67 protein-coding genes (1 of these 67 running past the window's edge) are annotated in these 56327 nt (G+C 44.1%); 42 read left to right on the top strand and 25 right to left on the bottom strand.

Features of this window, described 5'->3' with window-relative positions; translation table 11 throughout:
* Window positions 1–189: transposase (locus BO48_RS12170; RefSeq protein ID WP_496367722.1), on the top strand; the 189-nt coding region annotated here is incomplete at its 5' end.
* Window positions 190–331: 142 nt separating this feature from the next.
* Here BO48_RS12170 and BO48_RS12175 read toward each other — a convergent pair.
* The 3 genes from BO48_RS12175 to BO48_RS12185 form a co-directional block, all read right to left on the bottom strand.
* On the bottom strand, window positions 332–1309 hold the full coding sequence (locus tag BO48_RS12175; protein WP_496367723.1) for a M23 family metallopeptidase: 978 nt from the start codon (window positions 1307–1309) through the stop codon (window positions 332–334).
* Between the two features lie 197 nt (window positions 1310–1506).
* A complete protein-coding gene (gene speB, locus BO48_RS12180; protein ID WP_496367724.1) occupies window positions 1507–2412 on the bottom strand; it encodes an agmatinase in 906 nt (301 codons plus the stop codon).
* Window positions 2413–2519: 107 nt separating this feature from the next.
* Window positions 2520–3146 carry an SDR family oxidoreductase gene (locus tag BO48_RS12185; protein WP_496367725.1) on the bottom strand — a complete coding sequence of 209 codons (627 nt, stop codon included), beginning with the start codon at window positions 3144–3146 and terminating at the stop codon, window positions 2520–2522.
* A 166-nt stretch (window positions 3147–3312) separates the two neighbouring features.
* On the opposite strand from BO48_RS12185, the gene BO48_RS12190 reads away from it, so the two are divergent.
* The 4 genes from BO48_RS12190 to BO48_RS12205 all read left to right on the top strand — a co-directional run bounded on the left by BO48_RS12190 (window position 3313) and on the right by BO48_RS12205 (window position 5529).
* On the top strand, window positions 3313–3873 hold the full coding sequence (locus BO48_RS12190; RefSeq protein ID WP_092987374.1) for a DUF7010 family protein: 561 nt from the start codon (window positions 3313–3315) through the stop codon (window positions 3871–3873).
* A 10-nt stretch (window positions 3874–3883) separates the two neighbouring features.
* Window positions 3884–4228 (top strand): ASCH domain-containing protein, encoded by a 345-nt coding sequence (locus BO48_RS12195; protein ID WP_496367726.1) that lies wholly within the window; start codon window positions 3884–3886, stop codon window positions 4226–4228.
* A gap of 172 nt (window positions 4229–4400) precedes the next feature.
* On the top strand, window positions 4401–5354 hold the full coding sequence (locus tag BO48_RS12200; protein WP_496367727.1) for a GAF domain-containing protein: 954 nt from the start codon (window positions 4401–4403) through the stop codon (window positions 5352–5354).
* 4 nt (window positions 5355–5358) lie between these two features.
* Window positions 5359–5529: a hypothetical protein gene (locus tag BO48_RS12205; protein ID WP_496367728.1), complete on the top strand. Its 171-nt coding sequence runs from the start codon at window positions 5359–5361 to the stop codon at window positions 5527–5529.
* A 111-nt stretch (window positions 5530–5640) separates the two neighbouring features.
* Here the strand turns inward: BO48_RS12205 and BO48_RS12210 are convergent, their stop codons facing one another.
* The 4 genes from BO48_RS12210 to BO48_RS12225 form a co-directional block, all read right to left on the bottom strand.
* Window positions 5641–6036, bottom strand: a complete 396-nt coding sequence (locus BO48_RS12210) for a hypothetical protein (RefSeq protein ID WP_496367729.1) — start codon at window positions 6034–6036, stop codon at window positions 5641–5643.
* 119 nt (window positions 6037–6155) lie between these two features.
* Window positions 6156–6485: a hypothetical protein gene (locus tag BO48_RS12215; protein ID WP_496367730.1), complete on the bottom strand. Its 330-nt coding sequence runs from the start codon at window positions 6483–6485 to the stop codon at window positions 6156–6158.
* A gap of 76 nt (window positions 6486–6561) precedes the next feature.
* On the bottom strand, window positions 6562–7971 hold the full coding sequence (locus BO48_RS12220; RefSeq protein WP_496367731.1) for a YfcC family protein: 1410 nt from the start codon (window positions 7969–7971) through the stop codon (window positions 6562–6564).
* Window positions 7964–9184: a M20 metallopeptidase family protein gene (locus BO48_RS12225; RefSeq protein WP_496367732.1), complete on the bottom strand. Its 1221-nt coding sequence runs from the start codon at window positions 9182–9184 to the stop codon at window positions 7964–7966. Before BO48_RS12225 ends, BO48_RS12220 begins: the two co-directional genes overlap by 8 nt.
* Before the next feature lie 196 nt (window positions 9185–9380).
* On the opposite strand from BO48_RS12225, the gene BO48_RS12230 reads away from it, so the two are divergent.
* The gene (locus BO48_RS12230; RefSeq protein ID WP_496367733.1) at window positions 9381–9926 is read left to right on the top strand and encodes a hypothetical protein; all 546 of its coding nucleotides are present in this window, start codon (window positions 9381–9383) and stop codon (window positions 9924–9926) included.
* Between the two features lie 162 nt (window positions 9927–10088).
* Here BO48_RS12230 and BO48_RS12235 read toward each other — a convergent pair whose 3' ends face one another.
* Entirely contained in the window at window positions 10089–11120 is a 1032-nt protein-coding gene (locus BO48_RS12235) for a S66 family peptidase (protein WP_496367734.1), read from the bottom strand.
* A gap of 43 nt (window positions 11121–11163) precedes the next feature.
* Window positions 11164–11820 carry a hypothetical protein gene (locus tag BO48_RS12240; protein WP_496367735.1) on the bottom strand — a complete coding sequence of 219 codons (657 nt, stop codon included), beginning with the start codon at window positions 11818–11820 and terminating at the stop codon, window positions 11164–11166.
* Window positions 11821–12036: 216 nt separating this feature from the next.
* On the opposite strand from BO48_RS12240, the gene BO48_RS12245 reads away from it, so the two are divergent.
* The 16 genes from BO48_RS12245 to BO48_RS12320 all read left to right on the top strand — a co-directional run bounded on the left by BO48_RS12245 (window position 12037) and on the right by BO48_RS12320 (window position 25373).
* Complete coding sequence (locus tag BO48_RS12245) at window positions 12037–12450, top strand: hypothetical protein (protein WP_496367736.1); 414 nt, start codon at window positions 12037–12039, stop codon at window positions 12448–12450.
* A 34-nt stretch (window positions 12451–12484) separates the two neighbouring features.
* Complete coding sequence (locus BO48_RS12250; RefSeq protein WP_496367737.1) at window positions 12485–12895, top strand: hypothetical protein; 411 nt, start codon at window positions 12485–12487, stop codon at window positions 12893–12895.
* Window positions 12896–12976: 81 nt separating this feature from the next.
* Window positions 12977–13405: a hypothetical protein gene (locus tag BO48_RS12255; protein WP_496367738.1), complete on the top strand. Its 429-nt coding sequence runs from the start codon at window positions 12977–12979 to the stop codon at window positions 13403–13405.
* A gap of 219 nt (window positions 13406–13624) precedes the next feature.
* Window positions 13625–14458, top strand: a complete 834-nt coding sequence (locus tag BO48_RS12260; protein ID WP_496367739.1) for a hypothetical protein — start codon at window positions 13625–13627, stop codon at window positions 14456–14458.
* 516 nt (window positions 14459–14974) lie between these two features.
* The gene (locus tag BO48_RS12265; RefSeq protein WP_496367740.1) at window positions 14975–16165 is read left to right on the top strand and encodes a MalY/PatB family protein; all 1191 of its coding nucleotides are present in this window, start codon (window positions 14975–14977) and stop codon (window positions 16163–16165) included.
* Window positions 16166–16189: 24 nt separating this feature from the next.
* Window positions 16190–17470 (top strand): amidohydrolase, encoded by a 1281-nt coding sequence (locus tag BO48_RS12270; RefSeq protein ID WP_496367741.1) that lies wholly within the window; start codon window positions 16190–16192, stop codon window positions 17468–17470.
* A gap of 110 nt (window positions 17471–17580) precedes the next feature.
* Complete coding sequence (desA, locus tag BO48_RS12275; RefSeq protein WP_496367742.1) at window positions 17581–18609, top strand: Delta(5) desaturase DesA; 1029 nt, start codon at window positions 17581–17583, stop codon at window positions 18607–18609.
* 382 nt (window positions 18610–18991) lie between these two features.
* A complete protein-coding gene (locus BO48_RS12280) occupies window positions 18992–20116 on the top strand; it encodes a sensor histidine kinase (protein WP_496367743.1) in 1125 nt (374 codons plus the stop codon).
* A 1-nt stretch (window position 20117) separates the two neighbouring features.
* Entirely contained in the window at window positions 20118–20717 is a 600-nt protein-coding gene (locus BO48_RS12285) for a response regulator (RefSeq protein ID WP_496367744.1), read from the top strand.
* A gap of 41 nt (window positions 20718–20758) precedes the next feature.
* Complete coding sequence (locus BO48_RS12290) at window positions 20759–21229, top strand: SRPBCC domain-containing protein (RefSeq protein WP_496367745.1); 471 nt, start codon at window positions 20759–20761, stop codon at window positions 21227–21229.
* Between the two features lie 337 nt (window positions 21230–21566).
* Window positions 21567–22586: a hypothetical protein gene (locus BO48_RS12295; protein WP_496367746.1), complete on the top strand. Its 1020-nt coding sequence runs from the start codon at window positions 21567–21569 to the stop codon at window positions 22584–22586.
* A gap of 277 nt (window positions 22587–22863) precedes the next feature.
* The gene (locus BO48_RS12300) at window positions 22864–23412 is read left to right on the top strand and encodes an ATP-binding cassette domain-containing protein (RefSeq protein WP_496367747.1); all 549 of its coding nucleotides are present in this window, start codon (window positions 22864–22866) and stop codon (window positions 23410–23412) included.
* A gap of 85 nt (window positions 23413–23497) precedes the next feature.
* On the top strand, window positions 23498–23722 hold the full coding sequence (locus BO48_RS12305; protein WP_496367748.1) for a hypothetical protein: 225 nt from the start codon (window positions 23498–23500) through the stop codon (window positions 23720–23722).
* Between the two features lie 12 nt (window positions 23723–23734).
* On the top strand, window positions 23735–24853 hold the full coding sequence (locus tag BO48_RS12310; RefSeq protein ID WP_496367749.1) for a serine hydrolase domain-containing protein: 1119 nt from the start codon (window positions 23735–23737) through the stop codon (window positions 24851–24853).
* Between the two features lie 17 nt (window positions 24854–24870).
* Entirely contained in the window at window positions 24871–25098 is a 228-nt protein-coding gene (locus BO48_RS12315) for a hypothetical protein (RefSeq protein WP_496367750.1), read from the top strand.
* Window positions 25098–25373 carry a hypothetical protein gene (locus BO48_RS12320; protein ID WP_496367751.1) on the top strand — a complete coding sequence of 92 codons (276 nt, stop codon included), beginning with the start codon at window positions 25098–25100 and terminating at the stop codon, window positions 25371–25373. The genes BO48_RS12315 and BO48_RS12320 overlap by 1 nt, the downstream gene beginning before the upstream one ends.
* 59 nt (window positions 25374–25432) lie before the next feature.
* Here BO48_RS12320 and BO48_RS12325 read toward each other — a convergent pair whose 3' ends face one another.
* Window positions 25433–25831, bottom strand: coding sequence for a hypothetical protein (locus BO48_RS12325; RefSeq protein ID WP_496367752.1), 399 nt, complete (start codon window positions 25829–25831; stop codon window positions 25433–25435).
* Window positions 25832–25909: 78 nt separating this feature from the next.
* Between BO48_RS12325 and BO48_RS12330 the strand changes: the two genes are divergently transcribed.
* Together BO48_RS12330 and BO48_RS12335 are read left to right on the top strand one after the other, a co-directional pair.
* Window positions 25910–27166: a hypothetical protein gene (locus tag BO48_RS12330; RefSeq protein WP_496367753.1), complete on the top strand. Its 1257-nt coding sequence runs from the start codon at window positions 25910–25912 to the stop codon at window positions 27164–27166.
* A gap of 164 nt (window positions 27167–27330) precedes the next feature.
* Entirely contained in the window at window positions 27331–29466 is a 2136-nt protein-coding gene (locus tag BO48_RS12335; protein ID WP_496367754.1) for an ATP-dependent Clp protease ATP-binding subunit, read from the top strand.
* A gap of 211 nt (window positions 29467–29677) precedes the next feature.
* On the opposite strand, the gene BO48_RS12340 is transcribed toward BO48_RS12335, so the two are convergent.
* The 7 genes from BO48_RS12340 to BO48_RS12370 form a co-directional block, all read right to left on the bottom strand.
* A complete protein-coding gene (locus tag BO48_RS12340) occupies window positions 29678–30175 on the bottom strand; it encodes an SdpI family protein (RefSeq protein WP_496367755.1) in 498 nt (165 codons plus the stop codon).
* A gap of 11 nt (window positions 30176–30186) precedes the next feature.
* On the bottom strand, window positions 30187–30825 hold the full coding sequence (locus BO48_RS12345; protein WP_496367756.1) for a uridine kinase family protein: 639 nt from the start codon (window positions 30823–30825) through the stop codon (window positions 30187–30189).
* Window positions 30826–30985: 160 nt separating this feature from the next.
* On the bottom strand, window positions 30986–31453 hold the full coding sequence (locus BO48_RS12350; RefSeq protein ID WP_496367757.1) for a DUF1648 domain-containing protein: 468 nt from the start codon (window positions 31451–31453) through the stop codon (window positions 30986–30988).
* 99 nt (window positions 31454–31552) lie between these two features.
* The gene (locus BO48_RS12355) at window positions 31553–32209 is read right to left on the bottom strand and encodes an ABC-2 transporter permease (RefSeq protein ID WP_496367758.1); all 657 of its coding nucleotides are present in this window, start codon (window positions 32207–32209) and stop codon (window positions 31553–31555) included.
* Entirely contained in the window at window positions 32202–33074 is an 873-nt protein-coding gene (locus tag BO48_RS12360; RefSeq protein WP_496367759.1) for an ABC transporter ATP-binding protein, read from the bottom strand. The genes BO48_RS12355 and BO48_RS12360 overlap by 8 nt, the downstream gene beginning before the upstream one ends.
* A complete protein-coding gene (locus BO48_RS12365; protein ID WP_496367760.1) occupies window positions 33071–33457 on the bottom strand; it encodes a GntR family transcriptional regulator in 387 nt (128 codons plus the stop codon). Before BO48_RS12365 ends, BO48_RS12360 begins: the two co-directional genes overlap by 4 nt.
* Window positions 33458–33916: 459 nt before the next feature.
* Window positions 33917–34873 carry a threonine ammonia-lyase gene (locus BO48_RS12370; protein ID WP_496367761.1) on the bottom strand — a complete coding sequence of 319 codons (957 nt, stop codon included), beginning with the start codon at window positions 34871–34873 and terminating at the stop codon, window positions 33917–33919.
* A 104-nt stretch (window positions 34874–34977) separates the two neighbouring features.
* Between BO48_RS12370 and BO48_RS12375 the strand changes: the two genes are divergently transcribed.
* The 5 genes from BO48_RS12375 to BO48_RS12395 all read left to right on the top strand — a co-directional run bounded on the left by BO48_RS12375 (window position 34978) and on the right by BO48_RS12395 (window position 38662).
* Entirely contained in the window at window positions 34978–35415 is a 438-nt protein-coding gene (locus BO48_RS12375; protein WP_496367762.1) for a MarR family winged helix-turn-helix transcriptional regulator, read from the top strand.
* 75 nt (window positions 35416–35490) lie between these two features.
* Window positions 35491–36450, top strand: coding sequence for a VOC family protein (locus BO48_RS12380; RefSeq protein WP_496367763.1), 960 nt, complete (start codon window positions 35491–35493; stop codon window positions 36448–36450).
* Window positions 36451–36490: 40 nt separating this feature from the next.
* Window positions 36491–37087: an alpha/beta hydrolase gene (locus BO48_RS12385; protein ID WP_496367764.1), complete on the top strand. Its 597-nt coding sequence runs from the start codon at window positions 36491–36493 to the stop codon at window positions 37085–37087.
* 250 nt (window positions 37088–37337) lie between these two features.
* On the top strand, window positions 37338–37652 hold the full coding sequence (locus tag BO48_RS12390; RefSeq protein WP_496367765.1) for a PadR family transcriptional regulator: 315 nt from the start codon (window positions 37338–37340) through the stop codon (window positions 37650–37652).
* 20 nt (window positions 37653–37672) lie between these two features.
* On the top strand, window positions 37673–38662 hold the full coding sequence (locus tag BO48_RS12395; RefSeq protein ID WP_496367766.1) for a DUF4097 family beta strand repeat-containing protein: 990 nt from the start codon (window positions 37673–37675) through the stop codon (window positions 38660–38662).
* Window positions 38663–38973: 311 nt separating this feature from the next.
* Here BO48_RS12395 and BO48_RS12400 read toward each other — a convergent pair whose 3' ends face one another.
* Complete coding sequence (locus BO48_RS12400; protein WP_496367767.1) at window positions 38974–39855, bottom strand: EamA family transporter; 882 nt, start codon at window positions 39853–39855, stop codon at window positions 38974–38976.
* Window positions 39856–39956: 101 nt separating this feature from the next.
* On the opposite strand from BO48_RS12400, the gene BO48_RS12405 reads away from it, so the two are divergent.
* The 8 genes from BO48_RS12405 (at window position 39957) to BO48_RS12440 (ending at window position 46739) form a co-directional block, all read left to right on the top strand.
* A complete protein-coding gene (locus BO48_RS12405; protein ID WP_496367768.1) occupies window positions 39957–40619 on the top strand; it encodes a copper homeostasis protein CutC in 663 nt (220 codons plus the stop codon).
* A gap of 18 nt (window positions 40620–40637) precedes the next feature.
* A complete protein-coding gene (locus BO48_RS12410) occupies window positions 40638–41579 on the top strand; it encodes a VOC family protein (RefSeq protein WP_496367769.1) in 942 nt (313 codons plus the stop codon).
* Between the two features lie 5 nt (window positions 41580–41584).
* Window positions 41585–42370, top strand: a complete 786-nt coding sequence (locus tag BO48_RS12415; protein WP_496367813.1) for an ABC transporter ATP-binding protein — start codon at window positions 41585–41587, stop codon at window positions 42368–42370.
* Between the two features lie 5 nt (window positions 42371–42375).
* Window positions 42376–43362 carry a FecCD family ABC transporter permease gene (locus BO48_RS12420; protein ID WP_496367770.1) on the top strand — a complete coding sequence of 329 codons (987 nt, stop codon included), beginning with the start codon at window positions 42376–42378 and terminating at the stop codon, window positions 43360–43362.
* Window positions 43352–44350: a FecCD family ABC transporter permease gene (locus BO48_RS12425; protein WP_496367771.1), complete on the top strand. Its 999-nt coding sequence runs from the start codon at window positions 43352–43354 to the stop codon at window positions 44348–44350. The genes BO48_RS12420 and BO48_RS12425 overlap by 11 nt, the downstream gene beginning before the upstream one ends.
* An 18-nt stretch (window positions 44351–44368) precedes the next feature.
* The gene (gene rlmD / locus BO48_RS12430) at window positions 44369–45772 is read left to right on the top strand and encodes a 23S rRNA (uracil(1939)-C(5))-methyltransferase RlmD (RefSeq protein WP_496367772.1); all 1404 of its coding nucleotides are present in this window, start codon (window positions 44369–44371) and stop codon (window positions 45770–45772) included.
* Window positions 45773–45901: 129 nt separating this feature from the next.
* Window positions 45902–46426 (top strand): hypothetical protein, encoded by a 525-nt coding sequence (locus BO48_RS12435; RefSeq protein WP_496367773.1) that lies wholly within the window; start codon window positions 45902–45904, stop codon window positions 46424–46426.
* 85 nt (window positions 46427–46511) lie between these two features.
* Entirely contained in the window at window positions 46512–46739 is a 228-nt protein-coding gene (locus tag BO48_RS12440; RefSeq protein ID WP_496367774.1) for a hypothetical protein, read from the top strand.
* 47 nt (window positions 46740–46786) lie between these two features.
* Here BO48_RS12440 and BO48_RS12445 read toward each other — a convergent pair whose 3' ends face one another.
* Window positions 46787–47836 carry an NAD(P)/FAD-dependent oxidoreductase gene (locus BO48_RS12445; protein WP_496367775.1) on the bottom strand — a complete coding sequence of 350 codons (1050 nt, stop codon included), beginning with the start codon at window positions 47834–47836 and terminating at the stop codon, window positions 46787–46789.
* Between the two features lie 74 nt (window positions 47837–47910).
* Between BO48_RS12445 and BO48_RS12450 the strand changes: the two genes are divergently transcribed.
* From BO48_RS12450 to map, 3 genes are read left to right on the top strand one after another with little or no spacing between them, the layout of a single operon-like run.
* Window positions 47911–48474, top strand: a complete 564-nt coding sequence (locus BO48_RS12450; RefSeq protein WP_496367776.1) for a DUF3267 domain-containing protein — start codon at window positions 47911–47913, stop codon at window positions 48472–48474.
* A gap of 55 nt (window positions 48475–48529) precedes the next feature.
* Complete coding sequence (gene dinB, locus BO48_RS12455) at window positions 48530–49597, top strand: DNA polymerase IV (RefSeq protein WP_496367777.1); 1068 nt, start codon at window positions 48530–48532, stop codon at window positions 49595–49597.
* Between the two features lie 45 nt (window positions 49598–49642).
* Window positions 49643–50398, top strand: coding sequence for a type I methionyl aminopeptidase (gene map / locus BO48_RS12460; RefSeq protein ID WP_496367778.1), 756 nt, complete (start codon window positions 49643–49645; stop codon window positions 50396–50398).
* Between the two features lie 367 nt (window positions 50399–50765).
* Here the strand turns inward: map and BO48_RS12465 are convergent, their stop codons facing one another.
* Window positions 50766–51245 carry a metal-dependent hydrolase gene (locus BO48_RS12465; protein ID WP_496367779.1) on the bottom strand — a complete coding sequence of 160 codons (480 nt, stop codon included), beginning with the start codon at window positions 51243–51245 and terminating at the stop codon, window positions 50766–50768.
* Window positions 51246–51407: 162 nt separating this feature from the next.
* On the opposite strand from BO48_RS12465, the gene BO48_RS12470 reads away from it, so the two are divergent.
* Both BO48_RS12470 and BO48_RS12475 read left to right on the top strand, forming a co-directional pair.
* Window positions 51408–51602, top strand: a complete 195-nt coding sequence (locus BO48_RS12470; RefSeq protein ID WP_496367780.1) for a YwbE family protein — start codon at window positions 51408–51410, stop codon at window positions 51600–51602.
* Between the two features lie 47 nt (window positions 51603–51649).
* A complete protein-coding gene (locus BO48_RS12475) occupies window positions 51650–51943 on the top strand; it encodes a hypothetical protein (protein WP_496367781.1) in 294 nt (97 codons plus the stop codon).
* 7 nt (window positions 51944–51950) lie between these two features.
* Here BO48_RS12475 and BO48_RS12480 read toward each other — a convergent pair whose 3' ends face one another.
* From BO48_RS12480 to BO48_RS12500, 5 genes are all read right to left on the bottom strand, one after another.
* Window positions 51951–52475 (bottom strand): D-glycero-alpha-D-manno-heptose-1,7-bisphosphate 7-phosphatase, encoded by a 525-nt coding sequence (locus BO48_RS12480; protein ID WP_496367782.1) that lies wholly within the window; start codon window positions 52473–52475, stop codon window positions 51951–51953.
* A 60-nt stretch (window positions 52476–52535) separates the two neighbouring features.
* Window positions 52536–54245 carry a gamma-glutamyltransferase gene (ggt, locus tag BO48_RS12485; RefSeq protein ID WP_496367783.1) on the bottom strand — a complete coding sequence of 570 codons (1710 nt, stop codon included), beginning with the start codon at window positions 54243–54245 and terminating at the stop codon, window positions 52536–52538.
* Between the two features lie 217 nt (window positions 54246–54462).
* The gene (locus tag BO48_RS12490) at window positions 54463–55029 is read right to left on the bottom strand and encodes a beta-class carbonic anhydrase (protein WP_496367784.1); all 567 of its coding nucleotides are present in this window, start codon (window positions 55027–55029) and stop codon (window positions 54463–54465) included.
* A gap of 1 nt (window position 55030) precedes the next feature.
* Complete coding sequence (locus BO48_RS12495; RefSeq protein ID WP_496367785.1) at window positions 55031–56068, bottom strand: YihY/virulence factor BrkB family protein; 1038 nt, start codon at window positions 56066–56068, stop codon at window positions 55031–55033.
* A 60-nt stretch (window positions 56069–56128) separates the two neighbouring features.
* Window positions 56129–56327, bottom strand: partial view of a YtxH domain-containing protein gene (locus BO48_RS12500; protein ID WP_496367786.1) — the 3' portion only. 122 nt of this gene lie beyond the right edge of the window; only the last 199 of its 321 coding nucleotides appear in the window; the start codon falls outside the window, past its right edge; it ends in the stop codon at window positions 56129–56131.

A 56327-nucleotide genomic window follows, 5' to 3' on the forward strand; every position in this document is an offset into this window, starting at 1 on the left:
AATTTGAAATACAGATATGGCAATCGCAAATTCTGGTGTCGCGGCTTTTATGTCGACACAGTCGGCAGAAATCGAAAGCAGATACAGGAATACATCCGGAATCAGCTCAAAGAAGATTATATGAGTGACCAATTAACATTATTCGAAGAATTTGATCCATTTACCGGCGAGAAAAACAGGAAACCATAAAGTGATTCTTTGAGAATCAGCGTGTGGATGTGGTGCAAAAGGGAGACCATTCAGTAGGCCTTTCAGGCCTAGGCCGGCAAAAGAGGCTTTCAGCCGCAGAGCAAACCACCAGTTCACACTGGTGGTTTTGATTGAATTCAATTCATCTTTTAAACAACTTACTGACTGAATCTGAAATCGCACTCATTATGGAAGTATCATCTTGTGTTTTGGCTGCTTCCAGATCACTCTCATAAAACTTTCTGTCACCGGATAGTTGGTTGACGATATCTCCCTGAACGGGCTCACTGCCGTCTTCGAACTTTATTCTGAATGATTTTGCCCTGATGAGTCTTGCTTTGTCCATCACCTGAAAGTGGATATGCGGTTCTGAAGAGTTTCCGGAATTCCCGCACTTGCCGATGACCTGTCCCTGCTGGACGATGTCCCCCTCACCCACATTGATGGATTCCTTTTTTAAATGTGCAACGACACTGTATTCTTTTGGAGCATGCTGAATGATGACATGATTTCCTGTTGGCTTTTTGGCGTTCATCTCGCCGGGTGTGTTGTCCCGGATTTTATTGACGACTTTAACCACTTTGCCGCCGGCCGGGGCAGTCACGTCCTTGTCGAAAGCATAATAATTCTCATTCTGCGTCGGATCGCCTTCATGCGTTTTACCGTTTTTCATCATAAGAAGGTCGTAGGCATATCTCTGTGAACCATACACATAATGATAGTTGATGAACTCGTTATCACCGCCCCAGAATACGAGCCACTCCTCGTTGATCGGCATGGAGTAGGACACGTCCGATACACTTTTACCGTAATCCTGAAAGACTGTATAAGGTTTGATCGTCAGCATATGTACCATATCATCGTGACCGAAGTAGACGCTTAACGCTTTCTTCCTTTTATCATCGAGCCATAAATAATGCTTGTGCTCGCCCAGGTGGGAAATATGTTTTAAATGGAATTGATTTATATCGCTGTTGAAATTCTCAACCATTTTTTCAAATTTTTCCAGCGTAATGACACCTTTCAGGTCATCGATGAACTGATTATATATTGTTTTTGGAGACTTCTTTAAAAAAGCCTTGCCAAAATTATCCGGCTGTATCGTTTGATTCCCTTTCATGAAAATAAATCCCCCTATATGTAATTTAAGTACCATTATACTTGTCCGTGCTGGAATAAAAAAGTTGGATTGGGATAATCCTTCACCACTCGGGTTTTATTTGTGTCCGGAATCTGTGTATGAGTGACAAGGATGAGGTAGTAGTCATTCCAATGCGTCATCCTGCGCCTTGGGATGACGCGTTAAAACATATTCATCTACTTATCAATATTATCCGCCATCAAATAGATTAGATCTTTCGCAATGGTGGCACCTGCAAGGGCAGTAATCTGTGCATTGTCATAGCTCGGCAGTATTTCAACGAGATCGGCAGCGACGACGTTGATTCCCGTCAGGTGTTTTAAAAACGCACGCATTTCATAAGTGGAAGGGCCGCCTGGGACAGGGGTGCCTGTCGCGGGCGCAAATGCCGGATCGAGTGAGTCGATATCGAATGTAATATAGACGGGGTTATCACCGACGATGGCCTTCACCTTGGCGGCCAAAGCTTTTGGGCCGAGTTCAATCGCTTCATTGGCATAGATGATATTGTAATCAAATGCATTCGGCATATTGGTACGGATGTATGTCTGCACCGACGCCCCGGCATCAATCGTGCCTTCTTCTGCCAGGTCATGGGCAAACGTGGCATGTGATATTTTCAAGCCGTCGCTCGCGAGCGTGTCCTGGTGGCTGTCGATGTGCAGCAGAGAAATCTTTCCGTACTTTTCTTTTGCGGCACGCACCATGCCATACGGAATGGTATGATCGCCGCCGATGGTCAGCAGCTTGGAACCGGCATCAAAGATTTTCTTTGCATGCTGATAAGTCTCTTCAATCATGCCGACGGTCTGTTCAGTGCCCAGTTCAAAACCGATATCCCCGTAGTCGATCATGTCGAGCTTTTCTTTTACATCATAGTTCCATGGGTAGTACGTCTTCATATCATGAAGCGATATTTCACGGACGGCACGCGGCCCGTACCGTGCACCGGGACGGTTCGACACACCGATATCAAATGGTACACCCATCACCGTGAGATCTTTATTTTCCACATTTCTTGATTCCGGCAGCCGCCAAAATGTCGGAATACCTGCATACACACGTCTTTCATTACTGCTCATTCAACCCCTCCTATATAGTATGTTATTAACTTCATTCTACATGAAGGCGGAAAATAAAAAACGCACGACACCTTCGTTTGAGAAGATATCGTGCGTACATGAAAATTTTATTTGAACAGGTCTTCAACCGGCGTATCGCCTTCGAGCAGTGTATACACTTTATTCTCAGCTTTGTCTGCATCTACAGCCTGGACGATCACTGACGCGACATCCTCACGCTGAACATTGCCGACTTCCTGATTTTCTTCGGAAAGACTGACTTTGCCTGTGCCGGCTTCATTTTGCAGCATGCCCGGACGGATGATCGTGTAATCGAGGCCGGATGCTTTCAAATACTCATCGGCACGGTGTTTTGCATACATATAGTGCTTGATATCCTTTTGTGCCTTCGGTGAATCAGCCCCCATGGAACTGACGATGACAAAGTGCTTTACACCGGCATTTTTCGCGTTATCGACCGTTTCTATTGCACCTTCCTGGTCGATGACAATCGTCATATCCGCGCCTGTGCTGCCGCCTGAACCTGCAGCGAACACGACTGTGTCGACGCCTTCGAATGCATGAGAAAAATCCTTTTCTAAATCTGCGAGTACAGTATCTATCTCTTTATCTTCGAACTGTTTTGTCTGTTCTTCTTTACGTACCATTGCGACAGGGTCGTGTCCTTTAACTTTCAGCTTTCGAACGACCTGATGGCCGATCTGTCCATTTGCACCAACTACAAGTACTTTCATGAATAAAATACCTCCTTGATTAATCCCTTATCTATACCTGAAGCGGCGGGGGTGTTAAACATTCAAAATCCGCCAATCATCATTCTTGTATAAATTTACAATATAATTTTGAAATTCGCGTTCTTAAAGTTTATAATGGAATTAATATCCGGAAGAGGAGGCAGTTATGGAAGCGAATGAGATTTTATCGATTTTGGACGGACTGGCCGAGCTTAACAGTTACGGTGTGGCGTTTCTGATGTCTTTTGGTGTGACGTGGCTGATATGCGGTGTCTTCTGGCAGAAGACTTCGGCAAATACGGCAGGGTATGCGACTTTGTTCCAGGGTCTGGCCGCTTTGCCTGTGGCACTATTAATCTCCTACTTTATGGGAGCTCTTACGGAACGTCCGGGCGGTGATATCTTTTCAAATCTCGTCATGACGATTGCGATGAGCCAGATGCTGATTCTGCCGCTGATCATCGTCATGCAGGCGAAAAAACACCATTCACTCATCCCTTTCGTATTCAGTGCCTCGCTGACGATCCATTTCGTCATGTATTTCTGGCTGTATCAGACATGGATTTACATTGCGATGTCCGTCGCAATTGCGGCCGGTGTCGCTGTAATATACGGGATGGGTACAGGGCAGGATAAGACTATGCCGTCAAAAAATACTGCAGCCTACTGCTGCTTTTTCACAGGTGCGGTGCTGGCTGTGACAGGTGCCATATTTTTATTGATATAGGGAGTAGTTTATGGAACTTACGATGGGTCTGTTCGAACAACATTTGAATACTATTAAAAGTGGAATAAAAACAATCGAAGTCAGACTGAACGACGAGAAACGTAGAAAAATCCGGGTCGGGGATACGATCCGATTCATACAAGTGCCGGATGAAGCAGAAGAGATCCGGGCAGTGGTAAAGGGACTGAAAGTCTTTCCAACATTCAGAGAGATGTATGAAAATGTTTCGGCCGAAGACATGGGTGCACAGGGCGGATCAGTGGAATCCATGGTTGAAAATACATATGAAATATATACGCCGGAACAGGAGAGGAAATACGGCACGCTTGCCATCACAATCAAATACGTGGTTTGAGTTAAACCGGCGGCTAATATAAAGGATCCATTCTGATGAAAGATTATCAAGATGGATTCTTTTTTTATTTCCATACTGGTAGCTCTGAATAATTACGGATTGAAATCTGGACTGTTTTGTATTATATTTAATACGAACATATGTTCTGTTTTTAGATGGCAGGAGGTTTATTATGTCTAAAAAACACTTTTTCAGTTATGTAATCAGCTTTATCTTTGTCGTGATCGCATTGATCATTGTCGCCGGCAGTTCATCAAGAATTTTGGAACAGGCGAATTTAAATGCCGGCGTCAGTTATATTCATATCATCCTTGCCATCTGTTCTGCTGCCGGTCTGATTGCGCTCACAGTGGAGGTGGCGAAAGGGTTCAGATCTTCTGCGGAAAAAATATCGATATTCGGACTCAGGTTCCGGAACCCGGTATATGACCCTTATTTCGAAGATGTCGGTCTTGAAGAAATAAAAACCATCCGGCAGGAAAATGCCCGGCTGAAAGAGGATAATCGGAAGCTGGAAAGTTTTACGGACTCATTGCTGGATGAACTGGAAATGAAAGATGTCGAGCTTGAAGATGTACAGTATGTCAGCGAGACGTTCATCCGTCATCATAAAAACTCGAGCAGGCTGATCCGGACGCTGACGAGCCTGCTTGATGAAAATCATACCGGCTGGACGGCGGAATTTTATAATAATGTGCTGGATGAATGTATCACCGTGCTGCATCAGGACCGTTCGGACAAGTCTTCTACATTGTATCTCGTCGAGGATGATGTGCTTAGGATGACGGCATATCACAGGGTCAATTTCACCTCGACACGGTCGAGGGAATTTGTATACGGTGAGGGATTTGCCGGCAATGTATGGAAGACCGGCGAAGTTGAGCTGGTTTCAGATATATGTGCGAGCACTTACTTTAAAGGGGATTTTTCACCGAATCATAATTACGGCTCCATCATCGGGCTGCCCGTTAAAATCAATCACACCGTCGTCGGGGTGCTCTGCATCCAGAGTGAAGGCACCGACGGCTTCATAGAAGCGGACATTGATACTTTGAAATTTTATGCGGACGTTTGTGCGTTTGCATATTATTATGATAATGTTAATGTAATCAGTGATATGGGGTGATTGTATGGTGAGTGCTTCATTCAAAGAATCCGATAATGATATTGTGAACCGCCAGCGTGACATTTTAAAAGCCTCAAAAAAGCGTTCGGAAGCACTGTACAAAAAAGCTGAAGCGCTGGGTTTCAGTCAAAGGAAAAAGTCTTCAGACAATCAAAAGAAGAAAACCGGTAAATAGATGAAAATGGAGCACTGCGCATCTTGGCGTGGTGTTTTTTTAATATCATTGTTATCTAAAAAAGATCCCTTCAGGAAAATGGTACCTGAAGGGATCTGGCATGACGGGCAGCTACCGTGGATTCAAAGATCTTTTCGTATACACAGTTGTAGAAATGAACGCACCGGCAACCAAAATCGTCAACAGGATCATGAACAGATGGACCAGGTGGATGTCGAAAATATTCAGCGCGGTGAGCGGCAGGGCGATTGCGATGGAAAACACCAGTGCCAGAAATCCTGTGACGATGCCTCTTCTGATGATTGAACGCTGTTTTTCTTTGTCATTTTTACGGAAGTTCACGGATATATAGGAGAATGAAAAGCTCATTACAGCAACGATGATCAGGCTGTAGAACGTGAGCGGCGGAGGCGGTGTGCGGTTGATGATGAAATTGACAAGATGAATCACCGGGAGTATCGAGAAAAATGCACCGTAGACGATAAAAGAAATTTTATTATCATTCATAAAATCACCCTTAATATCTGACCACTTCCATTGTAACATGTGAAAAACATATAAAAAATGAACCCGTCTTTGTCCCATATGAAAAAACACCGGCGTATACTTTCGCGCCGGTGTTTCTGTTACTCAATCACTTCTGTATATGTGAATTTATAGCCCATAAAAACGAAGGCATCCTCATCTTCTGATTTCTTGACTTCCTCGGATACATCATAGGCATCATATTTTAAATAGTCATCAATCGAATACAATGTGTTCTTATCTTCATTTCTGATCAGGTAGTATGAATTTCTCCTGACCCTGTCTGCAAGTGCATTCTTGGAAGTGAACGGCAGATTCATAAAGCTGCTGATGGCGAGTCTGGCAAAAGACTGGTCTTTTTTAGGTTCCAGCACAATGACGACATCATCTTCTTCAGCAAGTGAATATATCTTTTGTTCCTGTCTGTTCATAATAACCTCCATGAAATGTGACTTATTTCATCATAAATATATGACAATGTAATGTAAATTTCAAATATTTTGACGTTTAAAGCGGTCCGAGATTAATGAATACTGCTATGGCGAGCAGCACCATGGAAGCCAAGGACAGTATTAAAAATAACGGCAGGAACCATTTCACCCATTTCAGCCATGGCACTGCAGCCACCGCAAGACTTGCCATCAAAGTTCCGGAAGTCGGAAACAGTGAATTGGATAATCCGTCACCAAACTGGAAAGCAAGTACCGCAACCTGTCTGTTGATGCCGATCATATCTGCAAGTGGTACTTGGATCGGCATCATGATTGCCGCCTGGCCGCTCCCTGAAGGGACAAAAAGATTGAATATCGAGTTGATGATGAACATTAGAATAGCCGTCAGCACCGGCGGGAACAGCTCCAGCGGAGCGGACAGACTGTTGACAAGAGTATCGAGTATGTTTGCATCTTCCATTACGACGAGTACGGCTCTCGCCACCCCGATGATCAATGCACCGTAGACGAGTTTCTTACATCCTTCTAAAAATGTTAATGTCAATGTGTTGTAGTTCATTCCGCCAATGATTCCGGCGACAAGACCGATAATGATGAAAAATGCGGCCATATGATCGGTCGTCCACTGGAATTGGACGACGGCAAAGACGAAGAAGGCCAGTGCCAGAGCCGTCCATGACAAAATCAGTTTATGTCTTGTCGTGAAATCAGCAGCCAGTTCCGGATCTTCATCATCCGCCTCGAGGATGCCCATCAGACTGCGGCTTGGGTCATTCATAATCGTCCTGCAATATCTCCATGTGTACCAGATCGTGATGCCTATGAGTACAACAAAGGATATGATTCTGAACATCATCCCGGAGAATAAAGGAATCTCGGCAATGTTATGGGCAATCCCAACAGTGTAAGGGTTCAGGAATCCCGCTGCAAAACCGATGAATGCCGCGTTGAATGTAATTGCAACTGCAACAATCGCATCAAGCTTTAAGGCACGGGCAAGTACGACACCGATTGCGACGAATGGTATGACAGAGTTGGCAAGGGCACCGACAGCACCGCCGACAGCAAACAGTGTCGTAATGACCGCAATCAATAAAAATTCCTTGCCGCGCATGTTTGAAATTGTCGAAAGTATGCCGGCCTTTATGGCGCCGGTCCTTTCAATGACTTCGAACATGCCGCCTGCAAACAATACAAGGAAGATTAGACCGGCAGATTCGACCATGCCGGTCTGTATCGCGAGAAACAGGTCCATGATGCCCGTCGGATTGGTCTCTGCTGCGCTGAATGAACCGGAAATGACGCGTTCCACGCCATCGACTTCTTCACGGTCGAAGAGGCCAGCTGGTACGAAATATGTAGCAGCTGTTACAAAGAGAAGAACGAGAAATACGATGACGTACGTATCCGGCATCTCCCATTTCTTCTTTTTGGGACGGTGGTCTTTATTATCAATATCAGTCATGGGATGCCTCCAATCTGAATAGGTGATGTGATATAGCTGTTAAAAAGACTTTGCCGATATTGACCATCGAACGTTCATCCGGGTTGAATTTTGGATGGTGAAGTGAATATCTGGGCGACGTTTCATCGCTGTGTGCGCCGACAAAGAAAAATGTGCCCGGGAATTCTTTTAAATAATCGGCGAAATCTTCAGCTGTAAGTGCTGGGTCTTTAGTGACCGTAGTCAATGCCGGAAGATATGTATCGACCAGCGCCTTAAGATTTCTTGTTTCAGGAATATGGTTATACACTGCATCGTACCCTTGAGCAAAAATCACTTCGGCAGTCGCCCCGAACTGTTCTGCGGTCGTCTTTGAAATATGGTCGATCCATCCGCGGATTTGCTGCTTCGTCTTAGGGTTGAAACATCGTGAAGTGCCCGCTATATGTGCTTTGGACGGGATGACGTTGTACGAGTCACCGGATTTTATCGTCCCGATGGTGACGACGCCTGACTGTTGCGGATCGAGCCTGCGGCTGATGATGTTCTGCAGATTGCCGACCAGCTGACACCCGGCGACGAGTGTATCGACGGAAGTATGCGGCATCGCGCCGTGGCCGCCGTCACCATACAGGTTGATTTCGAAATTATCACCAGCGCCCATGGCGTATCCTTCAGTAAAGCCGATTTCACCCAGAGCGCCTTCGTCCCAGACATGTGCGCCGTAAATATAATCCACATCTTTCAGTAGGCCGGATGAGATAATTTCTGAAGCACCGCCCGGCGGTTCTTCCTCTGCATGCTGATGTATAAAAATGATGTCTCCATGGATTTTATCCTTATGCTGGACGAGTACTTTCTCGACCATCATAAGGGCGGTTGTATGTATATCATGGCCGCACGCGTGAGTGACACCGTCGACTGTGGACTTATAAGGGACATCTTTTTCATCCTGCATCGGGAGGGCATCAAAGTCGGCACGGAGTGCGATCGTGGGCCCCGGATGGCTCCCGCGGAGTATGCCTACGACACCGCTTGCACCCACATTTTCATAAGTTTCGATGCCAAGCGCTTTTAAATGCTCAGCGATGATTTTTGGTGTACGGACTTCTTTGAAAGAGAGCTCGGGATGCATATGGAAATCCCTCCTCACATCAATCATATCCGGATAGATTGACTCCATGCTGTCGATCATTTCATTTAATACTGCTTCAGAATTACCGATATGCATCATTAATAAGACTCCTTTATCAAATTAAGTTAACATTCATAATAATACATAAAAATGCAAAAGTAAACATTATTATAAATGGCGGGAGAATTTTTAGTTCTATTGTAAAAATATATGAATCGATAAAAGTATAATTGCTTTATGAATGTTGTGGAACACTTTAAAATGGTGGTAACTGTTATAAAAGGTTGTTGAGAAAATGAAGCGGAAGATGAATATAAGGGTGTTGAGGAAAACCGGTGTGTTCGGTTTTTGGAAATCGGTTAATTTTAAACTGGATGATGAAAAGTTCGGTTCTATTAATAATGAGGAAGAACTGACTGTGGATCTGCACAGGCAGGGTGCGTTGTTCAGGATTAACTATAACGAAGTTTTTGATCTCAGCAACAGGGTCACTGTCAAAAATGGCGACGTGGTGCTGATTCGGCACACGATTGCCAATTATTTGATGTATGGGCTGTTAGTCTCACTGCTGATTTTGCCGGCAATGTTTCCAATTTATGAGAACTTTGGATTGTGGGCGTTCATTCCGTTGCTGCTTGCGGTTTTGGTCACTGCAAAGTATTCGAATACTTTCAAAGTGGAAGTGATTGAGAATATGTTTGCCCGTGAGAAAAGTAAAGAGGCACTTGCTAGAGAAGCGGTGGAAGAGGAGTATGAGGGCGGCGTCATCAACTATCGGAAAGACCCGGGGGTTACTGAGGAAAGAGTAAGCCGGCCCGGCAGAGACAGGGAAAAGACTTAAAATTACTTACGGCCCGGCATCGGTTTGAAGCGATGTCGGGCTTTTGTGTGTTTCCCGACATGGTGTAGAAACGGTGTCGATGCTGCCATGGATGTGCTCAAATATTATTTTGAAGGCTTGATGAAATGAAAAGAAGGTGACTTTTAATGCGTCACCTTCTTTTTATTCTGTAACGGCACTTTCCAAAATCTCGAAAGTCAGATTTTCGGTATCGACTTTTGCCTGCAGACCGTATGGCACGATGAATTTCGGTTCATTGTGGCCGAAGCTCAAGTTATAGAGGACCGGCAGATCTTCCCTTCCTGCTTCTTTTAATATTTTTTGCCAGACTTCCTTATATTCTTCATAATAGACTCCGGATTCCGGGCGGCCGATGATGACACCGTTGATTCTGTCGAATATGCCCATCATTGATAAAGATCTTAAATTATCCTCTAATGCTTCCGGTGTAATATTCGTCTCTGAATTCTCGAAAAATAAAATCCCGCCGTCAAACTGATTCAGGTCCGGGAATAACTCGGTACCTCTGATGTTGTTGATGACTTCAAAGCATCCGCCGATCAGATGGCCTTCCGCGACACCGGAGGCGTTAATGCTTTCATAACCGGTATTTTCAATCAACGGACGTCTTTTATTTTTATTTTCAATATCCCACTGGAGCCCGAACTCGCGCAGTTTCGCTGCGGGCTTTATTTCTCCGATGGGTTCGGTGCTGAACCATGTCTTCCTGATTGACTCGACTGTATATTCATCCATCTCGATATTTTCGGCAAAGTCTGTGAGGAGGGCCGGGCCGTAACTTGTGGAGATGCCGTTATTATAGAACATCAGGTGATTTGAAGTTGTGTCGGAATAGCCGGTGAAAATCTTCGGGTTATTTTTCAGTGCTTCAAAATCGATATCAGGCAGCATCCGGATGCTTTCCTTACCACCGATTGCACAGATAATCGCTTTGACCTCCGGATCTTTCAGAGCTTCATTTAAATCTTCCGCCCGTTTTTCAGGATGATTATAGAGATAATCAATCCCTTTCAGTGCATTCGGCATCACTTTGACTTTCAGGTTGAAAGTCTCTTCGATGTATCGGATGCCCTGTTCTGTGCGCCACCGGATTCCCGGCTCACCGGCGAGTCCGCTGGACAGTGACACGATGGCAACAGTATCGCCTTCATATAGTCTTTGTGGTTTAATCATGAAAATCCCCCTTGAATATTTTATGTCTTACAAGTATTTTAACTTAAATTCCCTCAAAAAATATATCGATGACCGGTTTATAATATATCCCCAAAGTCTCGGGTGAAAGGATCAGCATAATGATTGACGGTGCAAGCATAAGGGCGATTACAACCGCGATGTATAATTGAGTGCTGGACTGCGTGCCGGACGGTTCATGATAGTGTTTCAGCTGGTTGATTGAACGGACGATATAAGTAATGATTGCACCCCACATTACGAAGAGCCCAATCAGAGGAAAAAGGCTGCCTTCATAAGCTGTCATCATTGCGCCAATCGAATACAGCAAAAATGGAAGGAGCAGCATTGAGCTGTTGTCACTGAAAATCTTATCAAACGGTTTCGTCTTATAATTAAATTTATAGATGATGAAGCAGTTCAGTAAGAAAAATGGTATATAAAGTACATAAAAAATCATGCTGAATATTGATGAAACCAACCCCAGGCCAAGAAAAGGTTCGGAAATGATTGTACTGAAAAGTGAAAGCAAAAGAAAATTCGCGAGCAGCATCAATGGAAGAATGAGTAAGTAAAGAGTCAGCCACATCGCTATATTTTGTCCCGAAGATAAATATTTATCCGACTTTAAAATTTCATAGGGACCGGACACCGAACTGATGATAAATATATCCACGGTTAAACTTTTATTGTTATCCGTCATTGTCTTCACCTCTTTCAGTCGGGAATTTTATTCTACATTATAGAAAAATGAACCGGATTACAAATAATATTGCAGTCTACATTTTGGTGAGCGAGGCTTTTAAAAGAGTAAATAAACTGCTTACGGGTATCGTCCCTATAAGGGTGATTTATACTCGCACTCAACCTCTTTGGGCGGAAATTCAGAGGTACATATAATCAAGGAGGGGAGTCAGCAATGGCTATTAAAGTGAAGCGGGAAGAACACAGGCTGGATTCAGTGACGCCGACTGCCATTAAAATCAATGATAAAAAAGTGGATGAAATTAAAAAGGGTGAAGAAAAGATAATCGAACTGCCGGATGAACATGCTGAAATCAGCCTGCTGCCGGTATTTGAAAAGGTGAAGCCCGTGCCGGTAAAGGCCGGCGACATTGTCATGATCAGCCGACGGACGATTCATTACATTTTACAGTTCGTTGCCTTATTTCTGGCGATTGCGCCGGGCGTCATGATGGCAATCAATATTGAATACTGGCCATACCTCATTTTCTTCATTATTGCGGTCGGAATAGTATTTATCATCGATTTTATTATTAAAACGTATAAAATAGAAGTCATAGGCAATAGTAAAAGTGATGAACAGAGATAGGAAAATAAACTGAATAATTAAAGGGGAGTCAATCATGTCAGTAAAAGTCATCAGGAAGAAAGAACGGCTGACGAATCAGTGGACGGAACTGGCAGTGTATATGGATGATGAAAAAAAGACGGCTATATACGGTCATGATTCAGCAGAGATTAATCTTGATGGAGAAACAGGTAATCTGAAAGTCAAACAACCACTTTCAAAATCGGTAGAGAAACAGGTTAAGCATGGTGATATTGTAGAAATTTCCAACTCATCATTGATGACTTATTCATTTTATCTGATGCCGATCATACTGATTTTTATATTTATAGCATTGTCCGCAGATTTATTGAGTTTCTGGATTGTAGGAATTGTTACAGCTGCTTATATCATTTTCATGTTGTCAATTAAACCGCTGCAAATAGAAATTATAACAGAGGAAGGACATGAACTGGGCATCGATTAGAATGAAAATACAGCTTAAAATGACTGTTTGGAGTAACACGCCATAGCTAATCAGTACTTATATTAAAAGGGGAAAACTATCATGTCAGTAAGAGTCATCAGGAAGAAAGAACGCTCAAATAATGAATGGACAGAACTTGAAATGTATGTTGATGATGAAAAGATTTCATCGATATACGGCAATGATTCAGCAGAGATTCAACTGAAAGGAGAGACATCGGAGTTGAAGGTCAAACACTTCATGTTGAAATCGGTAAGAAAGAAGGTGAGAGATGGTGATGTTGTTGAAATTTCGAACCCGCCGCTTGTGAAATATGCGATGTATCTGCTGCCGGTAATCATTCTCTTAATGACTGCTGCCTCTTACTTCAAACTGTTAACCCTTTGGATACTGGTTGTTTTGAGCGCAGTATTCATAGTTGCCCTGATGGCGATCAAACCGCTGCAGATAAAAGATATCACAGAGGAGCAAGGGGCACAGGAAGCAAATATAATTAATAACAATACGTAAATAATGTTTAAAGATTCAAATAATAAGGTAAAAATACAACATAAAAGATAAGTTGAAATAAGATGTGTATTTAAGGGAGCCGGTTGTAACCGATCGGCCTGAGCTGTTTCACCTTTAATATCGATACATTTTTACTGATTATTTAATTTTGACAGCCGGCAGGCGGAGGTGATTCACACTCTGCTTCCGGCTGTTTTATTTTCAAAGGATGTGAGAATGATGAAAATTAAAGTGAAAAGACCGTTAAGTTTGTTGGACAGTTGGATACCGCTGACTGTGAAATTGAAAGATCAGGATGTGGGGGCGGTCAGAAATGGTGATGAAACTGTCATATCAATGCCTGAAGACCATTCGGAGTTAAGTGTGGCATATCTCCATGACAGAAGTGAGAGGATTCCGGTGGAAGCGGGCGATGTGATTACAGTCAAACAGAATAAGACAAGTCACTTTTTAATACTGGCTATGTTTATCGCAGTTTTAATACCGCTCATAGCATTGTTGGCTGGACAGAATATCCTTCCTTATTTGTGGGTGATAATGGCAGTGGTTGTTATCATTCTGGCGACTAGTCTGATAATGAAATCATATGATATAGAACGGACAGGTCAATTGGCTGAAGAAGCACTTACAGAAGACGAAGATGTTGAAGGGGTACACGTCAGAAGGACGAACAGTTACTTTGAATCAGCACTGCCGCTCAGTGTGAAATTGAATGAAGAAGAAAAAGGAAAGTTGAAGAGCGGTGAACAGGCAGTCATTCCAATGAAGGAAGACGAGGCTGAAATGAGTGTTGAATTTCTGTATGAAGCGGGTAACAGAGTTAAAGTTGAAAAAGGCGACGTTGTAAGTATTAAAAGGAATTGGATTTTTAAATTAGGATTAATTATATTTGCACTAGTTCTAATCGGGCCGGGGATACTATCCATTCTCGGTTTCGGCCTGAATTTTGCACCGGCAGTTTATGGTGTCGTCATTGCGGCGGTGATTGTGACTGGAGTGGCCATAACAATGATGAAGTCGGTCAAAGTGGAAGTTGTCGAAAAAGCCCATTAGAATATGAGTTTTGAAGCGGAGATGTGTCAAAGCATCTCTTCTTTTATTTATAATGTTTTAAAATAACAATGAAAAGGTAAATCATAACTAATAATGATTTACGGAAGGAAGTGCAATAATTAATGAATGCACTCATCATTTTCGGTGGCGGAACAATTTTGATCGCACTGGTTATAGGGATGATATTTAAAGGTATCGGCAAAGCGAAGAAGGATTAAAATAATAAAAACCGTCAGGCCGTTTTTAAGCGGCCCGGCGGTTTTTTAGTTGTTGAATAAAATGATCAGTACAAAGATAATCACGATGATTGTTGTAATCGATATACCATACTTCATTTAAAAGCCCTCCCGAATTTATTTTTTCGTAACGTTGTTATTCATCTCATACCCATATGTGATAAGCATATAACAATCGTCCTCCGGTGCAGCGGGTCGGATTTATTGATAAATCACCGGTCACTGCTAAAATCAGAACTAACGGGCGTTATTAAACGAAAATACGAAAGGGGATGGATTTATGATTTATAACTTTGATGAACCGATTAACAGACGGGGTACATATTCCGTCAAATGGGACGGCGGAGACTTGATCAAGGAGATGGGTCTGACCGAAAGATATGATGAGGATACGATTCCATTATTTACAGCGGATATGGACCTGCCGGCGCCTCAGCCGGTCGTTGATGCACTGTATGCGACAGTGGACCACAGAATTTTTGGCTATTCGATTTTTCCTGAAGAATATTATTCAGCGATTCAAAACTGGTTTGCAAGGAAACATGACTGGACGATTCAGAAGGAGGAGATTGTTTATTGCCCGGGGACGGTACTCGCTGTAAATAAGGTTGTGACTGCATTTACCGATGCGGGTGACGGCATCATCATTCAAAGACCGTCCTATCCGCCGTTCGCAAGTGCGGTGGAAGGAAATGAAAGAGTGCTTCTCAACAACCATCTGAAACAGGATGAAGCGGGCAAGTACCAGATCGATTTTGAAGATTTTGAGGAAAAAGCGAAACTCGGTAGTACGAAGATGTTTATTTTATGCAACCCGCATAATCCGACGGGCAGAATTTTCAGTGATGAGGATTTGATTCGGCTGTCGGATATTTGCAGGGAAAATAATGTGATGCTCGTCGCCGACGAAATTCACGGAGACATCGTCCGGAAGGGCAGTCAGTTTACGCCGGTTGCCGCACTGGTTCAGGACACTGCGCATATTATCACTTTGACCGCGATCAATAAGACATTCAACGTGGCGGGTCTGCACTGCTCGAATATTATCATTACAAACCCGGACAGACGGGCGCAGTTCAAAAATGAGCTGGGCATGCAGATGCCATCGCCGTTTACGATTGCCGCGCTGATTGCTGCCTACAATGAAGGCGATGAGTGGCTGGAACAGCTGAATGGCTACCTGGATGACACGGTGGATTTCACAGCCTCATTTTTAAAAGAGAATATGCCAAAGGTCCAGTTCCAGATTCCGGAAGGCACTTACGTCATGTGGCTGGACTTCAGCGGGTATGGTCTCAGCCCTGAAGCGGTCCATGACCGGATCTATAATAAAGCGAATGTCCTCCTTGAAGACGGGGATATGTTCGGTGAAGACAGCAGGGGTTTCCAAAGGATCTGTCTGCCTTCCCCGAGACCGATGATCAAAGAGGCGCTTGAAAGAATCAGCGCTCAATTTGAAGACTTGAAGTAAATTAAAAACGGAAGGGGTGTCTTCATGTCTTTGCCTGAATTGAACAGTTTGAAATTGGCCGAAGCGATTGAAGATTACGTGATTGATATCAGAAGAGATTTACATGAACATCCGGAAGTGAGCGGCGAGGAGGACCGGACGATCGGACTGCTCGCGGCCGAGCTTGAGAAGATGGGTCTTTCTTCCGAAGTCATTAAAAACGGCGGTGTGTTGTCCACTATAGAAGGCACGCATCCGGGTAAAACATTGGTTTTAAGGGCTGATATGGACGCACTCCCCATGACTGAAAATAAAAACAATCTTAAAGGTGAAAAGACGGTCGTCTCCAAAAATGACGGTGCGGCGCATATGTGCGGCCATGACGGGCATACCGCCATGCTGCTCGGTGCGGCGAAAATCCTTTCTGAAAATAAAGACCGATTGAACGGGCGGGTGATACTTGCTTTTGAACAGGGTGAGGAAAACGGCCGGGGGATTGTCGGCATATTGTCTAGAATTCTTGAAATCGGTGCTGACGGTGTATGGGGCATCCATTTGAAATCCGATATCCCGTCCGGGAAAATATCCGTCGACCCGGGGCCGAGGATGGCAGGCGCCTTCATGTTTGATGTCAGAATAGACGGCAACGGCGGTCACGGCGCGAGGCCGGACCTCGCAAATACGCCGGTGGATGTGTTCACTGATTTTTATAATCATTTGAAATCCAGCCGGATGAACGCCCTTGATCCATTTAAAGCCATTACATTTTCAATCGGCAGTGTCAACGCCGGTTCCAGTCACAACGTCATTCCTGACAGTCTGAATTTCAAAGGTACATACCGGTTCCTTCATTATGATCAGGGCGTGAGGGGGGCGCAGGAATTCAAAGATAAACTGGATCAGATCGCCGCACTCCATGATTGTACATACGAATACATCATTCCGCCGAAAGCGATGAACTTATCGGTCTATAATCAGGAAGACTGTGCAGAGATTGCGTCTGAAGCGGTGAAAGATTCAATCGGTGAAACGTGTCTTTATAATTATCCGGCTTGGATGGCCTCAGAGCCGTTCGCACTGTATCAGAAATATTTACCGGGCGTGTTTGCATTTCTGGGCATTGAAAATAAAGACAAGGGGACTGGTGCGGATCACCATAACTCGAAGTTTGATATCGATGAAGATGTATTGAAGTCAGGTGTCGCCTCCACCGTTCAATATGCTCTTTATTTTCTTGACACTGATAAGGAAATATCATTTGAGCCGGAACAGACTGATGTAAAAACATTTGCTAAAGATGCCGGATTCCCTGTGGAATGGCCATAAAAACCTGAAACATGACAAATGTCATATATAAGTCCTGACAAATCAATCTGTCGGATTGTTAATCCATCATTCATAATTATATTTGATTAGATTACAGGGAGATGGAGCAAATGACAAAACAAAAACAGGCACAGCTCAGAAAAGCAGTCATGCCGTATGCGAAATCGCAGACCAGAACAAGCATCATCCAGCTGCTCAATACCATATTGCCATTTTTCGTCTTATGGATTCTGGCATACCAGTCACTCAGCATTTCATTTTGGCTGAGCTTACCGTTCAGTATTTTGGCGGCAGGCTTTATGATCCGTACATTTATAATTTTCCATGATTGCGCTCATGGATCATTCTTTAAAAATAAAAAGCTCAATGATTTCTTTGGTACATTTACAGGCGTCATTACGCATTTTGCCTATCACAGATGGAAAACCGAACACGCCATGCATCACGCGACAAGCGGTAACCTCGACAAACGCGGTATCGGCGACATCTGGGTGATGACGGTGAAAGAATACGAAGAAGCGAGCAAATGGAAAAAGTTACAGTATCGTCTGTACAGAAATCCGATCATCATGTTCGGACTCGGACCGCTGCACCTGTTCTTAAGTGCGAACCGTTTCAACCGTAAAGAGGCGAAGAGGAAAGAGCGTCTGAACACGCATCTGATTACATTGATTTTAATCAGTGCGTATCTTTTGATCGGCTTCACTTTAGGCTGGCATGTATTATTGATGGTCCAGCTGCCGATTGCATATATCGCAGGCGCAGCAGGCATCTGGCTGTTCTACGTCCAGCACCAGTTTGAAGATTCCTATTTTGAAAATGAGTCGGAATGGGATTTTGTAAAAGCGGCAGTCGACGGCAGTTCCTATTACAAATTGCCGAAATGGCTCGAGTGGATGACTGGCAGCATCGGCTACCACCATGTCCACCATCTGGCGCCGAGAGTGCCGAACTATCATCTGGAAGAGGCGCATGCCAACACGCCGCCGCTCCATAAGGCGACGACGATCACTTTGAAGACAAGTCTGGAGTCAATAAAGTTCAGATTGTATGATGAAGACAACAAAGTGTTCATCTCTTTCAAACAGTTGAAGAAACAGCTCGCAAATGGCAAGGTCTCACAACCGACCACCCACTAAAATGAATATTTATATAGGACCACTGAAAATCTCAGGATTTTAGTGGTCTTATTTTAATTGGCGGGGCTGTGACGGTGGGCGGCGTTTCGATTTGAGTGAGAGTATTCAGCTCTTCAAATCGGTTATAAGTATGGATTCCGATTTGATTATCTATTTTGTGCGATTCAAATCGTTTTTGATGTGTGAATCCGATTTGAGAGCTTCATTTGTGGGATTCAAATCGTTTTTGATGTTTGAATCCGATTTATAATGAATTTTTCATGGGCTCAAATCGAATAAGTGGCTGCCACACCGCCCGGTAGGCACGGCTGCAAAGGAAATCGATGTTATTACACGTTCAAACTGTTACAATTAAACAAATCAATGAAGGAAGGCATTCAGAATGAGAGACTGGTATCATATTTTCGCTAAAAACACAGGACTCAGTTTATATATATGGATCATTTTCTGTGTATTGCCGTTTTATTTTATATTCCGGTCCACAGCGTCGATGGAGATCGTTTTTGGTGTGATTGCCACGCTGCTGTTCTTTGCGATATTCTGGCTGACCTATAACGAGAAAGGCCCGAGAATATATATCGGCCTCAGTCTGGAGTTCGCAATCAATATTATCATGACTGTTTTATTCGGCTATGTGTACTTTGCCTTATTCATCGCATTTTATGTCGGGATTATAAGGAGTAAAGCGGGATTCATTTCGATGTATGTCATTCATCTGGTGACGACGATTAGCGCCATGGTTCTCGGATTCATGGATAACTACACTTTGTTCCTGAATCATCTGCCGTTTATGGTTATGACGGTGCTCGGGGTCATTCTGATCCCCATCGGTAAACGCAGCCGAATCCAGACTGAAGAGTTGGAAGGCGAACTTGAAATTGCGCACCAGAGAATTGCGGAGCTTGCGATTGTCAACGAGCGTCACAGAATTGCACGGGATCTGCATGATACACTGGGACAGAAATTATCGATGGTCGGCCTGAAGAGTGAACTGGCATCGAAACTCATAGATAAAGACTCTGCCAAAGCCAAAGAAGAGCTGGCAGATATACAAAGGACTTCGAGACATGCGTTAAAAGAAGTGCGGGAAATGATCAGTAATATGAAACATGTCAGTTTAAAAGAAGAGCTGCATGTGGTAGAAAATATATTGAACATGTCAGGCATAAACAGCGAGGTCAATATGGATGTCGATATTGAAGATGCGCCGATGCTGATAGAAAACATTTTAAGCATGTGCGTAAGGGAATCGGTGAACAATGTGGTAAAGCATTCGAAAGCTTCGAACTGTTATATAGATTTGACCGAGACGAAGGGCGATATCCTGCTTAAAGTGACAGATGATGGAAAAACAGAGGACATGAACTTTATTTACGGAAACGGTCTGGCGGGTATGAAAGAGCGTCTGTCATTCATCAACGGTGAGTTCCAGGCGGTCAATTCATCTGATGGGTTTGAAATAAACATCGCGGTACCGAAAGTGTTGAAAGAGATTGAGGAGGGTTAGTATGATCAAAGTTGTGATGGCCGAAGACCAGAATATGCTGCTGGGCGCTTTAGGTTCGCTTTTGGATATGGAAGAAGATATCGAAGTGGTGGGCAAGGCGGCTAACGGCGAAGAGGCATTGAAATTGGTTGAAAAGCTGGACCCTGATATATGTCTGATGGATATTGAAATGCCGGTAATGACCGGACTGGAAGCAGCTGAACATTTAATGGATCACGACTGCAAAGTGATCATCTTAACGACATTTTTACGGCCGGGTTATTTTGAAAGGGCAAAAAAGGCCAATGTACGTGGCTACCTTTTAAAAGACAGCCCGAGTGAAACCCTCGCCCAGTCGATACGGCAGATTATGAAAGGGAAGCGAATCTACTCTCCCGAACTGATTGAAGTTGCCTTTGAGCTGGATAACCCTCTGACAAAACGTGAACAGGAAATCGTCCAGCATCTGGCGAACGGTGAACCGACAAAAAAAATTGCCGAAAAACTCAATCTGTCCAACGGTACTGTCAGAAACTACGTCTCGATAGTACTCGATAAACTGGATGCGAAAAACAGAATCGAAGCCATTTCAAAAGCGATTGATAAAGGCTGGCTGAAGTAGGGTAGAGATGAAGTAGACATATTAGCGAGGAGGCTGAACTGATGGCTGAAAGAATTGACGAAGCAAATTTGTTGATCAGTGCACCGCAGGAGCGTTTGTACCAGGCATTCATAAAGGAAGAAGCATTCAAAAGCTGGTATACACCGAATGATATGACGAATGAAGTTGAGTCGTTCGATCCGACAGAAGGCGGAAGGTTTATCGTCAATCTGATTTATGATGATGAAGAAGAAGAAGCTGGAAAAACAGCCGATAACGTGGACCGCTTTACAGGAATCTTCAAAACTTTGAACCCTTACAGCAGAGTTGTCCTCGATATCGAGTTTGATACGGAAGATGACCAGTACAAAGGTGTCATGGCGCAGGAGTGGACGTTGATCGATCAGGGCAGCGAGACAGAAGTGAAGGTTGTCTGCCGAAATGTACCCGGCGGTGTCGATCAGACTGTGCAAGAGCGTGCGCTGATCCTCAATTTATACCGGCTTGCCGACTACGTCGGCGCAACAGAATAAAACGCATGAAGCTGCCGGAATCCGTATGGGTCCGGCAGTTTTTTGATTGCTGAATAAAAGCCGGCTACAAAAGGAGGGCGGAATGACTTGCTCGTCTACATAGATAAGCAGACTGGCCGAGCCAAGATTCAGGGCGGCATGTGCGTTAACCCATACAAAATGAGAGGGCGTGACGATATCCGGGCTGATTTCATCATTCTGAAAGCAGTTTATTTTAATAATGAAATCCATTGTTTATTCTTTTAAATTAATTTGGGATTTTTTACATAATTTTTATATAGATATGTATAATAGTGGTAAGTTACATAAAATATTTTTTCGGATGGGAGAGTCGTCGATGTTGAAGAAATTTATGTTGCCACTGAGTATATTATTGCTCGCAGCCTGTGGTGATAATGATGTAGAAGAAGAGGATGAGGCCCCTGTAGAAGAAACGGAAGAAACAGAGGAGTCTGATGAGGAGGAAAAGTGGCCTCAGCAGGAAGAAGAGGAAGAGCCGCCTGAGGAACAGGTGCCTGAGCAGGGTGGTTCATGGAAAGAAGCGGATGCAACTGAAGAGGACGGCGATTCTTCTGCAGATGAAGGATTGCCGGGTGGTTCTGTATCTGCTGATGCAAATTCTGTTTCTGATTCCGAAGAGGAGCTGGGTGATGTCACGGAGGAGTCAATCGAAGCAGAAGATTTTGATGCGGCGGGTGCGAGCGAGGATAAGCCGGGATTTGAAATGGTCAAGGAAGATACATTCACCAATGAAATCGGGCAGAGCGTCTGGGAGAAGTATCAGGAGATGACCGGTGAATATGCATTGAAGGATGTTGCGGACCCGGAAAGTGAAGGGTCGACCCGTGAGGAAATCGAGGAGATGATGGCGGATATGGATATCGAGCCGGATTCTGTTGAACTGGAAAATGGGGATACGCTCATCGTCTATCATTTTCCGGATGATGAACTCGCTCATGACAATGGTGAACCGTTCATCATGGCGGATGTGACCTATTTTTTTAACAGTGAAGATCATCTGATTCATTCGTCCATCGCGCCGGGTTTTCATGAAGTGGCTCTGAGTGAGGCGACAAAGGCGGATGAACTTGAAGGCATCAACACATTGACAGACCTTCAGGCGACCCACGACCCCCAGGTATTTACCATTGGTGAGATGAAAATCAATGAAGCAACGATTACACAGACGTTGATTCCGGTAGATGCCGGGGACAACACGATGGCGGTGTATGTCTATGCCCTCGGTGACGATATCATCTACAGCAACGGCGATCTGTATTTCACGGTGAGTGTGGATTTCCCTACTTATGCATATATCCATTATGCAGACATGATTCAGGCGTACACCCAGCTGTAGCCGGAAACCCCACCTTGAATTCACCTTTCTTCAATATGTAAAATATGATATTATAAATATACACTATTTAATGAACGGAGGCTTTATCCATAATGATACCAAGAACTTGGAACGGACTTTTGAATCTATAATTAAATATGAAATTCAAAAGTCTGGAAAACTATTTTCTTATTTGGATAAGTATGCCTTTTTTAATACTTAAATTAAGAGATAGTCCTTGGGCTGTCTCTTTTTTGTGGGAAAAATTAGTTTGCAGACGTCAAGGAGTGCAAACTAAATGAATGAACTGACTGTAAAATTGACAAATATCACTAAAAGTTTTGGAAATAAAGATCTCTTTGAAATTGAAGAGTTGTCGGCGTATGTCGGCGATAAAATCGCGATTGTCGGTCCGAACGGCACCGGAAAATCCACGTTGCTCAAAATAATCAACGATAGTCTGGCACCTGATAACGGCGAGGTCCGGCGGGAAACGGACTTTAATTATTTTGCCCAGATAGATGATGTGGCTGAATCCATATCAGAGGAAATTGAGTTCAAGCTGCTCAGCCATTTCAACGTTCCGGATAATATCGGTTTGAGCGGGGGCGAGGAAACGAAACTGCGATTGACGGAGACACTGTCGAATTACAAACTGGGATTGTTGCTCGATGAACCGACGAACTTCATCGATTTGAAGACGATAGAGGCACTGGAAGCATTTATCAATGCCTACCAGGGCATGGTGATTGTGACTTCGCATGACCATGAATTCATCACACGCGTTTCAGATGAGGTTTTTAAAATTAAAGACCAGAAACTGATCAGAAAAGATCAGACTGAATAAAAAGTATAAATGTCCGGGATTTTAATGATGAATCCCGGACATTCCTTTATAATGAAGGAAAGAGATGAATATAAGGATGATCAAAATGAAGGAATTTCATAGAGAGTTGACGCATTTGGGTCTATTCAGTGTGCTTGCCGTGATTTTTTATTTTGTCGGTAATGCACTGATCGATACGATCTTTGCTGAACGTCCGCATGTCGTCATTTTAGGTATACTACTGCTGGTGGCTTTAGGTGTCGCCTATTTTCTGGGTAAACAGATGACGAATGTGGTTGAGCAGGCGGTTGCTCTGAGAAAGAAAAAGTAAGAGGTGTCGGTATTGAACTTTTTGATGGGTCAATTGAATATTTTAATCAGTGCTTTAATCATCGGATTTTTACCTCATCAGGAAGTGTCAGACTACATAGCGTTTGAATCACTGGATAAAGACGAACAAGTTGAAAATCTTCTTTTTGAACAAATAGATTACGACGATCTATATGGTGCAGTATTTCATATTGAGCAGGGCGACGAAGTTATCCATGCTGCTTCCGGCAATCTGGAGGTGGACGAACCGTTCAGCATTGCGAGTGTGACGAAGATGTTCACCGCAAGTGTCATATTCCAGATGGCGGAAGATGGTTTTATAACGCTGGATGATACGGTTGATATGTATTTGACGCCGGAAGAATACTCCGGCCTCCATGTATATGATGGTACTGAGTACAGTGAATCCATCACTATCCATCAGCTGATCAGCCAGACGACAGGGCTGCCCGCATATGCTGAAAGTGAGACGGAGGGTCTGACTTTGGTAGAGGAATCGATTGATAACGGTAACGCCTTCACTTTTACATCGAAACTGGACAGCGCCAAAGAGAAGGGTGCGAGGTTCATAAATGGTGAAAGTGCATATTACGCAGATATCAATTACGATATATTGGGAGAAATCATTGAGCGGGTGTCAGACGATAATCTGGAATCCCAATATGAACAGTATATATTCGAGCCGCTTGAACTGGAAGACACCTTTCTTGCGGAAGAAGGCAGTGAAGTCCCGCCGGTTGTCGTAAACGGCGAGGCGCGGGATATCACCTCGATACTCGAAAACATGCGTGCGAGCGGCGGTCTCATCAGCACGTCCGGTGACCTGATGACATTTTTGAAGTCGTTTTTTAACGGCGGGATGTTCGATGAATCATTTATAGACACTGATTCCCTGGAGGACATTCAGTTTTATTTTCATCAGTACGGCAACGGCTTTATGAATTTCGATGTGTCGGCTGAAATGCCTGTCCTTGATATGCATCCGCTGTCGGGCCACGCCGGTATAAACGGCAGTTTCGCTTTTTATAACAGAGAACTGGATTTATATATCACCGGGACGACGAACCAGGCGAGTAATCCAATGTTAAATTATGAACTGATTCAGCAGTTCATCGATATTGCTGAAGAGTAGTTGAAAGGAATTTTAAAATGGAAAGATTAAATATCACTTCGATGGTACTGGGTTTGATATGGGTGGTCGTCTCATATCTTTTAATCACGACTGTCATGTCCGAATGGTTTTATGCCCAGCCGGTCTGGGTCATTCCACTGACGATCGTCGGCGGGGTCATCGTCATCAGAATATTGTTCAATCAAGTATTCAAAGTGGATTTCATCAATAAAAAATATCATAAGAATCAAAACAGGAGGAAATAATGCCGAATCCAAATACTAAGAAATATGTCATTGCCAGTCTGCTGGGTGTCGCATTGTTCGTCTTTTTATACTTGATCATGGAAGTCATCACATTCTATACATTTCCAAGAATGATCGGCTCTGTGCTGCTTGCACTGGTCGGCGGCGGAGCGATCGGGTCGCTGCTGCAGAGACTGCCTGATGAAGATGAAAAGTCACCGAATAAATACTACATCATATGTTTCAGTGTGATGGTAGTGATTGCATTCCTATATGTGACACTGGTCGGGTATTAAAATAAAGTCCGGAATCTCAAGTTTATCATTTGAGATTCCGGACTTTTTTATTGGATGATTCAATTATCTTCTTTCTTATCCATCACCAACTCAAGTACAAAAGCATCAATTTTTGATAAGTAATAAAATACCGCAATACTTAAAAAGACGATGATCGCAGTTGAAGTCAGGAAGTCATTGACAAAAAATATGACTGCCATAAGCAGTACGAAGAAAGTGGTGAAGATTCTGGTGTACTTCTTACTCGTCGTCAGTTTTATATTGTCATTATGATAAACTTTCAGCTCATTACTTTTCATGCCCTGCTGGGTGACTTTCAAAGTGGACGGTTCCTTTTTCAGTTCGTAAGTCTTTTCTTCCAGTCTGTAGATTTTCTCAACTTCTTCATCATTTATATGCACTTCCATACCTGTCGCACTGCCGAACCAGCTGGTTTTTCTAGTCAATTTGAACGACATACCAGTCTCCTTAAAGATTTTCTTGAATATCTAATCTATTATACAATGAATAAAAGACGAAAACAAAGGAGTGGAACGATGCTGAGAATTTTAATGCTGATGATGGGCGCATTAATGATTACTGCAGCCTGTGGAAATGGAGAGGACTCTGATACGCCGGTTGAAAATGAAGAAGCGACGGAAACAGAGGAAAGTGCAACACCGGAAGAAAGTGCAGAGACCGACAGTTACAATGGAAATTCAGAAGAGGAATCGGGCGAACAGGAAACATCAGAAGAATCATCAACAGAAGAGGGTGCCTCAGAAGAAGCGGAGAGTGAAGACACCGAGGATGGCAGCGACAGTTCTGTAGAGGAACAGCCGGAAGAAGCTGAATCTGAAGAGGAGACAGTTGAGGAAAGTCCGGGAAACGCTGATGAGTCGGAAGCGGCAGCAACTGAATTCGATATTAACAACGCTGATACACAGAAACGTCTGATGGCACCAAATTATCCGGAAGACGGCCTGTCATTTGAGCAGGAGGTGATTACTGAAGGCATGACGCAGACTGAAGTCGAAGACCTTCACGGGCAATATGACTTTATTTACCCTGGACATGGAAGAGCGGTGACGATATACGATAATTTAGGTGTCGTGTACTCGGTACCGGGGCCGTACGGCAAAGATGAGCTGGCGACGATGGATGTGAGTCCGGATGAAGTGGTCGTTGAAAATGTGATGTATTATGCGGGGGTTTCGTATGATGAAGTGGTGGCGGCGCTCGGTGAGCCGGATGTGGATGCCCATGAGCCGGAAGAGGGCCCGGTGAGCGGATATCACTTTATGGAGTATGTGCTGGATCAAGGTGAAGAGATGGCGCTTGCTGGTGTGTTCTGGATGCATGAAGATGAAAATGGCGAGCTGATGGCGGATGTCATGACGAAAAATGAACAGCCGATTGATGTAGAAGCGTATAATGAATCGCTCGGCGGGGTGGATGAATACACGGAAGAGACACTTACTGCGATGATGGAAGGATATTTGTCGAGTCTCGAGGATTATTTTAATGATGAGAATGAAGAGGTATTTGATTATACGGAGCCATCGTCCGAGAACGGTGGAATAATTATCAATAATAAAGAGAGCGGCAGCTTCAGAGATCACGAAAACCATAATATAGAGATACTGGATATCGAGGAGCGGGATTCTGTCTACTATGTTACTGCCTCGCGTGAATATTCCCATGCAACATCAAACGGTATGCGCAAAGCGACTGTTGAGTACGAGATTTTCAATACGACAAAGGGATTTAAAGTGATGGATTTTGAACAATTAGATGATGAACCGGCAGGTTAAAACTGTATCAAAAGGCCTTACCAACGGCGTTGGTGGGGTCTTTTATTTGTATGAGCATCACTGTTGATTTTCTGGTTAAAGGTCATTATAATATAATTATAGTCAAAGATAGTCAAAGTCAAATAAATGACTATTTATGAATTAAATAAAGGAGGCATTTAATCATGAAATGTCAAAATTGTGGTATAAATGATGCAAATGTTAATTTAGCAATGAATATAAACAACCAGAAAATGCAAGTACATTTATGTAATGCATGCTTCCAGGAAGTAAAATCACAATCAATGAACCCAAACAGTTTTTTCAGTGGAGATGGATTTGGCGGACAGGAATATAACAATTTCAACCAGGGCAACGGCGGACAAAAAGCAGGTGCCAGAACTCAGACGAAAGAACCGGAACAGGATGGTCTGCTTGATGAGCTTGGTACGAACTTAACAGATAAAGCACGCGGGAATCAAATAGATCCGGTTATCGGCCGTGATCAGGAAGTCAAACAAGTGATAGAAACACTGAACAGACGTAATAAAAACAATCCGGTGCTCATCGGTGAGCCGGGTGTCGGTAAGACGGCAATTGCCGAAGGACTGGCAGTTAAAATCGTCGAAGGTGATATTCCGACTAAATTGATGGATAAAGAAGTGTACATTTTGGATGTGGCTTCACTCGTTGCCAATACAGGCATCAGAGGTCAATTCGAAGAGCGTATGAAACAGCTGATTGAAGAGCTTAAGCAGCGTGAAGATGTGATTGTATTCATCGATGAAATTCACCTGATTGTTGGTGCGGGTACTGCGGAAAGTTCACAAATGGATGCAGGCAACATCTTAAAACCGGCGCTTGCACGCGGTGAAATGCAGCTGATCGGTGCAACGACACTGAAAGAGTACCGTCAGATTGAAAAAGACGCAGCACTGGAACGCCGTCTGCAGCCGATTACGGTGAAAGAACCGACGCTTGAAGAATCAGTGCAGATTCTGAACGGCATTAAAGACAGATATGAAAGATTCCACGAAGTAAAATACTCTGATGAAGTGATTCAATCATTCGTCAATCTTTCACACCGTTATATCCAGGACAGGTTCCTGCCGGATAAGGCGATTGACCTGATGGACGTTGTCGGCTCAAGACTGAACCTGGCGAATGCAGAGAAAGATTCTGATTCCATTGAAACTCAGCTTGAAAAGGTCAGAACGGACAAGAAAGCTGCAGCGGAAGAAGAGGATTATGAAAAAGCGGCAAACTTGAGATATCAGGAAATGCAGCTTGAAAAGCAGCTTACGAAATCCCAGTCAGGAGAGAGTGAGCAGGTCATCGATGTTGATGTATCCGACGTTGAACTGATTGTTGAAGAGAAAACGGGTATTCCCGTAACGAAACTTCAAAAAGACGAGCAGGAGAAAATGCGTGAGATTCAGAGCAATCTCGGCTCTAAGGTCATCGGACAGGAAGAAGCGGTCGAGAAGGTCGCAAAAGCCGTCCGCAGATCGAGAGCCGGACTCAAATCGAAATACCGTCCAATCGGTTCATTCCTCTTTGTCGGTCCGACAGGTGTCGGTAAGACAGAGCTGACCAAAGCACTGGCTGAAGAACTGTTTGGTACACGTGAATCACTGATACGACTCGACATGAGTGAGTATATGGAAAGTCACAGTGTGTCCAAAATCATCGGTTCACCGCCGGGATATGTCGGCCACGACGATGCGGGACAGCTGACTGAAACTGTCAGACACAATCCTTACAACATCGTCCTCTTGGATGAAATCGAAAAAGCACACCCTGACGTGCAGAACATGTTCCTGCAGATTATGGAAGACGGCCATCTGACAGATTCACACGGCAGAACCGTCAGCTTCAAGGAAACTGTCATCATCATGACAAGTAACGCAGGCACAGGCGTCAACAACAATAGTGTCGGGTTCGGAATGGATGAAAGCGACGCAGTTTCCACATTGGAAAACTTGAGCGACTTCTTCAAACCGGAATTCCTGAACAGATTCGATGCCATCATCAACTTCAATGAACTGTCAGAGGACAATCTGCTTCTGATTATTGATCTGATGCTTGAAGAGTTGAACGAAATGGTCAAAGAAAATGGTATAGAAATGACAGTAACAAATGCAGCTAAGAAAAAATTGGTCAAGATGGGATATGACAAGCGCTTTGGTGCAAGACCACTGAGACGTGTCATACAGGATAAAATCGAAGACCAGCTGACAGACTTGATTCTGGAAGAGGACAACATAGAGAAAGTCACTGCGAAAATCGTAAATGATACTATTGTAGTTGAAAAAGCATAAACTGATTTTGATCGAAAGCACAACCTGGGGGCGGGTTGTGCTTTTTCTTTTGGGAGTTTTCATTGATGTGGCATGAAGGCGGACAAGATGCATTTGGTATCATAAATGGAGGAGAAATGACATGAACCTGTCGAAATCACGTGTTTCATGCATTTGGACGCCGGTTATGGCATGCACTTGAGAAAATATTCTGTGTCGTGTCCAAGGACAATCATTTTATTTTCCTGCGTTCCTTCAGTCCCCAGACTACTGGGCCGAGTGAAATAATAAGAATGAGCGGCAGCAGGTAGATCCCGAAGGAGGTTTCGCCGTTAAGGCCATAACTGATGACTTCGATAAATATGACAGCAAATATGAGCATTACACCGTTTTTCGAGAAATTCACTATCTGCCTGCTGTTCAAATAAAAGTCTTCGATATTTGACTCATTCATCCGGTCGGGATAGTTGTGTACATGAGGCATCCTTTCCAGTATTTCCATAAATATAATGAGAAAAAGCTGGATGGCCACGAGAACGAGCAGCTCATAAGGCGAGCCGTATCGGTTTATCTCGGCGCCGGGACCGAACTGCATTGGTATATTCTCTGACAGGGATGCGAATGTGAGTGCCACGTAAACGACGGCACCGATAAATACACTGTATCCGACAATGTTTGCGAGTTTTTCGGGAGTCGACTTCGGAATTTTCATTTTCGGTCGAGCTTCCATTTTATGCCCCCTTATAAATTTGACTTGATGATATTGAATTCATTATTTGAGTAATCGACGATGACATCAAATTTCTCACTCAATGGCTGCATGAACAGGTCGTACTGATCCCGCCTGTGCTTCTGCGCTTTAATGAGTGCATCAAGATTCCGGCCACGCTGTTTGACGTCCCGTTTCTTTCGCCGTTCAAGTTCGGTTTCTGAATCGGTATAGAAGTAGACTGACAGGTCAAAGTCGAAATCTTCGAGAAAGGCCGCGGACATGCCTTCGATGATGGTCACTTTACGGGCGCCGTATAACACCTTTTCCGCATCCCACGGTTTGTCAATCGTTGTGATGGTGCCGCCATTTTTAAGTACTTTAATATCCCGCGACAAACTGTTCAGTTCATGGCGGATTGGCATGCAAGCTGTAATTTTAAAAGCTGAGTCGGCGCCGTCTACACGATATTCCGCATACGTATTTCCGAGATGATGACCTTCGATTATATAAGTGTCCGTATTCAGGAAGTTATAATCTGCATCAAGCGAATCACACAGTTTCTTTGCGAATGATGTCTTACCCGAGGCGCCGTGGCCGGAGATGGCGATGAATATTCTATTTTCGTCAGCATTGATGACTTCATTAATTTGTCTGATCAAAGATTCCATAATACACCTCATCTATTTATTAATTTTATTATCACATAATGTAATGTGATTTTACACAGAGAAGCGACGCTTTGTAAAAAATAAAAAGACACAACTCACTAAGATTCAGATGAGTCATGTCCAGGGTCAATCATTTTATTTTTCGGCGTCTGAGCATTGTTCAGATGATCGGGCCTAATGCGAGTACAATAATTAAAGGAATCATTAAAACACCGAATGTGGGTTGGTCTAATATGCCGTAGTTGATAATTTCAATAAATATTACAGCAAAAATGATCAACACACCGTTTTTAGTGACGTTCATCAGCTGTCGACTGTTCAAATAAAAAGCTTCAACATTCGATTCGTTCATCCGCTTGGGATAGTTGTGCATCTCAGGAACTCTTTCAAGAGCTTCGAGCATAGGTATGATAAAGAATGGTATGACTATTAAAATGATCATTTCATATTTTGATCCATATCTGTTCACTTCACCGCCCGAACCGAAATGCATGGGCACTTCCGCCGGCAGGAAAGGAAAAGCGATGATGGCATAAACAAAAGCTCCGATAAATATGCTGTAGCCGATGATGTTGATGAGTTTCTCTGCAGCTGTTTTAGGAATATCCAGCTTTGGTCGTTTTTGCATTTAATTACCTCTTATACATGTTGTTTGACTCAATTATCCCATAGTATCTTTCAATTTCACACAACAAATTGAACAAAGAAAACCTGTGCTAAATGAGTGTTATATCAAATCATTTTTTACTGACTGCTTTTGGGTTGTAAAATAAGTGATGACATACGCCAGAATGCCAAGCCCCAGAATGATATAGGGCAGGGTGTATAGAGTGAAGTTCCAAAATGCATTGATCTCAATGCCTGTGTTGACCAGGTTCATCAGCGGCATAAAGTAGAACATGAAAGTGAATCCCATCGGTACAAGATATATAACCACTTTCCAATTAACATTTTTGAACCAGTCACGGACAAATGTCGTGTAATAAAAGCTCGTAATCAGCAGATTAACACCTGTAATCATAATCATTCCGAACAGATTGTAGAACTCACCGTTTGCCAGGCTGTAAGTGAAGATGACAACGATCGACAGCAGAGTCATCAGCAGGTGAAACATATAATCTGACTTGATGAAATCCTTTTTATTTACTGGCAACGCCATGAAAAATTCATGGCTCTTATTGTACGACATCAATATATGGACGTTCATATAGTTTGCGGTCAAATACATCACTATAAAAAAGTTCGCAACATTGATAACTGATAAGAAAGCCGCATGGTGCACTCCGGAGTATAATGCAGCGGTTAAGTTTAAAACGATGACGCCTGCTGTAAAAATCAATGTCCACTTGGAATAAATCAGTTTCAGATAGAGATGTTTATTCATTTTCTGACACCCTTTCTTTTTTCAGATGGTACATAAGTGCGTCAATCTTCAATTGCTCAACCATGATTTTTGAACCGTATAACTCCGTCAGTGCCTGATGTTCTTCTGAAATGGCCTCGAATCCGACGGAAGTTTTCCTGATGCCTTTCAATAATGACCGGGTTTCATCATCCAGAATATCGACGGGACCTTTGATCCTCTTATACTTTTCCAATAAAAAATCTTTTTCCTCATGAAAGACGATGTCACCGTCATCGATAAGGATGACGTAATCCGCGATGGAGTCAAGATCGCTCGTAATGTGCGTGCTGAATAGTATCGTCATATTTTCATCCATCATCAGTTCCTGCAGTATCTCCAAAAATTCAATTCGGAAGTTCGGGTCCAGATTTGAAGTCGGTTCGTCTAAGATCAGCAGCTCCGCCTGATGACTGAGTGCGATGGTCAGTGCCAGCTTCATCTTTTCACCGGTGGAAAAGTTTCTGATCTTCTGTCCCTCCCTGATTTTAAACTCCTTCGTATAGTGCTTGAATGTCTCGTCATCAAAGTTTCTGTAAAACTTTTTTAAAATATTCATCAGCTGTCCGAGCGTTTTATTTTCAGGAAAACGGTCTTCAGAGAAAACAAAACCGATCCTGTTTAAGATTTCATCTCTGTCTGCTTCGATGTCCTGTTTGCCAAGGACGGAAACTTCTCCGCTGTCCGCTTTCCTCAAACCGAGTATCAGATTGATCAGTGAGGATTTACCTGCGCCGTTCTCACCGATCAATCCGGTGATGAATCCTTTCTCAATGTTCAAATTAATATTATTCAATTTGAAATCTCCCTGGATTTTATTTACATCTTTCAGTTGAATGGCTGTCATTTTATATCCTCCTCGATCATTGAAATCATCTCATCCAGTTCTGTTCTTGGTAAATTGATTTTATAGGATGCTTTCAGCATGTCTTCGATATGGCCTTCAATTTCATTCAATACGCGTTCCTTCTGGAGTTCGGTATTCTGTTCGCTCACATAAGTCCCTTTGCCGACGACCGAGTGGACGTAGCCTGCAGCTTCCAGGTCCCTGTATGCCCGCTTTGTCGTAATGATGCTGATTCCGAGTTCTTTGGCCAGCTGCCTCATTGAAAGAAGCGCATCCCCCGGCATCAGTTCACCGCTCATGATCAGCCGTATAATTTCATCTTTAACCTGCTCGTAAATAGGGACGTCAATGGTATTCGATATTTTAATGTTCAGTTTGAACACCTCCACCTTATATAGTGTGTATACTTAATATATACACTATGCACGGATGTGTCAAACATTTTAGGATTTTATTTTGCTGAAAGGTGGGGGAAGTACTGTGGCGGTGGGATTTACAAGATTTGAATTTATTTTCAGGAGCGAGGGGTTGGGCGGGGTGGTCGGTCGCATAAGTCATTGTAAATACCGAAGTTGTGTGAACTCAGAGGTGTAAATCGTATAAATCATCAGGAAATCAAAAGATATGTGAATAACGAGGACCGAATCGAATAAGTATTCGAAAAATCAAAAGTTAAACGAATACGGCGGCTGGAATCGCACAAGTCTGCTGAATATAGGAAGTTAAACGAATATCGTTGTCGGATTCGTATAAGTGAGCGAAATATATGAAGTTATTCGAATGCCACACTGAAAACAGACAAATCCCGGTAAACTTTTTATTTACCGGGATTAGTCATTCAATCAATACCCAACGCCCTGCAGCAGCTCGAGCTGCTCGAAGCCGAGGTTGCCGCCTGAAACGACGAGGCAGACTTTATCATCTTTTTTAACATCGAGCTTCTTATCGAGCAGGGCGCCGAGGCCGATGGCGGAAGATACTTCTGCGAATATCTTACCTTCCATCAACATCATCTTCTGGGCTTTCAGCATTGTTTCATCGGATACCGACAGAAATCCATCCACATGTTTTTGAACAACTTCAAAATTCAATGTACCAGGGCGGTTGACGACAAGGGCATCGGCAATCGTTTTCTGAGATTCGAGCTGTACCGGTTTGCCGGCTTCCAGACTTTTCGTATATCTCGGAAGTCTTTCCGGTTCAACGCCGATGACTTTGCCTTTGAATCCTGATTCTTTCATCGCTGTCGAGACGCCGCCGAGCAGTCCGCCGCCGCTTGCAGGAACCAGCACATGATCAAATGGAATTTCTTCATCCATGATCTCCAGACCGACAGTGCCCTGGCCCGCCATGACAAGATCATCTTCAAATGGCGGAACGATCGTGTATCCATGCTTTTCAGCCAGCTCTTCCGTTACAATGAAGCGGTCGTCGACTGTACAGAATTCAGTCGCAGCGCCGTGCTGTCTGATGGCTTCGACTTTGAACGCGGGTGCGGTTTCTGGAATGACGATTGTCGCTTTTATGCCCAACAGTTTTGATGCGTAGCTGACTGCCTGGCCGTGGTTGCCGGAGGATGAGCAGATGATACCGGCTGTCTTTTCTTCGTCGGTCAGGCTGAGAATTTTATTCATCGCACCGCGGAGCTTGAACGCTTTAGTATTTTGCATATTTTCAAGCTTGGCATATACTTCGCATCCGGCATATTCATCCAGATTTTGAAGTCTGATCAAAGGTGTCTTAACAATGAAAGGTTTAATCTTTTCACGAGCTTGGTATATATTATTAATGGAAATCATAAATAAAACTCCTTTTCTATAGGAATGATTTGACAAAAGTAATGATTAATACTAAAATTATCTCGAATTTTAAATAATTTTGGTTTACGACAGAAGGTGAAATAATGGATCGCACAAAAGAAGCTTTGAAGGCCTTTGTAGGTGTGAAACGTACAAATGAATACCTGGAAAGCAATGTTAAGAAGGATGTTTCCCATTACGGTTTGAACATCACTGAGTTTGCTGTTCTGGAACTATTATACAACAAAGGTGACCAGCCGATACAACATATTAAAAATCGTATTTTAATTGCGAGCAGCAGTACAACTTATGTGGTGGATAAACTCGTTGAAAAAGGTTATGTCGACAGGCGTCCGGATACGAACGACCGTCGGATCAGCTACGCGTTTCTGACTGAAAAGGGACGCGAACTTATGGTGGAAATTTTCCCGCCGCATGCAGAGCTCATCAAAGAATTATTTGAAGAGCTGTCGGATGAAGAGCTGGCTGCATTCAGAAAGACTTTGAAAAAAATATCAGTGAAGCGCGCTCAGACTAATTAAGTTTGAGCAAACTTTTTGAAAATCATCTCGATTTCGAGATATGATAAAATCATGGTGTTAAAAGGAGAGTTGAAAATGGTCAATCATGAACTACTGGGTATTCATCATGTCACTGCAATGACAGACGATGCGGTGAGGAACTATCAGTTCATCACTGAAGTGTTGGGCATGCGTCTTGTTAAGAAAACAGTCAACCAGGATGATATTCACACATATCACACATTTTTTGCAGATGATGTCGGCAGTCCGGGAACGGATTTGACTTTCTTTGATTTTCCAAATGTCCCGGCGGGGCAGAGAGGGTCGAATTCAATCAGCCGGATCGGGCTCCGTGTACCGGATGATGCGGCACTGGAATATTACGAGAAACGCTTTAATGAATTTGGCGTGAAGCACGAAGGCATCCGGGATTTATTCGGCAAAAAAGTACTGCCTTTCGAAGAGACGGACGGTCAGAGATACCAGCTGTTCTCCGATGAGAACAACGAGGGCGTGCCACCGGGGACACCTTGGAAAAACGGCCCGGTCCCTGAGGATAAAGCCATTTACGGGCTCGGTCCGATTGAAATCACCATCTCTTATTTGTATAAGTTCGTGGAAAATCTGACGGGCATCTACAATATGAAATCGGTGGTGGAAGAGGAAGATGTCGTTGTTTTGGATGTCGGCGAAGGCGGCAACGGCGGTCAGATTATCGTGCGTAAAGACGGATCCCAGTCTGCAAAGCAGGGCTACGGCGAAGTACACCACGTGTCGTTCAGGGTCAAAGATCATGAAGCGATTAAAAAGTGGGAAGACAAATACAATGAACTGGGCTTGAGTCACTCAGGCAATGTGGATCGTTTCTATTTTGAAGCACTGTACTCAAGAGTCGGTCATATATTGATCGAACTGTCGACGGACGGTCCGGGCTTCCTGGATGATGAACCATATGAAACACTCGGTGAATCGTTGGCGCTGCCGCCGTTTTTAGAGTCGCAGCGGGCGCAGATAGAATCACAGGTCAGACCATTTGATACGACGCGCAGCAAGTAATTATAATTAATATAGAAAAGAAATCAGGAGGCAATTATATATGTTACACATTTTTAAAGAAGGTAAAAAAGGCGAACCGGTATTTGTAGTATTGCACGGCACAGGCGGTACGGAGCATGATCTGATTCCGCTTGCTGAAATGCTGAACAGCGACTACAGCATACTGTCCATCCGCGGCAATGTTCAAGAAGGCGGCATGAACCGTTATTTCAAACGCCTCGGCGAAGGGCAGTATGACATGGAAGACCTTGAATTCAGAGGAAAAGAACTGCTCGACTTCATTAAGGAATCTGCAGAAAAGTATGATTTCAAAACAGAAGATGTCATCCCGATCGGTTTCTCGAACGGTTCAAATATAGCAATCAACATGATGCTCCGCGACGAATCAGACTTCAGGAAAGCTCTTTTATTCGCACCGTTATATCCGGTAGACCTTTCAGATAATAATAAAGACCTGAGTGACGCGGAAGTGTTCTTATCACTTGGTAAAGGCGACCCGATCGTTCCGGAAGATGAAAGTGAAAAAGTCGTCGAAATCTTTAAGGCGCGCGGTGCAGATGTTAAGCATACATGGGTGAACGGACACAGCCTGCCGCAGGAAGTTGCGACAGAAGCAAGAGAATGGCTGAACAAGTAACCTCACTATTTCCATTTGCAAAGGCACGGCTTGAAAAGAATGATGACAAGTATGAAGATGTACTGAAATAGAAGATGATTGCAGAATCCCGCCCCGGCTGAATGAGCCAGGATGGGATTTTTCTGTGTGCTGAGATCTTTATTTTTAACATATACCTTGCATTATTCACTAGTGAGCAATATACTATAAATAAGTAGTGAACATGGTACAGTAGTGAATATTGAACAGTAGTAGAAAAGGGGGTTACCGAATGAACGCACAGTTTAAAAAGGGGTCACTGGAACTTTGTGTGTTGTCCTTTATCAAAAAGGAGGAGCAGTATGGCTATCAGCTCGCACAAAATATCGGCAAGTATATCAATATTGCGGACGGCACTTTATATCCGCTGCTCAGACGTCTTGTGAAAGAGGGGCATGTCGACAGCCATTTCAAAGAATCGACCGGCGGACCGGCACGGAAATACTATACTTTGACAGTTGAAGGGGAAGCACATTTGAAAAGCATACATGAAGAATGGAAAGTTTATACGAAGGCGGTCAACCAGTTACTCGAAGATACACATTAAACAAAAGGGAGAAATTTATTATGACAAAGAATGAATTTTTAAAGGCATTGGAAAATAAACTGATGTCACTTTCAAGCACAATCAGAAACGATATTTTAAATGAGTATGAAAACCACATCAATGAAGGGATGAAAGAAGGGGAAAGTGAAGAAGCGGTTGTGGCGACGCTAGGCGATCCTGCTGATATTGCTGAAGAGATTTTATCTGTCGAAGATGTTGAAGAGAGTGACGGGGAAGCGGAATATTTTGCGATGCAGTCGAATCTGCTGCAGGATATCAAACCTAAAGAGATCAACATGATTGATATTAAAGGGGAATTTTTAACGATTGATATCAGGAACGGGGATAAATTCGAGATGAGTTTTGAGAGTCCCGGGGAACAGGGCGAGTTTTCACATGGCGTCGACGGGGATAAACTCGTCTTCAGGCATGAAAGTAAAAAAGCGAAAAAGGTTCACTTCAACATACTGGGCTTTATTCGCAATAAAAATTACCGCAGTGATAAATTGACGATTGTCTGGCCGGAAACATTGACCGATTTAAAAATAAGGACCGACAAAGGTGCGGTGACGCTGAACGGACTGACAGCGAAAAGTTTTGATGTGGAAGCGGATCTCGGCGGTGTCAAAGTTGAAAATATTGTCGGCGTGAAAGGCGAGCTTTCGAGTGATATGGGTGCTGTCAGCGTGAAGGACAGCGGCTTCGATGATTTGAAACTTTCGACGGATATGGGCAAAGTGAAGGCGGATAATGTCGTTGCAAACGATCAGTCATATTCTACGAATATGGGAGCGATCGACCTTAAAAATGCACAGCCGGATTCAAATATTACGGCGCATACGGATATGGGCTCGATCAATGTCGTCTACAAAGATAAACCGACCGTCACCCGGATTATTGCAAAGACGAAGATGGGCAGTGTCTCAAACCAGCTTGAAAATTATATTGTTGAAAATCCGGAGTACACATCCAGATTTACGACCTCGATGGGGTCTGTCAGTATTCATTAAAAATAAAAGGAGCAATAACTCGAGTTATGAGTTGCTGCTCTTTTTGTTACTGTGCCGCTCGAGGGGGAGTCTTCCTGGCGCTATATCTGTTCATTTTATAAGTAGGTTATAGCGTGGCTAATGACTATACGCTATATGTACGAATTTCATAATCGACTTATAGCGCAGCTGCCGCTATGGCGCTATATCCAGACTTTTCACAAGCGGGTTATAGCGTAATCAGAGTCCTGCCGTTATATTCAGCCTTTTCTCAGGTGACTTATAGCGCAGAAGGTGTCTCCAGGTCTCAAAATCACCCGCACCTCACCAACTCACACATTTACCGCCTGTTTCTTAGTGCGTCTCGACTGGAGGACGAGTATGACAATCCCTGCGAGCAGCATGATCAGACCGACCCATGACAGACTGTCGAGGGTTTCGCCGACCAAGAATACACCGAGCAGTGATGCGGTCAACGGTTCGGCGAGTGACAGCGTGACGGCGGTCGAAGATTTTACATGTCTCAATCCGTTTGAGAATAAAAAGTATGCCAGAGTGGTTGCGAGCAGTCCGATATGTAAAGCGACGAGAAATCCGTTTGTTTCCCCAAGCCATGTCATATCGTTGATGAATACGAATGGTGACAGAATCAGTGCACTCAGACAGAATATCACCGCAACCGAAGCGATGGGTTCGTGTGACTGGACGAGTCTCGAATTCGACATCGTAAAGCTGGCGAATGAAATACCTGCACCGAGTCCGGCCAGAACGCCCGTAGCATCAACGGTTACTGCATTCGTGTTGAACATTAAAATGATACAGCCGGTAATGGCGAGGAACGTGGACAGCCACCATACACGGGAAGGTCTGATTTTAAAAACCAGCCATTCAATCATTCCGGAGAATACAGGGGCGCTTCCGATTGAAACGACCGTGCCGACGGCAATCCCCGTCAGTTCAACCGCACTGAAAAAGAACGGCTGGAAAAGCGCCATCGCTATGCCTCCGATAATCAGAGGTTTCACCGGCCAGCCTTTAAACGTCATCTTTTTAGTGAGTACGGCAATCGCCATCAGCATGATGCCGCCGATGACAAGTCTTGCGACACCCATGGATATGCTGTCGACTTCGCTTGCAAAGGCCTTCGCCGTCCCCGCTGTACCCCAGAGCATTGCTGCAAATAAAATCATGAAAGGTGCTAAACTCTGTCTCATTTAATCTCTCCTAAAATAATTACATACAAACCCTATATAAGATATAATATAGGTAATTTCAATGATTATAACAATAAAATGACTTGAGTGGAGTGGGTGTTATGTTAGAAGTGATCGCAACAAACATACAGGATGTCATCGACGCCAACCAATACGGCGCCGACAGAATCGAACTGTGTGCCAATATGAATGAAGACGGTTTGACGCCGAGCATCGGACTGATCGAAGAAGCATCGAAACTGTCGCGCATCCCCATACATGTCATGGTCAGAACCCATAACAGAGGGTTCGTCTATAATGCGCTCGACCAGCAGGAAATGCTGAGTGACATCAATTATATCAAGCAGACGAACGCTGCTGGCATCGTTGTCGGCATGCTGACATATGAAGGCGTCGTCGACGAGTACTTTTTAAAGAAAGTCATCGACCGTGCGGAAGGGTTGAATATCACATTCCACCGTGCATTCGACTCGGCGCGCATCCAGTTCGAAGCGCTGCAGACTTTATTGAAATATGATGAAGTAGAGACGATCCTCACTTCAGGCGGAGAAGGGTATGCGAGTGAAAACCTGCCGCTTTTAATCGAAATGAATAAGTTCGCAAAAGAACAAAATAAAATCATCATGCCGGGCGGCGGCATTAATGAAAACAATGTCAGTCAGTTTCTGGATGCGTTCGAATACATCCATGTGGGCAGCGGTGTGCGTCTCGACGGCACATTCAAAACCGGAATGTCCCAGCGTCTGGTGCATTCATTTTTTTAATCGGAAGGATGGGGTTCAATGATTAAAAGACATCATCATATTTCCATGTATACGAAAGATCTGAAAAAGAACAATCATTTTTATACCGAAGTACTGGGCTTAAGACGCGTCAAAGTGTCGGTCAATCAGAATGACAACTCCATGTATCACGTGTTTTACGGGGACAAATTCGGGACCGCCGGCAACGACATTACATATTTTGATATGCCGTATGTCGCTGACCGGAAGCACGGCACAAACGCCCATCACGCCCTTGGCTTGCTTGTAAAAGATGAAACGGGCTTCGACTACTGGCAGGAACGTCTCAAAAAATTCGGTTTTAAAAGCACGAAAAAAGAATATTTCGGGCGCAATGTTCTCGAGTTCCAGGATGCGGACACTTTAAAACTCATGCTGTTCAGTGCAGAAGGTGAGACGCTTCCAGCAGAATGGGAACCGTGGACGGATAATGATATTGATGAAGAACATCTGATTCTTGGCATGGGCCCCGTCCAGATCAATGTGCGCGATAAGGATAAGATGGTGGATATGCTGACAGAGATTTTCAAGTACGATATCGTTGAAAATACTTTGGACCATGCAATTCTTCGGGCAAATAAAAACCGATTGACCGGTGAAATCATCATCTGTGAAAAAGAAGGCAAAATTGAAGTCCAGGGCCGCGGCACCATTCATCATCTGGCGGTTCAGACTGAAGCTGCGGATCTCGAGGAAGTGGATGAACTGTTGAGCGCTCGCGGTTACCGGACGACGGGTGTCATCGACCGCTATTATTTCGAGAGTCTTTATTTCCGGGAGGATAACGGTGTCATGTTTGAAATCGTCGGTCCGGACTCGAGAGGGTTTACAGCGGACACTGACGAAAGTGAGCTCGGTAAAAAACTTGATCTGCCGCCTGCGCTTGAAGAAAAGCGTTCAGAAATTGAGCGCCGGCTCACTCCGATAAGCGAATGGACGTAGACGCCATGGACATACTTGAACTGAGAGATGTAACAACAGGTTACGATAAAAAACTTGTGCTGGAGAATTTCAATATGACGATACCGGAAGGACAGATTACTTCCATCGTCGGTCCGAACGGCTGCGGTAAGACGACGCTGCTGCATGCTATGTCCCGTGTGCTGAAAACACAGAACGGCGCCGTGCTGATGGACGGTAAAGACATATTCACCATGAATACTAAAAATGTTGCCAGACGCTTGAGTCTGCTGCCGCAGTTTTCAAGCGCGCCGGAAGGACTGACTGTCCGTGAACTCATCAGCTACGGCAGACATCCGCATAAAAATCCGTTTGAAGGATTGAACCAAAAAGACCGTGACAATATCGACTGGGCGGCAGATGTGACTGGTATTGAAGAATTCACAGATCAACCGGTGAGCGAACTGTCGGGCGGACAGAAACAGCGGGTCTGGCTCGCCATGGCACTCGCTCAGAATACGGACATCATCTTACTCGATGAACCGACAACATATCTGGATATGAAATTTCAGATGGAAATATTGAATTTATTGAAAAAATTGAATGAAACTGCTGAGAAGACCATCGTTATGGTACTCCATGACATCAACCACGCATCCAGATTTTCTGATCACCTCATTGCGATGAAAGAGGGCGTCATCAGGAAACTCGGGCCCCCTGAAGCGGTCATGACTGAAAGTGTTTTGGAAGAAGTTTTTGAAATTGATGCAGTCATCAATGAATGCCCCTTTACATCACGGCCGATCATCACCTCATATCAGCTGAAAGGATAGTCGCCATGCGATATATCATGATTTTCACGATTTCAATCATCGTATTGATTTCCGGCATATTTTTAAGTCTGTATTCTGGAGCGGCCGACATTACAACAGGTGATATACGGTCGGCTCTTTTTAACTTTGATGCTTCCGACAATATACATGTCATCATCAATGAAATCCGGTTGCCGAGGGCGCTTGCCGCTGCGATTGTCGGGGCGGCATTCAGCGTCAGCGGGGCGGTCATGCAGGCGATGACGCGAAATCCGCTGGCTGAACCGGGTCTCGTCGGAATAAACGCCGGGGCGCTTTTTTTCCTGACCCTCGCTTTCAGTTTCTTTCCGCATTTGTCTTATCCATATTTGGTGTTGCTGTCATTTGTCGGTGCACTTTTCAGTGCATTGATCGTCTTTGCTGCAGTTTTCTTTTCTAAAAGCAGCATGACGCCGCTGAAATTGATTTTAGCGGGTGTGGCAGTGACTTTATTTTTCAGCTCGATGAGTGCGGCACTCCAACTTTACTTTAATGTGGGTCAGGAAATCGCATTCTGGTCTGCAGGCGCCATTCAAAATATTGATTGGCAGAATCTGTTGATTGTGACGCCGTGGTTGATCATCGGAATGATTATGGTAATGGTGTCAGCTTCAAATCTGACTGCAATCAGCTTCGATGAAGAGACGGCCGTGAGCCTTGGTGTCCATATGACAAGAACGCGCATCATTGCGCTGATTTCAGTGGTCATTTTGTCAGGACTTGCAGTCTCCGTAATCGGTGCAGTGGCCTTTGTCGGTCTGATTACACCGCATATTACAAGAAAGATCGCAGGCTCTGATTATAAGATGATTCTGCCGTTAAGCGGGGTGCTCGGTGCGGTGCTCGTCGTTTACAGCGACCTCGCGGCAAGAAGTCTGTTCGCACCTGTCGAAATACCAGTCGCCGCATTGATTGCGCTGATTGGTGTGCCTTTCTTCTTATACTTGGCGGGGAGGGTGCGTCATGAAATTTAAAAGACAAACCAATATTATTATGATGGCAGCAATACTGCTTATCACTGCATCCGTATTCAGTTTACAAACCGGCTTTACGGAAATCAGCGTGACGGATACAATAGGAGTGTTGTTTGGACAAAGTGACAATATGACCGAAAGCATACTGTTCGGTATCCGGCTGCCGCGTATTCTGGTTGCTGTACTTTCCGGCATGGCACTCGCCCTCAGCGGGATGCTCCTGCAAAGTGTGATGCAGAATGCTCTGGCAGATTCAGGGATCATAGGCATCAACTCAGGTGCCGGTCTCTCCGTTGTACTGGTTTTATTTTTACTTGAAGGTTTTGAATACAGTTTGTTCATTATACCGGTGGCTGCTTTTACCGGCGGGCTGCTTGTGGCAGTCATCGTATTTTTCCTATCGTACAGAAACGGTATTGGTGTCAGGCCGATACGACTCGTACTGAACGGCGTTGCGGTCGGTGCGGGTGTCAGTGCGCTGATGATTGTTGTGTCGCTTCTGATGTCGCATGAGACGTATCAGTTTGCGGCGGGCTTTCTCGCAGGGACGATATGGGGCACTTCATGGCCGCACGTCTGGATTATCGCTGCGGGGCTCATACTGATCATGCCTGTTGTTTTATCAAAGATTCAGGTTTTGAATATTTTGAGGATGAATACTTTGAATGCCATCAGTCTTGGCGTGGATTTAAAGAAAGAACGGATCGTACTGCTGGTTTGCGCGGTCGGGCTCGCTTCGGTGAGCGTTTCTGTCAGCGGGGGCATTGCCTTTGTTGGCCTGGTCGCACCGCATCTCAGCCGTCGGCTCATCGGCGTCGACCATAAACTTGTCATGCCGCTCAGCGCACTTTCCGGCGGGTTGCTCGTACTCATTGCAGACACGGCCGGACGGATTTTATTTTTCCCGGAAGCACTGCCGGCAGGCGTCATCGTCGCAATTATCGGTGCGCCATATTTTATATATCTGTTGATGACAACGGATGCTTGATATTTTGGAGGTTATAAATTGAAGGAACAAAAGAGTGTTAATTTAACGACGACAATTCACAGTATGGATAAAAAAGGGTCCGGAATGGCGCTGGAATACAGAGATCACGGGGGCAATAAACCGCGCAAGCTGAAGTTGAATATTCCTCAGACGCTGATCGGTGAAGAAGTGGCAGTCGATGTGCCGAACGCAGACGGCAGAAGACGTGCAACTGTTATGCCGAAAGAAATACTCACACCGCACGAAGAACGGGTGACGCCGCCTTGTCCGCACTTTGAAATGTGCGGCGGCTGTGTGTGGCAGCACTGGCAGTATGAAGGTCAGCTGAATTATAAGACGGACCTGGTCAAATCATTTTTAAAGAAGCATGATTTCGATACTTCTGTGGTCAAAGATACAATCGGGATGGACAATCCTTTTGAATTCAGAAATAAGATGGAATTCACTTTTTCAAAAGAAGGGCATCTCGGCCTCCATGAACTCGGCAACTTCCGAAATATCATCGACCTGGATACATGTCTGATTTCGAGCAAAGATATGGTGAGCGTCATGAAAATCGTCTCTGAATGGGCGAAGGATTTCAATCTGCCGGGTTACGATAAGGATAAGCACACCGGCCTGTTGCGCCATCTGATGGTCAGACAGTCACAGATTACAGGTGAACTGATGGCGGCATTATTTGCAACAGAGGCGCCGGAAGGGGCGCTTACTGAAGCGGTCAATGCCCTGGTTATCCGGCTGACGTCCGAAATTGAGTCACTGGAAAGTCTGATGTGGATGGAAAATAAAGAGATTGCAGACGTTGCACAGGCAGAAGAGGAAGACATCCATCTGCTTCACGGCAGGGAGTACATTCACGAGGAAATGAGCGGATACAGCTACCGTGTCTGGTACAATACTTTCTTCCAGACGAACCCGACCCAGGCGCAGAAACTTGTGGAGCTCGCCACTGAAATGGCTGATGTCAAAGAACATGAAACGATGATCGATCTGTTCTGCGGTGTTGGAACGTTTTCACTGCCGTTTGCGGGCAGGGTGAAGTCGCTCGCAGGTATTGAAATCGTAGAATCATCAATCGAATCGGCAAAAAGAAACGCTGAAGACAACGATATTCACAATACGTACTTCCTCGCAAGAGACGCCAGACGCGGGATGTCTGAGATTCTTGAAACATGGGGCATACCGGATGTGCTGCTGCTCGATCCGCCGCGTTCAGGTGCAGGCGGCAAAGTGATGCGCCGTATCGGCAGACTCGCGACGAACAGAGTCGTCTATGTGTCATGCAACCCGGAATCATTTGCTGATGATATTACGTGGCTGAGAGAATTCGGCTATACACTGAAAGATGTTCAGCCGGTTGATCTGTTCCCGCACAGTGCGCACGTTGAAATCGTGTCGGTTTTGGAACTGGAAAACGAATAACAGAGTGTTAAGAGTTACAGCATTTTGAAATTTTATGCTGTAACTCTTAATTTTTTGATAATTATGCATTTTAAACTTTATAGATTCTTTACAAATGTATATAATGGAATTAAGAAAAGAGGGTGTAGAATGGAGCAATTTACATACAAGATTCAAATCAAGAACAAAAAACAAGATGTTGTAATTATTGACGATGACGACAAAATCTACGGGTCCATTCAGCGCAGTGTGCTGAGAAACTGCGATAAGCGAAACACTTTTCAATTCATCAGCAGTGCCTGCGATAAGGTCGTCGTCGGTATGAAAAAAAGACGTTTCCGCGATCTGAACGTCGCAAGCTATATCGTACAGTCGGACAATTATGAATTCAAGTTGAAAGAACGGCCGGGCAGCAACCTGCTGTACTTCAAGGTGGATGGAAAATTTGATAATAAATATATCACTCTGGCTGAAGACTGGAAAGGGAATCTGGAAGTTTATTATCATGCAAGCCATGTGGTGACGATCATGGAAGATCCGGTGAGCGGAGAAACATCAATCGTCCTCGGAGAAAAGTTTGAAGTGCGTTCCCTCAGTTTCATAATCGGTATTCTGATGTTTTTCATGTATAAAACATATAAGAGAGAAAACTGGTATATTGAACGGGCATTATAGAAAATTGTGTCACTTGTAAAAATGTTTTGAAAATTCAAGTGTAAACATGTAAAATCAAATTATTGAGACGTTAAGGGGGAATCATATGCTAAGGTTGTTATGTCTTGCGATACCGGTAGCAATTTTAGTATTCCATCTAATATTTGATGATACGCTGTTATGGCTGATTTCATTATTATTTGGATTGCTGGGTTTTCTGTTCAGTTTTATCAATCTGAAATTCAGAGTAAACCCATTTGCATGGGGACTATTTGCATTGAATCTGGGAATGTTCATATTTACAGTAGTATATACTGTACTGCACTTTTCATAAGTGCACACAAAGGGGACAGGGCTTGTGTATCAGCCCTTTTTTTGTGTTTAATTATTTTCCGGCTCGACATAGCTGTAGTCGCTCAGATCGAGATCGGTTTCTTCACCGCTTAAAAACCTGGCGACTTCATGACCGATGATCGGTCCGGCAGTGAGACCGGTCGCACCCGCACCGTTGATGACGAACGTATTTTCATCCACATGTCCGATAAACGGCAGGAAATCTCTTGTGTACGGCTTGAAGCCGACCATCATCTTGACGTCTGTCAGTTTTGAGTCCGGAAAATACCGTTCGGCAAGCCCCCGCAAATATTGGTAATTTTCTTCTGACGGTGAATCGTCATATGACTCGGTCTTTTGATGAGTCGTCCCGACCGCAAATTCATTTTCACCCATTTCAACAATATAGATCGGTCCGAGCGCCATGACGACAGGCGTTTTTACGACCTCTGTTTCTTCCACTTTGAAATGCAGTACTTCTGAACGCTGGTGTGTAATTGCAGGAATGTAACCTTGTTCCGAGCCCCAGGCGCCTGTTGCGTATATTGTCATACCTTCCGTCGTTCCCGGCGCATTTTCTTCGAGCCATGTACCGCCGGCCTTGATAAATGCAGTTTTAAGTGCATCCCGGAGCAGGGCACCTTTGACCTGTGCACCGCCTTCGACGTAGACGCCGGAGTACTTATCACTCAGGTGGGGATGATAATCTTTAACTTCCTCCCGTGACAACATTTTTACTTCTCCCATCTCAGGGGCATCGGTTTTCTTTTTACTGATACGGTCAAAAGCGAGCGCCTGTACATCATCATCTTTGAATAAAGAGATTGAGCCGCGTCTGATATAGCCGGTCTCTGCATTTGTTTCTTCTTCCAGCTGTTTGATGAACTCCGGATAATATTTTGCCGCTTTTGTTACGAGTCGGTACCATTTTTTGTTTCTTCTCTGAGAAACCCATGGGTTGATGATCCCTGCAGATGCACTGGTTGCATTACCTCTGTCATTACGGTCATAAACTGTGACTTCATGACCTTGTTTAATCAGGTGGTAGGCGGTGGATGCACCGATGATACCGCCGCCGATTACTGTGAACTGTGACATTCTATCCCTCCGAACGTTAATATATAAAAAATTATGATAAACTGTTTATTGATCAATGATGGGGAGTTTTATTCATGGAAAAATACGTTTTGAATATATTCAAAGATCAAGAAGCTTTGAAAACATTAAATAAATGGTCCATTTTGATTACAATGGGCGCCTTTATAGTATTTTACTTATTTGAAGTGTTTTTCACAAATACTACAGGTTCAGCCATTTTAGGATGGTCGCTGACGGAGATATTATTGTCCGTCGTGCTGATCATCCTCCTGCTTTTTATAATCATTACAGTGCATGAAGCGATACACGGTTTGTTTTTTAAAATCTTCAAACCGGATGGCAATGTTAAATTCGGTTATAGTAAAGGCATGTTCTATGCGACATCACCCGGTGAATTTTTCGACCGTAAGCAGTTTAAAATCATCATTATCATGCCTTTCATCATTATCACTTCATTGATGGTGATCATGTGGTTTATCGTACCACATGCTTCGATCAAATTCTTTCTGGCGCTCCATACGGGCGCATGTGCCGGCGATTTTTATTATTTACACTTGCTGAATAAACACCCGAACATGAAATATGTCGAAGATACAAATGTCGGTATGACGATGTATGAAAGGCCCCCTGAAAATTAGAACGTTTGTTCGCATCATGATATAATGAACTTAATGATAACTTTTAGGTGATACTATGGAAAGAAGAATCATTCATATAGATATGGACGCGTTCTATGCCCAGATTGAACAGCGGGACCATCCTGAGTACAGAGGCAAACCTGTAATCGTCGGCGGACGTTCGCTCAGCAGGGGCGTCGTTGCGACTGCCAGTTATGAAGCGCGTAAATTCGGTGTGCATTCCGCGATGCCGACAAAAACGGCGCACAAGCTCTGTCCCGACGGTATATATGTCAGGCCGCGCTTTGAGGTGTACAAATCCGTGTCACAAGAGATTATGGAAATATTTCTTTCATACTCGGAGGTTGTGGAGCCGCTCAGTCTGGATGAAGCGTATCTCGATATTACACATCTCGTATCTAGGGAACGGACAGCAAAATCTGTGGCGCTGAATATCCAGAGGGATATTTTTGAGAAAACAAGATTGACGTCTTCAAGCGGGATTTCATATAATAAGTACTTGGCGAAAATCGCATCCGGCATGAATAAGCCGAGCGGGACCACGGTTATACATTATAACAATGTCATGGATGTTTTATTGGCCATGCCGATCGGCAAGTTTCCAGGGGTCGGTGTCGTAACCGAAGAGAAGATGAAATCATTGAAAATCTTTGATGGTGCGGATCTTTACGAGTGGTCCGAACTCGATCTGACCCGTGAATTCGGCAAGAGAGGGTCCTCCCTCTACAAAAAGGCGCGCGGTATCGGAACAAACGAACTGAGCGTCGACCGGGTGCGCAAGTCTGTCGGTAAAGAGACGACATTCGATCATGATATCAATGATGACGGGTATATACTTAAGATTCTTGAAGAATTGAGTGAAAAGGTCAGTGAGAGGATGGAACGCCGACAGTTTGCGGGGCGGGTCGTCACAGTCAAATTGAAAACACATGATTTTAAAACACATACGAAACAGATGATGACGACGAACCCGATATTCACCGGAGAAGAAATATTCCATTATGCATACAATTTATATCACGAAGTGAAGTCGCCTGAAGCGCCGATACGTTTAATCGGTGTGACCGTGTCACACCTGGAAGAAAGAAGTTATCGTAATTTGACGATATATGATTTTTTATAATAGTATGTATTTAATAAAATTTTATAAAAGGAAGACAAATGACTTATGATAATTAAAACAGATGAAGAACTGAAAGCATTGGAAGAAATCGGTCAGATTTGCGGGAAAGTCTTGAAGACCGTTGTCGACTACGCAGAAGTCGGTATGACAACAAAAGAGATAGATGAAGAAGCGGGACGTCTGCTAAAAGAATATGGTGCAGAAAGTGCGCCGATCAGTGAATATGATTTCCCGGGCTACACTTGTATCAGTGTCAACGAAGAAGTTGCGCACGGCATCCCCGGCTCACGCGTACTGAATGACGGCGACCTTGTCAATATAGACGTCAGTGCCAAGAAAAACGGCTACTTTTCAGATACCGGCATTTCATTCGTCATCGGTGAAACAGATGATAAACTGAAGCAAAAAGTCATCGATGTATGTGCAGAAGCATTCGATGCAGCAATGGAAAAAGTGAAAGTCGGAGGCAAAGTCAGCCAGATCGGGCGCGCAGTACATAACGTGGCGCGTAAAAATGGTCTGACAGTCATCAAAAATCTGACCGGTCACGGCATCGGTGAAACGCTTCATGACTCACCGCAGCATATTATGAACTACTACGAAGCAAGCAAGAAAGACATTTTGAAAGAGGGCATGGTCATCGCTGTCGAGCCTTTTATTTCATCAAAAGCGAGCCTCGTTACAGAAGGCAAAAACGACTGGGCGTTCGAAACGAAAGACGGCAGTTACGTTGCCCAGAAAGAACATACAGTCGTTGTGACTAAAGATGGTCCGAAATTCCTGACTAAAATCGAAGACTGATTCAAATAAAGAATCCGGCTGCACTTTGCAGTCGGTTCTTTTGATGTGTGTGCAGTTATGTTGTTGTGCGGCTGCTCAGTTGGCGTGATTTTGAAGGTTATGTGAACAGCTTTTGCTGCTGCCTGCTCAGTTAATAAGTTTTTGAAGGCTAAGTGAGCAGAAGCCTATGATCTGCGTTTATTTAAGTTCATGTTTCTTGCGATCTAAACATTTGGGATGCTGAAGTGTGAAGATAGGCCTGATTTTACTGCCATCTAAACGTTTGCCACCAACACGCGTTTAGACAGCGTCAAAATCCCAAACATCTAAACAGCACAACCACCAAATCCACCAAAAAGAATTCCCCAGCCTGAGCCGGGGAATTTATTTATAAGTAAAAGTATAATGCGTGGTATCCATAGTAAAAAGAGACCAGGGCGAGCAGGCTGAAAATGAGGTTTTCGACCATGCTGCCTGTTTTTGTTGTCAGTGGAAACCTGACTCTGAAATCGAGGGGGAAGAAAAGTTGGATGCCGCTTCTCGTTCCCATATCCAATATGTAATGACTCACCATGCCGACAATCAGTCCGGCCGTAACGGTTTCGTATGGTAAAAATGTGTTCATTAAAAATGCGATGAGTACTATGAACAGCAGGCTGTGCGTAAATGAACGGTGCCCAAATATTAAATTGATGATTTTGGACAGTATGGGCAGCTGTTTGCCGATCTTACTGCCGCCATGACAAATGTCGGGTATTAACGCCCCGACAATGCCTGCACCGGTTAAAATCAATGGATCTGAACCAGTAAAATAAGCGTAAGCAAGACTTGCTGAGATACCGCCGATGATATGTGTTTTTCCTGTCATGCTTTTCCCTCCCTGACTTAATTATGATACCATTAATTGCTGAATGATTTCATTCTTTTATAGTTATTTCACATATAAATACCACTGATTAAATTAGTGATTGTTGTAGAAGCACACCGCAACGGGTAAAATTAATAATAATAAGATTGAAGGAGAATGAATATGCCAGGAACAAGAAGAGAAAATATCAGCCCGGGTAAAACCGTCAGGGTCGTACAGAAACAAGATCAAAGGACAGGCAAACTGACAGAAGGTGTCGTCGCAAGACTATTGACAAATTCACCGACACACCATCATGGCATCAAAGTGAAACTGGAGGATGGTACAGTCGGCAGAGTAAAAGAAATTCTCGACTGATAACAACGATGCTTGGTGGAGGGTTAAATGAACAAAGGGGTGTCTTAATGCGTACCATAATAGAACTGATAAGAATCATACTTATCTTTATAGTACTGGGCAGCATCGCAAGCTACCTGCTGGCACGTATCTATGAATCCATAGGCGGAACATCTGACAGTTATAACTGGATGGGGTTTGCCGGGGTGTTTATTCTATTATTTGTTTTATACAGGAACCGGCTGCAGTTCAGCGGCTGGTATGAGGGCAGAGGTAAAAACAAGCTATCTCAAAGGGCGACGGGCATACTTGTTGTGAGTGCAGGAGTGCTCCTCATAATGCCGGTCGTACTCAGCCATTAAAATCAATTCAATCCGTCAGCCACGACGCAAATGACAGCAGAGTGGGGAAGTGCATATCCGCCTGCTCACTCTGCTTTTTTTCATTTCCGATGCGGACGGTCTTTGTGCCTGCATTCCTGCCGGCGAGTATGTCGGCGTCACGATCGCCGGCCATATAACTTGAAGCGAGATCGATTCCGTGTTCATCCGCCAGATCCAGTATCATGCCGGGACTCGGTTTACGGCACCGGCTCTTGACATGCGGCTTGTCCGGACAGTAGGCAATATCATCTACATAAGCCCCGGATGCTTCCAAATCCTTCTCCATCCGAGCATGCACATCATGCAGATCCCTCTCGGTCATAAACCCGAGACAGACCCCGCCCTGATTGGTCACGACAAACACTTTATATCCCGACACATTCAATTTTTTGATCCCTTCACCAACCCCTTCAAGCAAATAAAGATCATCGGGCGTATTAACGAACCTCACCCTTTTTGTTAACACCTCGTTGATGACACCGTCACGATCCAGAAATATTGCTTTATTCATTCAATATCCGCTCCTTATTAAAAATCTCCGCCCGGTCAATCAGGGACGGAGACTTTATTTTTATAATCCTTTGGCATCTCCGGGTCTTGGGAAATCGGCACCGCCATATAATCTGCGGTCATCGGCGTGATCGATCATTATCGCCTGCACGTCACCGATTCTCGTATCGGCGCCTTCTTCCCGGAAAGACTGGTCAAACTGATAGCCCATATCTGACAGTTCTTTCAAGAGAGAATCATCGAGCCCGTCCTCCCACTGCTTGCTGAGGTCCGGTATGACATACACGCGCTGATCTTTGATTGCATCATCAATCGGCATGTTGTAGTCGATCACGTTCACTATCGTCTGCACGACGGATGCGATGATGGTTGCCGCACCGGGGGAGCCGAGGGTGAAAAACGGCTTGCCTTCATGGAAAAGAATAGTTGGACTTTTTGAGCTTTTCGGGTATTTATTGCCATTGGGTTCATTGACACTGCCGGGCTCGGTGGAAAAATCGGTCAGGTGGTTGTTTAACAGGAAACCGTGGCCCGGAACCATAATCCCGGAACCATAAATACGTTCAATGGAAGTGGTGCATGCTACGACGTTGCCCCATTGATCGACTGCGGTGAAGTGGGTCGTTTCCAGACCCTCATTATCCGCAGAAACTTTATGTTCCTGTTCGCTGTGTCCGTCTTTTTGATATTTCCAAGGATTACCGGCAGTCTTTTCTTCTGCCTTCCTGTCGGCGGAAAGCTGCTCCAGACGCTCTTTGATATAATCTTCATGCAACAGACCGTCGAGCGGTGCAGGTTCAAAATTAGTGTCTTCGATATGCAGCGCATCATCCGCCATCGCCAGCTGCAGTGCCTGTGCTATCAAATGATATTTTTCAGCTGAGTGCGCCTCGTACTGCGAAATATCCAGCTGTTCCAAAATTTTCAGCTGCATTGCGATACCGATGCCGCCGGAACTCGGCGGGACAGGGAGCGCAAGGTCGTAGCCTTTGTAGCTTGACCACAGCGGTTCTTCAATTCTGACATCATAGTTGATTAAGTCCTGGTGGTTCATGATGCCGTCATGCGCTTTAACGGTATCTATGATGGCGTCTGCAATCTCTCCCTGATAAACATCATCAAAGCCATTATCTCTGATTGTTTTAAGGGTTTTCGCAAGTTCCGGCTGTCTGATTGTATCGCCCTCTTTAAGTTTGACGCCGTCCGGAACGAATAGCTTTCTCGCTTCATCACCCAGTCGGTGCTCGAACAGATCAAGTGTACGTTCCCATAGAGAATGGACTCTCACATCTGATTCCGCAAGTCGTATTGCCGGGTCTATCAAAGTTTCAAGCGGCAGGCTGCCATAGTTTTCGTGCACATATTTCAAGCCTTTCATTATGCTCGGAATGCCGACTGAAGTCCCGTGAGTGGAACGTTCATCAAATGGAACTTCCTCGCCGTTCTCGTCAATGAAACAGTCCGGCCTGAGCGCTGCCGGTGCTTTCGGATGCGCATTGACCACTTTAGTATCTTTATTTTGGTAATCATGGCATAAAATAAAGCCCCCTGATCCGATGCCGGTATTCATTCCTTCGACTACGGCGAGAGCGAGCTGGACTGCAATGATGGCATCGAATGCATTGCCGCCCTGCTTCAGCATTTCATTGCCGGCTTCGGTCGCTTCTTCTACGGCACTGGCAACCATGCCGTAGTAGCCGGTATCACCTTTAAGTGTTTCATCAGGTTCAATATATTTTTGTGCTTCAAAAATTTTATCTATATTAGTCATTTATCATTCACTCCTGTCTAAACAAATAAGCGAGCTATTATAATATAGCCGATTTTTATTACTTTAAAACAGCAGTGCCGTCGTTTTCCCGCCACGGCACGAGGCAGGGTCTCTTGTGCCATCGTTTTCCCGCCATGGCACGAGCCGCGACAAATTCATCGCAAAATAAAAACCGGCATTCCCTAGAGGGATTGCCGGCTTGAGTCATTCATCAAATTTAATCTTTTTTGTAGCCGTCTACCACGAGATCGACTTTTCCGTTATCCGGATCGATGACGAGGCCGTGGACAGGCACATTATTATCGAACAGCGGGTGTTCATGTACTTTTCTGACGCTGTCTTTAACGCTTTCTTCGACACTGTCGAAGCCCTGCAGCCAGTTTTTGATGTTGATTCTTGAGTGTTCCAGAACGTTGAATGTGTTTTCGGAAATGCCGCGTTTTTTCATTTCCTCAATCATCGGTTCCGGCTTTAATGCACCAAATCCGCAGTCATGGTGTCCCATTATTACGACTTCCTCGACACCGAGCATGTACACGGCAACCAGAATGCTGCGCACTGTACTTCCGTACGGGTGTGAAATGACGCCGCCTGCATTTTGTATATGCTTGATGTCCCCATTTTTCAAACCGAGTGATTTGAAGGACATTTCAGTCAGCCTGGTATCCATACAGGAGACAAGTACCATTTTCTTATTCGGTGATTTCGTCAGGACATAATTTTTGTACTCTTCATCTGCCACGAAACTTTTGTTGTTTTCAAGCAAGTCGTATAATAATGTCATATTAAACTGTTCCCTTCACATGCTCATTTTCCGCATTATTTTCTTTCTTTTCTTTTAAAACACTGTCTTTATGAATAATCGCGTTAATCTGTGCGCCAAGGATGATGATGACTCCGGTGATATATAACCAGAATATCAGAATGATGACACCGGCGATACTGCCATATGTTGCCGAGTAGTTGCCGAAACCGGATACGTACACGCTGAAGCCCCATGAGGCTACAAGGAACGCGATTGTAGTAAAGATGGTTCCGGGAATTACCGATTTCACCTTCACTTTTATATTCGGCGCAGTCAGGTACATGATCAGGAACACTACGAATACGAGAAGTACTGGTAAAATACTTCTGATGAGATTCCAAATCGTGGAGAACTGATCGTCAAGACCAATGACTCCGAACATCAGGTTTCCAATCTGTCCGCCGAACACGATAAGTACAAATGTAAGTAATACTGATAAAGTTAAAATGATGGTGAAAAATATAGAAAGACCTTTCGCTATGAAAAAGTTACGGTTGTCTTCTATATCATAAGCGACGTTGAACGCATTCATCAGAGCCGTCATGCCGTTTGATGCAGACCATAAGGTCGCAATCAAACCCACAGACAAGAGACCGCCGCCTGATGATGTCATGACGTCATCAATGATGCCTGTCAGCATACCGGAAATTTCAGCCGGTGCGTAATCTTCGATAAACCCGACGATCATTTCCTGATCGATCTGGAATAAAGGCACCAGTGTCAAAAGGAATATCAACAGCGGGAATATGGCAAGCAGGAAATAATATGCAAGCTGTGCCGCCATGCCCGAAGCATTATCCTTTCCGAACTGGAACATCAGTTTCTGAAAAAAGTTGGGATCGTCCTTAATTTTTGCAGGCTTATTGATCTTTGATACATAAAGCGTTTCATTTTCTTTTTTTGACTGTTTTGATTTAAATACCGTATTTTCGACAAAAATGTCGTCGGATTTTTTCTCTTCTGATTCTTCTTTAATCTGTGATAAATAGTTGGAATTGCTGCTTTCATTTTTCGACATATAAACACCTCATTTAAATAAAAGGACCAACCTCGGTCAGTCCTTTTATAGATTTGTTACTTATTTCAATTTTTTCTGTTCGCGTTTGTTCATAAAAGTATCTTTTGCATCCATGATGGACTGTTCCAATTCAGGATTTTCTCTTCTGATCTGTTCAACAGTATCTTTCCAGAATAGAACTTCATCTTTCAGCTGTTCAAACTTGGACGGCTGTCCTGACGTGTTTTGGAATTTATTTTTCGCTTCATCAGGATGTTTA

The organism is Lacicoccus kunmingensis DSM 17847, assembly GCF_059568765.1.

Excerpts from the sequence above, each read along its gene's own strand:
- BO48_RS12175 (WP_496367723.1), bottom strand. The coding sequence starts at position 1,309 with ATGAAAGGGAATCAAACGATACAGCCGGATAATTTTGGCAAGGCTTTT.
- speB (WP_496367724.1), bottom strand. The coding sequence starts at position 2,412 with ATGAGCAGTAATGAAAGACGTGTGTATGCAGGTATTCCGACATTTTGG.
- BO48_RS12185 (WP_496367725.1), bottom strand. The coding sequence starts at position 3,146 with ATGAAAGTACTTGTAGTTGGTGCAAATGGACAGATCGGCCATCAGGTC.
- BO48_RS12190 (WP_092987374.1), top strand. The coding sequence starts at position 3,313 with ATGGAAGCGAATGAGATTTTATCGATTTTGGACGGACTGGCCGAGCTT.
- BO48_RS12195 (WP_496367726.1), top strand. The coding sequence starts at position 3,884 with ATGGAACTTACGATGGGTCTGTTCGAACAACATTTGAATACTATTAAA.
- BO48_RS12200 (WP_496367727.1), top strand. The coding sequence starts at position 4,401 with ATGTCTAAAAAACACTTTTTCAGTTATGTAATCAGCTTTATCTTTGTC.
- BO48_RS12205 (WP_496367728.1), top strand. The coding sequence starts at position 5,359 with ATGGTGAGTGCTTCATTCAAAGAATCCGATAATGATATTGTGAACCGC.
- BO48_RS12210 (WP_496367729.1), bottom strand. The coding sequence starts at position 6,036 with ATGAATGATAATAAAATTTCTTTTATCGTCTACGGTGCATTTTTCTCG.
- BO48_RS12215 (WP_496367730.1), bottom strand. The coding sequence starts at position 6,485 with ATGAACAGACAGGAACAAAAGATATATTCACTTGCTGAAGAAGATGAT.
- BO48_RS12220 (WP_496367731.1), bottom strand. The coding sequence starts at position 7,971 with ATGACTGATATTGATAATAAAGACCACCGTCCCAAAAAGAAGAAATGG.
- BO48_RS12225 (WP_496367732.1), bottom strand. The coding sequence starts at position 9,184 with ATGATGCATATCGGTAATTCTGAAGCAGTATTAAATGAAATGATCGAC.
- BO48_RS12230 (WP_496367733.1), top strand. The coding sequence starts at position 9,381 with ATGAAGCGGAAGATGAATATAAGGGTGTTGAGGAAAACCGGTGTGTTC.
- BO48_RS12235 (WP_496367734.1), bottom strand. The coding sequence starts at position 11,120 with ATGATTAAACCACAAAGACTATATGAAGGCGATACTGTTGCCATCGTG.
- BO48_RS12240 (WP_496367735.1), bottom strand. The coding sequence starts at position 11,820 with ATGACGGATAACAATAAAAGTTTAACCGTGGATATATTTATCATCAGT.
- BO48_RS12245 (WP_496367736.1), top strand. The coding sequence starts at position 12,037 with ATGGCTATTAAAGTGAAGCGGGAAGAACACAGGCTGGATTCAGTGACG.
- BO48_RS12250 (WP_496367737.1), top strand. The coding sequence starts at position 12,485 with ATGTCAGTAAAAGTCATCAGGAAGAAAGAACGGCTGACGAATCAGTGG.
- BO48_RS12255 (WP_496367738.1), top strand. The coding sequence starts at position 12,977 with ATGTCAGTAAGAGTCATCAGGAAGAAAGAACGCTCAAATAATGAATGG.
- BO48_RS12260 (WP_496367739.1), top strand. The coding sequence starts at position 13,625 with ATGAAAATTAAAGTGAAAAGACCGTTAAGTTTGTTGGACAGTTGGATA.
- BO48_RS12265 (WP_496367740.1), top strand. The coding sequence starts at position 14,975 with ATGATTTATAACTTTGATGAACCGATTAACAGACGGGGTACATATTCC.
- BO48_RS12270 (WP_496367741.1), top strand. The coding sequence starts at position 16,190 with ATGTCTTTGCCTGAATTGAACAGTTTGAAATTGGCCGAAGCGATTGAA.
- desA (WP_496367742.1), top strand. The coding sequence starts at position 17,581 with ATGACAAAACAAAAACAGGCACAGCTCAGAAAAGCAGTCATGCCGTAT.
- BO48_RS12280 (WP_496367743.1), top strand. The coding sequence starts at position 18,992 with ATGAGAGACTGGTATCATATTTTCGCTAAAAACACAGGACTCAGTTTA.
- BO48_RS12285 (WP_496367744.1), top strand. The coding sequence starts at position 20,118 with ATGATCAAAGTTGTGATGGCCGAAGACCAGAATATGCTGCTGGGCGCT.
- BO48_RS12290 (WP_496367745.1), top strand. The coding sequence starts at position 20,759 with ATGGCTGAAAGAATTGACGAAGCAAATTTGTTGATCAGTGCACCGCAG.
- BO48_RS12295 (WP_496367746.1), top strand. The coding sequence starts at position 21,567 with ATGTTGAAGAAATTTATGTTGCCACTGAGTATATTATTGCTCGCAGCC.
- BO48_RS12300 (WP_496367747.1), top strand. The coding sequence starts at position 22,864 with ATGAATGAACTGACTGTAAAATTGACAAATATCACTAAAAGTTTTGGA.
- BO48_RS12305 (WP_496367748.1), top strand. The coding sequence starts at position 23,498 with ATGAAGGAATTTCATAGAGAGTTGACGCATTTGGGTCTATTCAGTGTG.
- BO48_RS12315 (WP_496367750.1), top strand. The coding sequence starts at position 24,871 with ATGGAAAGATTAAATATCACTTCGATGGTACTGGGTTTGATATGGGTG.
- BO48_RS12320 (WP_496367751.1), top strand. The coding sequence starts at position 25,098 with ATGCCGAATCCAAATACTAAGAAATATGTCATTGCCAGTCTGCTGGGT.
- BO48_RS12325 (WP_496367752.1), bottom strand. The coding sequence starts at position 25,831 with ATGTCGTTCAAATTGACTAGAAAAACCAGCTGGTTCGGCAGTGCGACA.
- BO48_RS12330 (WP_496367753.1), top strand. The coding sequence starts at position 25,910 with ATGCTGAGAATTTTAATGCTGATGATGGGCGCATTAATGATTACTGCA.
- BO48_RS12335 (WP_496367754.1), top strand. The coding sequence starts at position 27,331 with ATGAAATGTCAAAATTGTGGTATAAATGATGCAAATGTTAATTTAGCA.
- BO48_RS12340 (WP_496367755.1), bottom strand. The coding sequence starts at position 30,175 with ATGGAAGCTCGACCGAAAATGAAAATTCCGAAGTCGACTCCCGAAAAA.
- BO48_RS12345 (WP_496367756.1), bottom strand. The coding sequence starts at position 30,825 with ATGGAATCTTTGATCAGACAAATTAATGAAGTCATCAATGCTGACGAA.
- BO48_RS12350 (WP_496367757.1), bottom strand. The coding sequence starts at position 31,453 with ATGCAAAAACGACCAAAGCTGGATATTCCTAAAACAGCTGCAGAGAAA.
- BO48_RS12355 (WP_496367758.1), bottom strand. The coding sequence starts at position 32,209 with ATGAATAAACATCTCTATCTGAAACTGATTTATTCCAAGTGGACATTG.
- BO48_RS12360 (WP_496367759.1), bottom strand. The coding sequence starts at position 33,074 with ATGACAGCCATTCAACTGAAAGATGTAAATAAAATCCAGGGAGATTTC.
- BO48_RS12370 (WP_496367761.1), bottom strand. The coding sequence starts at position 34,873 with ATGATTTCCATTAATAATATATACCAAGCTCGTGAAAAGATTAAACCT.
- BO48_RS12375 (WP_496367762.1), top strand. The coding sequence starts at position 34,978 with ATGGATCGCACAAAAGAAGCTTTGAAGGCCTTTGTAGGTGTGAAACGT.
- BO48_RS12380 (WP_496367763.1), top strand. The coding sequence starts at position 35,491 with ATGGTCAATCATGAACTACTGGGTATTCATCATGTCACTGCAATGACA.
- BO48_RS12385 (WP_496367764.1), top strand. The coding sequence starts at position 36,491 with ATGTTACACATTTTTAAAGAAGGTAAAAAAGGCGAACCGGTATTTGTA.
- BO48_RS12390 (WP_496367765.1), top strand. The coding sequence starts at position 37,338 with ATGAACGCACAGTTTAAAAAGGGGTCACTGGAACTTTGTGTGTTGTCC.
- BO48_RS12395 (WP_496367766.1), top strand. The coding sequence starts at position 37,673 with ATGACAAAGAATGAATTTTTAAAGGCATTGGAAAATAAACTGATGTCA.
- BO48_RS12400 (WP_496367767.1), bottom strand. The coding sequence starts at position 39,855 with ATGAGACAGAGTTTAGCACCTTTCATGATTTTATTTGCAGCAATGCTC.
- BO48_RS12405 (WP_496367768.1), top strand. The coding sequence starts at position 39,957 with ATGTTAGAAGTGATCGCAACAAACATACAGGATGTCATCGACGCCAAC.
- BO48_RS12410 (WP_496367769.1), top strand. The coding sequence starts at position 40,638 with ATGATTAAAAGACATCATCATATTTCCATGTATACGAAAGATCTGAAA.
- BO48_RS12415 (WP_496367813.1), top strand. The coding sequence starts at position 41,585 with ATGGACATACTTGAACTGAGAGATGTAACAACAGGTTACGATAAAAAA.
- BO48_RS12420 (WP_496367770.1), top strand. The coding sequence starts at position 42,376 with ATGCGATATATCATGATTTTCACGATTTCAATCATCGTATTGATTTCC.
- BO48_RS12425 (WP_496367771.1), top strand. The coding sequence starts at position 43,352 with ATGAAATTTAAAAGACAAACCAATATTATTATGATGGCAGCAATACTG.
- BO48_RS12435 (WP_496367773.1), top strand. The coding sequence starts at position 45,902 with ATGGAGCAATTTACATACAAGATTCAAATCAAGAACAAAAAACAAGAT.
- BO48_RS12440 (WP_496367774.1), top strand. The coding sequence starts at position 46,512 with ATGCTAAGGTTGTTATGTCTTGCGATACCGGTAGCAATTTTAGTATTC.
- BO48_RS12445 (WP_496367775.1), bottom strand. The coding sequence starts at position 47,836 with ATGTCACAGTTCACAGTAATCGGCGGCGGTATCATCGGTGCATCCACC.
- BO48_RS12450 (WP_496367776.1), top strand. The coding sequence starts at position 47,911 with ATGGAAAAATACGTTTTGAATATATTCAAAGATCAAGAAGCTTTGAAA.
- dinB (WP_496367777.1), top strand. The coding sequence starts at position 48,530 with ATGGAAAGAAGAATCATTCATATAGATATGGACGCGTTCTATGCCCAG.
- map (WP_496367778.1), top strand. The coding sequence starts at position 49,643 with ATGATAATTAAAACAGATGAAGAACTGAAAGCATTGGAAGAAATCGGT.
- BO48_RS12465 (WP_496367779.1), bottom strand. The coding sequence starts at position 51,245 with ATGACAGGAAAAACACATATCATCGGCGGTATCTCAGCAAGTCTTGCT.
- BO48_RS12470 (WP_496367780.1), top strand. The coding sequence starts at position 51,408 with ATGCCAGGAACAAGAAGAGAAAATATCAGCCCGGGTAAAACCGTCAGG.
- BO48_RS12475 (WP_496367781.1), top strand. The coding sequence starts at position 51,650 with ATGCGTACCATAATAGAACTGATAAGAATCATACTTATCTTTATAGTA.
- BO48_RS12480 (WP_496367782.1), bottom strand. The coding sequence starts at position 52,475 with ATGAATAAAGCAATATTTCTGGATCGTGACGGTGTCATCAACGAGGTG.
- ggt (WP_496367783.1), bottom strand. The coding sequence starts at position 54,245 with ATGACTAATATAGATAAAATTTTTGAAGCACAAAAATATATTGAACCT.
- BO48_RS12490 (WP_496367784.1), bottom strand. The coding sequence starts at position 55,029 with ATGACATTATTATACGACTTGCTTGAAAACAACAAAAGTTTCGTGGCA.
- BO48_RS12495 (WP_496367785.1), bottom strand. The coding sequence starts at position 56,068 with ATGTCGAAAAATGAAAGCAGCAATTCCAACTATTTATCACAGATTAAA.